Annotated in this window: 56 protein-coding genes (2 of these 56 only partly in view); 35 read left to right on the forward strand and 21 right to left on the reverse strand. The window is 66.8% G+C overall.

The window, feature by feature from the left end:
• From pcaB to pcaC, 3 genes are all read left to right on the forward strand, one after another.
• Positions 1-543: the final stretch of a 3-carboxy-cis,cis-muconate cycloisomerase gene (gene pcaB / locus ASE66_RS06635; RefSeq protein WP_057188830.1), read on the forward strand. 828 nt of this gene lie to the left of the window's left edge; the window shows 543 of its 1,371 coding nt (coding positions 829-1,371); the start codon falls outside the window, past its left edge; the stop codon is at positions 541-543.
• 84 nt (positions 544-627) lie between these two features.
• Entirely contained in the window at positions 628-1,407 is a 780-nt protein-coding gene (gene pcaD, locus ASE66_RS06640; RefSeq protein ID WP_057188831.1) for a 3-oxoadipate enol-lactonase, read from the forward strand.
• A gap of 11 nt (positions 1,408-1,418) precedes the next feature.
• A complete protein-coding gene (gene pcaC, locus ASE66_RS06645) occupies positions 1,419-1,814 on the forward strand; it encodes a 4-carboxymuconolactone decarboxylase (protein WP_057188832.1) in 396 nt (131 codons plus the stop codon).
• Between the two features lie 17 nt (positions 1,815-1,831).
• Here the strand turns inward: pcaC and ASE66_RS06650 are convergent, their stop codons facing one another.
• Both ASE66_RS06650 and ASE66_RS06655 read right to left on the reverse strand, forming a co-directional pair.
• Positions 1,832-2,347: a flavin reductase gene (locus ASE66_RS06650; RefSeq protein ID WP_057188833.1), complete on the reverse strand. Its 516-nt coding sequence runs from the start codon at positions 2,345-2,347 to the stop codon at positions 1,832-1,834.
• A 136-nt stretch (positions 2,348-2,483) separates the two neighbouring features.
• The gene (locus ASE66_RS06655) at positions 2,484-3,170 is read right to left on the reverse strand and encodes a GntR family transcriptional regulator (RefSeq protein ID WP_057188834.1); all 687 of its coding nucleotides are present in this window, start codon (positions 3,168-3,170) and stop codon (positions 2,484-2,486) included.
• 118 nt (positions 3,171-3,288) lie between these two features.
• Here ASE66_RS06655 and ASE66_RS06660 point away from each other — a divergent pair, with 118 nt between their 5' ends.
• The 4 genes from ASE66_RS06660 (at position 3,289) to ASE66_RS06675 (ending at position 6,330) form a co-directional block, all read left to right on the forward strand.
• On the forward strand, positions 3,289-3,615 hold the full coding sequence (locus ASE66_RS06660) for a cupin domain-containing protein (protein ID WP_057188903.1): 327 nt from the start codon (positions 3,289-3,291) through the stop codon (positions 3,613-3,615).
• Positions 3,612-4,844 carry an FAD-binding oxidoreductase gene (locus ASE66_RS06665; RefSeq protein WP_057188835.1) on the forward strand — a complete coding sequence of 411 codons (1,233 nt, stop codon included), beginning with the start codon at positions 3,612-3,614 and terminating at the stop codon, positions 4,842-4,844. The genes ASE66_RS06660 and ASE66_RS06665 overlap by 4 nt, the downstream gene beginning before the upstream one ends.
• 68 nt (positions 4,845-4,912) lie before the next feature.
• Positions 4,913-5,323 (forward strand): DUF3574 domain-containing protein, encoded by a 411-nt coding sequence (locus ASE66_RS06670; RefSeq protein ID WP_057188836.1) that lies wholly within the window; start codon positions 4,913-4,915, stop codon positions 5,321-5,323.
• 131 nt (positions 5,324-5,454) lie between these two features.
• Positions 5,455-6,330: a bile acid:sodium symporter family protein gene (locus ASE66_RS06675; protein WP_057188837.1), complete on the forward strand. Its 876-nt coding sequence runs from the start codon at positions 5,455-5,457 to the stop codon at positions 6,328-6,330.
• Between the two features lie 210 nt (positions 6,331-6,540).
• On the opposite strand, the gene ASE66_RS06680 is transcribed toward ASE66_RS06675, so the two are convergent.
• Positions 6,541-7,788, reverse strand: coding sequence for an NAD(P)/FAD-dependent oxidoreductase (locus ASE66_RS06680; protein ID WP_057188838.1), 1,248 nt, complete (start codon positions 7,786-7,788; stop codon positions 6,541-6,543).
• A gap of 397 nt (positions 7,789-8,185) precedes the next feature.
• Here ASE66_RS06680 and ASE66_RS06685 point away from each other — a divergent pair, with 397 nt between their 5' ends.
• The 4 genes from ASE66_RS06685 to rpe all read left to right on the forward strand — a co-directional run bounded on the left by ASE66_RS06685 (position 8,186) and on the right by rpe (position 11,549).
• Complete coding sequence (locus tag ASE66_RS06685) at positions 8,186-9,184, forward strand: hypothetical protein (RefSeq protein WP_057188839.1); 999 nt, start codon at positions 8,186-8,188, stop codon at positions 9,182-9,184.
• 64 nt (positions 9,185-9,248) lie between these two features.
• Positions 9,249-9,920: a glutathione S-transferase family protein gene (locus ASE66_RS06690; RefSeq protein WP_057188840.1), complete on the forward strand. Its 672-nt coding sequence runs from the start codon at positions 9,249-9,251 to the stop codon at positions 9,918-9,920.
• 81 nt (positions 9,921-10,001) lie between these two features.
• Positions 10,002-10,679: a glutathione S-transferase family protein gene (locus tag ASE66_RS06695; RefSeq protein ID WP_244494823.1), complete on the forward strand. Its 678-nt coding sequence runs from the start codon at positions 10,002-10,004 to the stop codon at positions 10,677-10,679.
• 189 nt (positions 10,680-10,868) lie between these two features.
• Entirely contained in the window at positions 10,869-11,549 is a 681-nt protein-coding gene (gene rpe / locus ASE66_RS06700; RefSeq protein WP_057188841.1) for a ribulose-phosphate 3-epimerase, read from the forward strand.
• Positions 11,550-11,670: 121 nt separating this feature from the next.
• On the opposite strand, the gene ASE66_RS06705 is transcribed toward rpe, so the two are convergent.
• Positions 11,671-12,021 (reverse strand): DUF1428 domain-containing protein, encoded by a 351-nt coding sequence (locus ASE66_RS06705; RefSeq protein WP_057188842.1) that lies wholly within the window; start codon positions 12,019-12,021, stop codon positions 11,671-11,673.
• Between the two features lie 181 nt (positions 12,022-12,202).
• On the opposite strand from ASE66_RS06705, the gene purB reads away from it, so the two are divergent.
• Positions 12,203-13,510 (forward strand): adenylosuccinate lyase, encoded by a 1,308-nt coding sequence (gene purB / locus ASE66_RS06710; RefSeq protein WP_057188843.1) that lies wholly within the window; start codon positions 12,203-12,205, stop codon positions 13,508-13,510.
• A 43-nt stretch (positions 13,511-13,553) separates the two neighbouring features.
• Positions 13,554-14,114: an RBBP9/YdeN family alpha/beta hydrolase gene (locus tag ASE66_RS06715; protein WP_057188844.1), complete on the forward strand. Its 561-nt coding sequence runs from the start codon at positions 13,554-13,556 to the stop codon at positions 14,112-14,114.
• A 63-nt stretch (positions 14,115-14,177) separates the two neighbouring features.
• Here ASE66_RS06715 and ASE66_RS06720 read toward each other — a convergent pair whose 3' ends face one another.
• From ASE66_RS06720 to ASE66_RS06755, 8 genes are all read right to left on the reverse strand, one after another.
• Entirely contained in the window at positions 14,178-15,272 is a 1,095-nt protein-coding gene (locus tag ASE66_RS06720) for a sensor domain-containing diguanylate cyclase (RefSeq protein WP_057188845.1), read from the reverse strand.
• A 175-nt stretch (positions 15,273-15,447) separates the two neighbouring features.
• Positions 15,448-16,098 (reverse strand): glutathione S-transferase family protein, encoded by a 651-nt coding sequence (locus ASE66_RS06725; protein ID WP_057188846.1) that lies wholly within the window; start codon positions 16,096-16,098, stop codon positions 15,448-15,450.
• A 196-nt stretch (positions 16,099-16,294) separates the two neighbouring features.
• Positions 16,295-17,410: a branched-chain amino acid ABC transporter substrate-binding protein gene (locus ASE66_RS06730; protein ID WP_057188847.1), complete on the reverse strand. Its 1,116-nt coding sequence runs from the start codon at positions 17,408-17,410 to the stop codon at positions 16,295-16,297.
• Positions 17,411-17,556: 146 nt separating this feature from the next.
• Positions 17,557-17,910, reverse strand: coding sequence for a DUF6867 family protein (locus tag ASE66_RS06735; RefSeq protein ID WP_057188905.1), 354 nt, complete (start codon positions 17,908-17,910; stop codon positions 17,557-17,559).
• Between the two features lie 28 nt (positions 17,911-17,938).
• Positions 17,939-18,694: an ABC transporter ATP-binding protein gene (locus tag ASE66_RS06740; RefSeq protein WP_057188848.1), complete on the reverse strand. Its 756-nt coding sequence runs from the start codon at positions 18,692-18,694 to the stop codon at positions 17,939-17,941.
• Entirely contained in the window at positions 18,691-19,527 is an 837-nt protein-coding gene (locus ASE66_RS06745; protein WP_057188849.1) for an ABC transporter ATP-binding protein, read from the reverse strand. Before ASE66_RS06745 ends, ASE66_RS06740 begins: the two co-directional genes overlap by 4 nt.
• Positions 19,527-20,903, reverse strand: coding sequence for a high-affinity branched-chain amino acid ABC transporter permease LivM (gene livM, locus ASE66_RS06750; RefSeq protein ID WP_057188906.1), 1,377 nt, complete (start codon positions 20,901-20,903; stop codon positions 19,527-19,529). Before livM ends, ASE66_RS06745 begins: the two co-directional genes overlap by 1 nt.
• Positions 20,904-20,913: 10 nt before the next feature.
• A complete protein-coding gene (locus tag ASE66_RS06755; protein WP_057188850.1) occupies positions 20,914-21,831 on the reverse strand; it encodes a branched-chain amino acid ABC transporter permease in 918 nt (305 codons plus the stop codon).
• 400 nt (positions 21,832-22,231) lie between these two features.
• On the opposite strand from ASE66_RS06755, the gene ASE66_RS06760 reads away from it, so the two are divergent.
• From ASE66_RS06760 to ASE66_RS06785, 6 genes are all read left to right on the forward strand, one after another.
• Entirely contained in the window at positions 22,232-23,374 is a 1,143-nt protein-coding gene (locus ASE66_RS06760) for a dipeptidase (RefSeq protein WP_057188851.1), read from the forward strand.
• Between the two features lie 134 nt (positions 23,375-23,508).
• Positions 23,509-26,031: a methyl-accepting chemotaxis protein gene (locus ASE66_RS06765; protein WP_156412050.1), complete on the forward strand. Its 2,523-nt coding sequence runs from the start codon at positions 23,509-23,511 to the stop codon at positions 26,029-26,031.
• 123 nt (positions 26,032-26,154) lie between these two features.
• Positions 26,155-28,338 (forward strand): methyl-accepting chemotaxis protein, encoded by a 2,184-nt coding sequence (locus ASE66_RS06770; RefSeq protein WP_057188853.1) that lies wholly within the window; start codon positions 26,155-26,157, stop codon positions 28,336-28,338.
• Between the two features lie 73 nt (positions 28,339-28,411).
• Positions 28,412-29,215, forward strand: a complete 804-nt coding sequence (locus ASE66_RS06775; protein WP_057188854.1) for an RNA methyltransferase — start codon at positions 28,412-28,414, stop codon at positions 29,213-29,215.
• 138 nt (positions 29,216-29,353) lie between these two features.
• A complete protein-coding gene (locus tag ASE66_RS06780) occupies positions 29,354-29,581 on the forward strand; it encodes a hypothetical protein (protein ID WP_156412051.1) in 228 nt (75 codons plus the stop codon).
• A 249-nt stretch (positions 29,582-29,830) separates the two neighbouring features.
• A complete protein-coding gene (locus ASE66_RS06785; protein ID WP_057188856.1) occupies positions 29,831-31,633 on the forward strand; it encodes a mechanosensitive ion channel family protein in 1,803 nt (600 codons plus the stop codon).
• An 81-nt stretch (positions 31,634-31,714) separates the two neighbouring features.
• Here the strand turns inward: ASE66_RS06785 and ASE66_RS06790 are convergent, their stop codons facing one another.
• Positions 31,715-34,279, reverse strand: a complete 2,565-nt coding sequence (locus tag ASE66_RS06790) for an autotransporter domain-containing protein (protein ID WP_082613260.1) — start codon at positions 34,277-34,279, stop codon at positions 31,715-31,717.
• A gap of 248 nt (positions 34,280-34,527) precedes the next feature.
• The gene (locus ASE66_RS06795; RefSeq protein WP_057188858.1) at positions 34,528-36,795 is read right to left on the reverse strand and encodes a TonB-dependent hemoglobin/transferrin/lactoferrin family receptor; all 2,268 of its coding nucleotides are present in this window, start codon (positions 36,793-36,795) and stop codon (positions 34,528-34,530) included.
• A gap of 379 nt (positions 36,796-37,174) precedes the next feature.
• Here ASE66_RS06795 and ASE66_RS06800 point away from each other — a divergent pair, with 379 nt between their 5' ends.
• From ASE66_RS06800 to ASE66_RS06835, 8 genes are all read left to right on the forward strand, one after another.
• A complete protein-coding gene (locus tag ASE66_RS06800; protein WP_057188859.1) occupies positions 37,175-38,467 on the forward strand; it encodes a flavin monoamine oxidase family protein in 1,293 nt (430 codons plus the stop codon).
• Positions 38,468-38,642: 175 nt separating this feature from the next.
• On the forward strand, positions 38,643-39,314 hold the full coding sequence (locus ASE66_RS06805) for a helix-turn-helix domain-containing protein (protein ID WP_057188860.1): 672 nt from the start codon (positions 38,643-38,645) through the stop codon (positions 39,312-39,314).
• Positions 39,315-39,414: 100 nt separating this feature from the next.
• Entirely contained in the window at positions 39,415-40,185 is a 771-nt protein-coding gene (locus ASE66_RS06810; RefSeq protein WP_057188861.1) for a transporter substrate-binding domain-containing protein, read from the forward strand.
• A gap of 74 nt (positions 40,186-40,259) precedes the next feature.
• A complete protein-coding gene (locus ASE66_RS06815; protein WP_057188862.1) occupies positions 40,260-40,862 on the forward strand; it encodes a hypothetical protein in 603 nt (200 codons plus the stop codon).
• Between the two features lie 13 nt (positions 40,863-40,875).
• Entirely contained in the window at positions 40,876-41,556 is a 681-nt protein-coding gene (locus ASE66_RS06820; RefSeq protein ID WP_057188863.1) for an ABC transporter permease, read from the forward strand.
• 1 nt (position 41,557) lies between these two features.
• The gene (locus ASE66_RS06825; RefSeq protein ID WP_057188864.1) at positions 41,558-42,244 is read left to right on the forward strand and encodes an ABC transporter permease; all 687 of its coding nucleotides are present in this window, start codon (positions 41,558-41,560) and stop codon (positions 42,242-42,244) included.
• 179 nt (positions 42,245-42,423) lie between these two features.
• On the forward strand, positions 42,424-43,434 hold the full coding sequence (locus ASE66_RS06830) for a hypothetical protein (RefSeq protein ID WP_156412052.1): 1,011 nt from the start codon (positions 42,424-42,426) through the stop codon (positions 43,432-43,434).
• On the forward strand, positions 43,431-43,898 hold the full coding sequence (locus tag ASE66_RS06835) for a DUF805 domain-containing protein (protein ID WP_057188866.1): 468 nt from the start codon (positions 43,431-43,433) through the stop codon (positions 43,896-43,898). Before ASE66_RS06830 ends, ASE66_RS06835 begins: the two co-directional genes overlap by 4 nt.
• A 27-nt stretch (positions 43,899-43,925) precedes the next feature.
• Here the strand turns inward: ASE66_RS06835 and ASE66_RS06840 are convergent, their stop codons facing one another.
• Positions 43,926-44,852, reverse strand: coding sequence for a helix-turn-helix domain-containing GNAT family N-acetyltransferase (locus ASE66_RS06840; protein ID WP_057188867.1), 927 nt, complete (start codon positions 44,850-44,852; stop codon positions 43,926-43,928).
• Positions 44,853-45,000: 148 nt separating this feature from the next.
• Between ASE66_RS06840 and murI the strand changes: the two genes are divergently transcribed.
• From murI to ASE66_RS06855, 3 genes are all read left to right on the forward strand, one after another.
• On the forward strand, positions 45,001-45,858 hold the full coding sequence (murI, locus tag ASE66_RS06845; RefSeq protein WP_057188868.1) for a glutamate racemase: 858 nt from the start codon (positions 45,001-45,003) through the stop codon (positions 45,856-45,858).
• A gap of 265 nt (positions 45,859-46,123) precedes the next feature.
• Positions 46,124-46,741 carry a 30S ribosomal protein S4 gene (rpsD, locus tag ASE66_RS06850; RefSeq protein ID WP_057188869.1) on the forward strand — a complete coding sequence of 206 codons (618 nt, stop codon included), beginning with the start codon at positions 46,124-46,126 and terminating at the stop codon, positions 46,739-46,741.
• Between the two features lie 317 nt (positions 46,742-47,058).
• Positions 47,059-47,712 carry a hypothetical protein gene (locus ASE66_RS06855; RefSeq protein WP_156412053.1) on the forward strand — a complete coding sequence of 218 codons (654 nt, stop codon included), beginning with the start codon at positions 47,059-47,061 and terminating at the stop codon, positions 47,710-47,712.
• Between the two features lie 318 nt (positions 47,713-48,030).
• On the opposite strand, the gene ASE66_RS06860 is transcribed toward ASE66_RS06855, so the two are convergent.
• On the reverse strand, positions 48,031-48,690 hold the full coding sequence (locus ASE66_RS06860) for a Spy/CpxP family protein refolding chaperone (RefSeq protein ID WP_057188871.1): 660 nt from the start codon (positions 48,688-48,690) through the stop codon (positions 48,031-48,033).
• A gap of 244 nt (positions 48,691-48,934) precedes the next feature.
• Between ASE66_RS06860 and ASE66_RS06865 the strand changes: the two genes are divergently transcribed.
• On the forward strand, positions 48,935-49,933 hold the full coding sequence (locus tag ASE66_RS06865) for a P1 family peptidase (RefSeq protein WP_057188872.1): 999 nt from the start codon (positions 48,935-48,937) through the stop codon (positions 49,931-49,933).
• A 41-nt stretch (positions 49,934-49,974) separates the two neighbouring features.
• Here ASE66_RS06865 and ASE66_RS06870 read toward each other — a convergent pair whose 3' ends face one another.
• Entirely contained in the window at positions 49,975-50,232 is a 258-nt protein-coding gene (locus ASE66_RS06870) for a YjhX family toxin (protein WP_057188873.1), read from the reverse strand.
• Between the two features lie 281 nt (positions 50,233-50,513).
• Between ASE66_RS06870 and ASE66_RS06875 the strand changes: the two genes are divergently transcribed.
• Together ASE66_RS06875 and ASE66_RS06880 are read left to right on the forward strand one after the other, a co-directional pair.
• Positions 50,514-51,302, forward strand: a complete 789-nt coding sequence (locus ASE66_RS06875; protein WP_057188874.1) for an ATP12 family chaperone protein — start codon at positions 50,514-50,516, stop codon at positions 51,300-51,302.
• A gap of 5 nt (positions 51,303-51,307) precedes the next feature.
• On the forward strand, positions 51,308-51,697 hold the full coding sequence (locus ASE66_RS06880) for a DUF1801 domain-containing protein (RefSeq protein WP_057188875.1): 390 nt from the start codon (positions 51,308-51,310) through the stop codon (positions 51,695-51,697).
• Here the strand turns inward: ASE66_RS06880 and ASE66_RS06885 are convergent, their stop codons facing one another.
• Genes ASE66_RS06885 through ASE66_RS06900 form a run of 4 tightly spaced genes read right to left on the reverse strand, consistent with a single transcriptional unit; the run spans position 51,698 to position 53,666 of the window.
• The gene (locus tag ASE66_RS06885; protein WP_057188876.1) at positions 51,698-52,303 is read right to left on the reverse strand and encodes an ATP-dependent Clp protease proteolytic subunit; all 606 of its coding nucleotides are present in this window, start codon (positions 52,301-52,303) and stop codon (positions 51,698-51,700) included.
• 58 nt (positions 52,304-52,361) lie between these two features.
• On the reverse strand, positions 52,362-52,706 hold the full coding sequence (locus ASE66_RS06890) for an SRPBCC family protein (protein ID WP_057188877.1): 345 nt from the start codon (positions 52,704-52,706) through the stop codon (positions 52,362-52,364).
• The gene (locus ASE66_RS06895) at positions 52,703-53,014 is read right to left on the reverse strand and encodes an ArsR/SmtB family transcription factor (RefSeq protein ID WP_057188878.1); all 312 of its coding nucleotides are present in this window, start codon (positions 53,012-53,014) and stop codon (positions 52,703-52,705) included. The genes ASE66_RS06890 and ASE66_RS06895 overlap by 4 nt, the downstream gene beginning before the upstream one ends.
• 55 nt (positions 53,015-53,069) lie before the next feature.
• A complete protein-coding gene (locus ASE66_RS06900) occupies positions 53,070-53,666 on the reverse strand; it encodes a LysE family translocator (protein WP_057188879.1) in 597 nt (198 codons plus the stop codon).
• A 98-nt stretch (positions 53,667-53,764) separates the two neighbouring features.
• On the opposite strand from ASE66_RS06900, the gene ASE66_RS06905 reads away from it, so the two are divergent.
• Positions 53,765-55,144, forward strand: coding sequence for a PLP-dependent aminotransferase family protein (locus ASE66_RS06905; protein WP_057188880.1), 1,380 nt, complete (start codon positions 53,765-53,767; stop codon positions 55,142-55,144).
• A gap of 118 nt (positions 55,145-55,262) precedes the next feature.
• On the forward strand, positions 55,263-55,306 hold the beginning of the coding sequence (locus ASE66_RS06910; protein ID WP_057188881.1) for an acyl-CoA carboxylase subunit beta. Its footprint extends 1,486 nt past the window's final position; 44 of the gene's 1,530 nt are visible here — the first part of the coding sequence; it begins with the start codon at positions 55,263-55,265; the stop codon falls past the right edge of the window.

The raw sequence follows: 55,306 nt of genomic DNA on the forward strand, positions 1-55,306 counted from the left end.
TCGGCGATGCCGCACAAGCGCAACCCGGTGCTGTGCACGCTGATCCTCACCGCGGCCAAGCGGGCACCAGGCTTGGTCGCAACCATGCTCGCGGCGATGCCGCAGGAGCACGAGCGCGCCATGGGCGGCTGGCATGCCGAATGGCCGACGCTGCGCGAGCTCTTCCTGATCGCCGGCGGAGCCCTCAACCACGCGGTCGCGCTGGTCGAAGGACTCCAGGTCTTTCCGGAGCAGATGCAGTACAATCTCGATCTCACCAACGGGCTCGTCATGGCCGAGCGCGTCTCGCTCGCGCTGGCGCAGACGATCGGCCGCGGCGAGGCACATCATCTGCTCGAGGAAGCCAGCCGCGACTGCCTCGCCAGTGGCCGTCATCTCAGGGATGTCCTGGCCGACCATCCCAAGCTGGCCGGCAAGCTCTCCAACGATGACCTCGACGACCTCTTCGACCCCACGACCTATCGCGGCGCGACCGATGCCATCATCGACCGCATCCTCGTGCTCTACGAGGAGGAGCGGGAATACATGAGCGGCAATGCCTGAGCTCTCCGCCGAACAGCCGTAGCGCGCAACGCAGACGCATTCCGCTTGCTGAACGCGGCGTTTCCACCGCCGGAGGAAATCACCATGACGATGACGACGATCCGGGGCGAGCCGTTCCATGTCCAGGTCGACGGCGACGCGGGCGCCCCGGCGCTGCTGCTCTCGAACTCGCTCGGCACCAATCTCTCGATGTGGGATCCGCAGGTCGCCGAATGGACCAGACACTTCCGCGTCGTGCGCTATGACAGCCGCGGCCATGGCCGCTCGACCGCGCCGGACACGCCCTATTCGATCGCCATGCTGGCCGACGACGCGCTCGCCATCCTCGACGCGCTCGGCATCGGGAAGGCGCATTGGTGCGGACTGTCCAAGGGCGGCATGGTCGGCCAATGGCTCGCCACCCATCATGGCGGGCGCTTCGACAAGGTCGTGCTCGCCAACACCGGCGCCTATATGGGCCCGCCCGAAAACTGGGAGACACGCCTCCGCAATGTCCGCGAGAACGGCATGGCGGTGATGGTCCAGCCGACGCTGGAGCGCTGGTTCAGCCCGGCCTTCCGCGAGCGCGACACAGCGACGATCGCCAGGGTCAGCGAGATGCTCGCGACCACGCCGCCGCTCGGCTACGCCAATTGCTGCGCGGCGATCCGCGACATGGACCAGCGCGGCACGATCCAGGCGATCCGCAATCCCGTCCTCGTCATCATCGGCAAGGTCGATCCGGCGACGCCGCCGGAAGCAGGGCATTTCATCGCCGATACGGTGCCGGGCGCGCAGCGCGTCGAGCTCGATGCGGCGCACCTCTCCAACCTCGAGCAGCCGGCCGCCTTCACCAAAGCCGTGCTCGACTTCCTCAAGAGCTAGGAACCAACACGATGGACGAGAAGAGCCGCTTTGACGCGGGCATGAAGACCCGCCGGGCCGTGCTTGGCGAGGCCTATGTCGACAAGGCCAGCGCAGAAATCAGCGATTTCACCAGCGACTGGCAGGAGTTCATCACCCGCACCGCCTGGAACGACATCTGGAACCGGCCCGGCCTGCTGCGACGCGAGCGCTCGATCATCGTGCTCTCGATCGCCGCCTCGCTCGGCGCCTGGGGCGAGTTCCGCATCCATGTCCGCGGCGCGCTGAACAACGGCCTCTCGCGCGACGAGATCAAGGAAGTGCTGATCCAGACGGCGGTCTATGCCGGCGTGCCGGCCGCCAATCACGCCTTCAAGGAAGCCTCGTCGGTCTTCGCCGAGATCGACGCGGAAGCCGGCAAGGGCTGAGATCAGGACTGGCTGGTTCAGAACCCGCCGAAACGCCGGTTGCGGTAGACCAGTCCCGGTCCGGAGCCGCCGCCGCCAATCGCGACGACCTGGCCGATCAGGATGCGATGGGTCGTGACCCGGTGCACCGCGGCGACACGGCAGTCGAAGCTGGCGAGCGCGCTCGCCAGAACCGGCGCGCCGGTCGACAGCTCGCCCCATTCACCGACGGCGAAGCGGTCCTCCCCCTTCAGGCCGCGCCGGCCCGAGAACACCGTGGCGAGCTCGTGATCGGCAGCCCCCAGCGTGTTCACGCAGAAGATGCCGCTCTCCTCGATCGCCGCGAGCGTCCGGCTGGCGGCCTCGATGCAGACGAGCACGGTCGGAGGCGAGACCGAGACCGAGCTGACGGCGGTCGCCGTCAGCCCCGAACGGCCGGTCGGCCCCAGGGTGGTCACGATATGAGTGGCGCTCGCGACCTGCGCCATCGCCTCGCGGAAGGCGTGCGCATCGGGAAGCGCAGCGCGTAAGGCGGCATCGACCATGCTGTTCATCGCCCAACTCTGCGCGAGAATACTGCCTTTATCTAGGCGCGCAGCGGTAAAAGGCGAGTTGCGTCAATTCACGACGCGCGGGCCATTTTCCAGTGCAAGGTTAAGATATATCACTTAAACGACCGAGCCGCCCGGCTCATTCGCGCCGCAGCGCCGCCAGAAGCCCTGCGCGCAGATGCTGCATCAGCGCATCGCTCGCCTCGGCAGCGTCGCCCGGCTCGCCCGCGACCAGGGCTTGCGCCAGGATCACATGGTGGTGCGCGGCCGGCACGAGGTCGATCTGCCGGTCGAAGAAGTACCAGGCCCGGCGGATCAGCGCCTGCAGCGGCTCGACGGCGCGGCTCGCATAGGGGCTGCGTGCCGCCGCCGCGACCAATGCGTCGAGCTCCTTGTCGAAGCGCATATAGGCGTTGACGTCGTCCGCCTGAGCCGCCTCGCGCATCGCCCGTGCCCTGGCGAGGATGGCGCTGCGCTCGCTTGGCCCGGCGCGCTTCGCCGCCTCGGTTGCGACCAGGCGCTCCAGCACCTCGCGGGCGTCGAGCGCCGCCATCACGTCGATCGCGTCGATGGCGGTGACGGCGACGCCCTTGCGCGGCAGGATCTCGACCAGCCCCTGCTGCGCCAGACGGATCAGCGCCTCGCGCACCGGCGTGCGGCCGACGCCGACGAGCTCGATCATCTGCGCCTCGGTCAGCACCGCGCCCGGCCGCAGGGACAGGGTCACGATCGCCTCCTCGAGGCGGCGATAGGCCAGATCGGACAGACTGGCGGAGGCGCGAGCGCCGACGGCACCTTCGGCGGAAACGTTGGCATCCTCGGTCATGGGCGGCACCAGCGATGCTTGACGCTTCGGATACCATTGATATATCAGAACTTTCAACGAGACCACAAGGCGGGTGTGCCAGCCGCGCAAGCCGGAAATCCCGCGCATGGAGGCCGACATGGCGTTCGCCTGCACGATCCCCGCTGTCGCCACGCTCCAGCAGGACGACGACACGGTCAGGATCACGCGCTGGGATTTCGAGCCGGGCGCGGTGACAGGCTGGCACAGCCATGGCTGGCCCTATTTCGTGATCATGCTGGTCGCCGGCACCTTGCGCATCCATGACGGCGCCAAGGAGACCGACGTGCCGCTGGCACAGGGCCAGGCCTATATGCGCCAGGCCGGCATCCAGCACGACGTGATGAACGGCTCGCCCCACCCGGTCGCCTTCGTCGAGATCGAGGTGAAGCAGCCCGCGGCCCTCAAGCTCCTGCCCACCACATGAAGATCGCGATCATCGGCGCCGGCATCGTCGGCACGGCCACCGCCCACGCTCTGCTCGACGACGGCCACGAGGTCCTGATCCTCGACAGGGAAGGGCCGGCTTTCGGCCCCTCGCGCGGCAATGCCGGCATCATCGCCCATACCGACGTGCTGCCGATCGCCAGCCCGAACATGCTCCGCAAGGTGCCGGGATTCCTGCTCGACCCGCTCGGCCCGCTGGCGATCCGCCTCGGCTATCTCCCACAGTTATTGCCCTGGCTGGCGCGCTTCCTGCTCGCGGCCCGTCCCGCCGCCTATGAGCGCTCGATCGCCGGCATCGTCGCCATCCAGCAACTGGCGCTGCCGGCCTGGTTGTCGCGCGCCGAGAAGACCGGGCTCGGCGGGCATATCCACCGCCGCGGCGCGCTCTACACCTATCGCAATCCCGGCGACACCGCCGGCCTCGAAGAGCTCGCCCGGCGCCAGCGCGCCGCCGGCATCGCCGTCGACATGCTGCAGCCGCAAGAGCTGCGCCAGCTCGAGCCGGCGCTGAAGGACCGCTTCGCCGGCGCCGCCTTCCACCCCGACTGCGCCCATATCAGCGACCCGCTCGCCCTCACCATGGCGCTCTTCGAGAGCGCGCTGGCGCGCGGCGCCACCTTCGAGAAGGCGCAGGTCGATAACATCTCGCTGGGCGAGCGCCCTGCCCTGGTCGGGCCCGATGGCTGGCAGCGCGTCGTCGACCGCGTCGTCGTCGCGGCCGGCGCCTGGTCGAAGCCACTGGCGGCCGCGATGGGCGACAACATCCCGCTCGACACCGAGCGCGGCTACAATGTCAGCTTTCCGGGCGTGACCGGGCTGACCAACCGCCCGGTCGGCTTCAAGGACCACGGCTTCGTCATGACCCCGCTCGAAAGCGGCCTGCGCATCGGCGGCGCCGTCGAGTTCGGCGGGCTGGAGGCGCCGCCGAACCATGCCCGCACCAAGGCGCTCTACGACAAGGCGGCGACGCTGGTGGATGGGCTGCCAGCCTTCGACAGCGGCAAGCTCTGGATGGGCTTTCGCCCGTCGCTGCCGGATTCCCTGCCCGTCATCGGCAAGGCCAGCCGCAACCCCAATGTCGTCTACGCCTTCGGCCACGGCCATTACGGCATGACCCAGTCGACAGCGACGGCCGGTCTCGTCGCCGCGCTGATCGCCGGCCGCCCACCCGCGATCGACCTCGGCCATTTCAGCCCGCAGCGCTTCTGATGCGATTGCGCTAAGCGTATAGCTTGGCGGGCGGTTGAATCGGCCTCTCAGCCGGCAGGGGCAACGCCATGATCCGACTCGGCTTTGCGCTTCTTCTGGCTGGCGCGCTCGGCGGCTGCGCCGGCCTGGCGCCGCCGTCCTGCGCGCCCGGCCAGCAGGCCATGCTCACGGCCGAACTGCTCTTCGGCCGCAAGATCGGCGACCGCATCGGCGTCAGCCAAACCGCCTTCCGCCGCTTCGTCGATGATGAGGTGACGCCGCGCTTTCCCGACGGGCTCACCATCCTCGACGCCAGCGGACAATATCGCGACCGCGAGCGCGGCGTGCTCATCCGCGAGCCGAGCAAGCTCATCTTGATCGCGACCCCGGACGAGACCGAGAATCGCGAGAAGCTCGCCGCCATCGCCGAGGCCTACAAGCGCCGCTTCAATCAGCAATCGGTCGGGCTCATCCTGAAGCCGGCCTGTGCCTCGTTTTAACGTCAGATCGCCCTGGCGCAGAAAATCGGAAACCCTGTCGCGAAAAGAAGCCGCGAAGTCAGTGGCCTAGACCCCGTTCCTCAACTAGCCTGACGCAACGGCATAGAAAATGCCGACAAGGGGAAACGCTGATGCAGGCTTCGATCCTGACCGATCTGCTGTTGCCGCTCGCCATCGGCATCGTCATGCTCGGACTAGGCCTCAGCCTGACGCTCGAGGATTTCCGCCGCGTTGCGCGCTATCCACTCGCCGTCGGCTTCGGGCTGTTTCTCCAGGTCCTGCTGCTGCCACTCGCCGCCTTCGCGATCGCGATCGGCCTGAAGCTTTCGCCCGATCACGCCATCGGCCTGATGCTGCTCGCAGCCGCGCCTGGCGGGGCGACGGCCAACATCTACAGCCATCTCGCCCGCGGCGATGTCGCGCTGAACATCACGCTGACAGCGGTCAACAGCCTGCTCTGCCTGCTGACCCTGCCGATCGTGCTCGACCTATCGCTCGCCTATTTCCTCGGGGCCGACCAATACGTGCCGCCGCCGCACCGCAAGGTGATCGAGGTCAGTGCGATCATCCTGATCCCGGTGGCGCTCGGCATGCTTCTGCGGGCGCGGGCCGAGCGCTTCGCCATCCGCGCCGAGACCCCGATCAAGATCTTCTCGATCCTCGTCCTCGCCGTCCTGATCGCCGGCGCGATCTACATCGAGCGCAAGGCGCTGCTGCCGAGCCTGATCGCGGTCGGCGGAGCCTGCCTCGCCTTCAACCTTGTCAGCATGCTCACCGGCTATCTCGCGCCGCTGGCCTTGCGCCTGCCGAAGGGCCAGGCGATCGCGATCGCCATGGAAATCGGCATCCACAATGCGGCGCTGGCGATCTTCATCGCGCTGAACGTGCTGCGCAACCCGGCCGCGGCCGTGGTGCCCGGCATCTACAGCCTGGTCATGTACGTGACCGCCTCGGCCTTCGCCGCCTGGCTGCTGCGATCCAGCAGGAATACGCCCGCCAGAGCCTGATCTCCCGCCCAAGAAACGCGTGTCGTCCCGGGCGACCGGAGGGAGACCCGGGACCCATTCCGGAACCTATCTCGGTGAGGCTCCGGAATGGATCCCGGATCTCCGCTTCGCTCCGTCCGGGATGACACCCTGATGGATGTCGAAGCTCAACCTCTAGAACCCGCACAATTTTGGGCCAGACTCCTCAGGATGAGGCCTGAGAAAGTGGGCTCAGCCGAAACGCGCCGGTGCGAACGGGGTCGGGTCGACGAAGACCTTCTGGCCGCTCACCATCTCGGCGACCATGCGCCCGGTCACCGCCGCCAGCGTCAGCCCGTGATGGGCATGGCCGAAGGAGAACCAGAGGTTCCGGTGCTTCGGCGCTGGCCCGATGATCGGCATCATGTCCGGCGTGCACGGCCGGTTGCCGAGCCACGGCTCGGCATCGAGCCGCTCGCCGAGCGGGAACAAGGTCTTGGCGATCGGCTCGGCGCGGGCAAGCTGCACCGGCGTCTTCGGCGCGCCGCGATTGGCGAATTCGGCACCGGTGGTGAGGCGGATGCCCTGTCGCATCGGCGCCAGGAAATAGCCGCGCTCGGTGTCGAGCACCGGATGGTTCAGCACGGCGTTGCCGAGCGGCTTGTAATGCATGTGGTAGCCGCGCTTGACCGCGAGCGGCAGGTGATAGCCGAGTCGGTTCGTCAGCACGTCGGCCCAGGGCCCGAGCGCGACGATCGCATCCATGCCGAGCGCCTTGGTGCCGTCAGCCAGCGTCACGCTCCAGCGATCGCCATCCTGCGTCAGCGTGGCGGCATCGCCCTGGGCGAAGCGCCCGCCGAGCTTTTCGAACAGCGCGAGATAGGCCTTGGACAGGCCGAGCGGGTCGATCACAGTCACCGGGTCGGTCCAGTGCAGGCCGCCGATCAGGCTCTGGTCGAGATGCGGCTCCTCGGCCCGCAAGGCAGCGACGTCGAGTGCGCGATGGTTCAGGCCGTAATCGCGCTTCCAGCGCTCGGCTTCCGCGAGCCGTTCATCCTGCTGCGCTTGCGTGCGGAAGACCTTCATCCAGCCCTTGCGGCGCAGCAGGTCGGTCGCGCCCGCTTCCTGTGCCAGCGCATCGTGCTCGGTCACGCAATGCTCGATCAGGGTCGCGTATTTGTGGGCGATCGCCTCATGCTGCGAGGCGCGCGAATGCATCCAGTACGACCACAGGAACGGCGCGAGCTTCGGGATCGCATTCCAGTGATAATGCGCGTCGATGGTGTTGTTCATCGCATAGCGGATGAGCGCACCGAAATCATGCGGGAAGCCGTAGGGGTAGACGCCCTCGCGCTGGATCAGGCCGGCATTGCCGTAGCTGGTCTCACCGCCGGGCTGGCCGCGATCGACCAGCAGCACCGAACGGCCCGCCTTCTGCAGATGCAGCGCCACCGAAATCCCGACGATGCCCGCCCCAACAACGATCGCGTCCGTGCGCATTTAATCTGTCTCCGCCAGCCTTCCCCTCCTGCAAGAATAGCGCCGGACGCGGCGCTGTCAGCTCTTGTGTGGAATATTGCGGGATATCCGGCAAAGTTTCGTATTTTATGCAGCACCAATGACATGACGGCTGGCCAAAGAACCTTCCACGCCAAAATTGCACAAGTTTCTGCGGTCAAGGCTAGCCGTCATCCTGGCCGCCGCGAAGCGGCGCGCCGGAATCCATCGGAGGGCTTCGCACGCTACAATGGATTCCGGACCAGCGCCGCTCCGCGGCCTGTCCATAATGACCGGGCTTAGATCGAGACGCACCGCCAAGTCGCCGACAGCGCCCCAGCAATGACGGCGGGCCGCCCTGCGCCAGCACCAGATGACGCCGCGGTCCGGATCGGCCAGTGTGGCGCTCCGTTTCGCTCTCCCGGTTTCGATGCTCTCCGCCCTCGCCTCCGCCCTCGCTCTGCTCGGCCGCTACGGCACGCAAGGCTTCGCGCTCTCGATCTTCCTTGGGCTCGCCTTGCCGCAGTTCTCGGCGGCGGCGCGCCCGCTCCTGCCGATCACGATCTTCTGCTTCACCACGGTGGTGTTCATGCGCGCCGATCTCGGCGTCATCGCCGGGCTGGTGCGCCGGCCGGCGAAGCTGATCGTGACCTGCCTCTGGCTGCTCTTCGTCCCGGCCCTGCTGATCGCGGCGGCCCTCCTGCTGCTCGGTCGCGAAGCGCTCGATCCCGGCCTCCTGCTCGGCATCGCGATCATGGGCGCGGCACCGCCGATCATGTCCTCCCCCGCGGTCGCCATTCTCTACGGCTTCGAGCCTTCTCTGATCATCGCCGGCGTCATCGTCACCACGATCGCAAGCCCGCTGATCGCGCCATTCCTGGTCGACTGGCTGGCGGGAGCCGCCGTCCCGCTCGACCGGCTGGCGCTGGCCCTGCGGCTCGTGATGTTCATCGGCGGCGGCATGGTCGTCGCATTCGCCATTCGGCGCTGGCTCGGAGCCGAACGCATCCGTGCGCTGAAACCCAATCTCGATGGCTTTGGCGTGCTGATGTACTTCATCTTCGCCATCGCGGCGATGGACGGCGTCACCAAGGCGGCGATGGAACGACCGGGCCAGGTCGCGCTCTTCCTCGCCGTGGCCTTCCTGGTCTCGGCGGTCGGCCTCGCCAGCGCCTGGCTGGCCTTGCGCCGCTTTCCCCGCTCCGAGCGCTTCATGATCGGCTATGGCACCGGCCAGCGGAACATGGGCCTCCTGGTCGCGGCGCTCGGCGCCGGCGTGCCGCCGACCACCTTCCTCTACTTCGCGCTGGCCCAGTTCCCGATCTATCTCCTGCCCTGGCTGCTGCGCGGTGTCGCAGCGCGTATCAGGCGCCGAGAAGCCTCTGCTGACGCAGGGTGACCAGGCCGGCCCCAAGCTGCCTGTCACCGGCCGCTTTGACGGCTGGGCAAAGGGGACCATATCGATGAAGCTCTATTCCGGACCACTCAGCCTGTTCGGCCGCAAGGTCGAGATCGCCCTTGCCGAGAAGGGGCTGGCCTTCGAGCGCGTCGTGGTCTCGTTCAACCAGATGGTCGGTTATAATCCGAAGCACCCTGACGTGCTCGCCGCCAATCCGAAGGGGCAGGTCCCGGTCCTGATCGATGGCGAGCTGACCCTCTACGATTCCACCCTGATCCTCGAATATCTCGACGAGGCCTATCCGCAGCCACCGCTCTACCCCGCGACGCCAGTCGAACGGGCGCGCTGTCGCCAGCACGAACTCTTCGCCGACGAGGTGGTGTTCGGCGCGCTGCGCCAGCTTTTCCACCGCAACGGCGAACGCCTGCCACAGGCGGAGCTGGAGCAGGCGGAAAGCGAGGCCAGGGCAGCCGAAGCCCTGCTGGCGCGCTATTTCGTCGAGATCGAAGCGGTGCTCGGCCAGAAGCCCTATCTCTGCGGTGCCTTCTCCGTCGCCGACATCGCGCTGTTTCTGATGGTGCACTATGTCCGTCGGCTGGACGGGCCGTCATTCGCCGCCCTTCCGGCGCTCGCGGCGTGGTACGAGCGGGTCGGCGCGCGCCCGGTCTTCGCGGCCCAGCTGACCGAGATCGCCGATTGGGACCGCAAGCTTTCGCTGCCGCTCCAGCGCCTCTAGCTCCGGGAAAGAAATCCCTGCTGACGCGAGCTGACTGCAAGCTTTGTCAGAGTTCTGGCAAGCAAAACCGGAGTTCCTGCCATGATCACGCTCTACTCGGGGCCGCTCAGCCTGTTCTCGCGCAAGATCGAGATCGCTTTACGCGAAAAGGGCCTCGCCTTCGAGCGGATCATGGTGCCGTTCAACCAGACGACCGGCTACGATCCCAAGCATCCCGAAGTCGTCGCCATCAACCCCAAGCACCAGGTGCCGGTGCTGAACGATGACGGGCTGGTGCTCTATGATTCCACCGTGATCCTCGAATATCTCGAGGACGCCTATCCTGAGCCGCCCCTCTTTCCGCTCTGCCCTGGCGCGCGCGCCCGCTGCCGGCTGAACGAGCTCTATGCCGACGAGATCATGCTGCAGGCGCTGAAGCCGCTGATGCACCGCACCAGCCCGCCCAGCACCGACCAGACCAGGCGCTTCGCTCAGGAGGCCGACGCGCTGATCGCCGAGCATGCTCTGGAAAAGCACTATGCCGTGCTCGAAGACAGGCTCGCTGGCCGTGACTTCTTCGGCGACGCCGTTTCGATCGCCGACATCGCCCTGTTCATGAGCGTGCTGTTCTCACTTCGCCTCGGCGGTCCCTCGCTTGCTCCGTTCGACGGCCTGTCGCGCTGGTTCGATCGCCTGAAGCTCCGGCCTGCCTTCACCCAGGCCGCCGTCGAGATCGCCGAGGCCGACCGGCGCCTGTCATTTCCGTTGAAGCGGGCTTGACGGTGGCGGAGAAACCTCCTGCTTCGCGATAAGAGCGGCGTCGTCCCGGGCGACCGCAGGGAGACCCGGGACCCATTCCGGAATCTCTCCTGGGAAGGCTCCGGAATGGATCCCGGATCTCCGCTACGCTCCGTCCGGGATGACACCGGAATGGTTTCGCGATTGAGCGAAACAGGCTAAACGCCCCGCATGAGCACGATCCGCATCGCCCCATCCATCCTCTCCGCCGATTTCGCCAAGCTCGGCGAGGAGGTTCGCGCCATCGACGAGGCCGGCGCCGACTGGATCCATTGCGATGTGATGGACGGGCATTTCGTGCCCAACATCACTTTCGGCCCCGACGTCCTGAAGGCGATCCGGCCGCACACCAAGAAGTTCTTCGACGTGCATCTGATGATCGCGCCGGTCGACCCTTACATCGAGGCCTTCGCCAAGGCCGGCGCCGACCTGATCTCTTTCCACGTTGAAGCAGGCCCGCATCCGCACCGGACGATCCAGGCGATCAAGGCGCAGGGCAAGCAGGCCGGCATCGTGCTCAATCCCGGCACGCCGGCGAGCGCAGCCGAACCGCTGATCGGCGACGTCGACCTGATCCTGCTGATGACGGTCAACCCCGGCTTTGGCGGACAGAGCTTCATCCATTCGGTGGTCGACAAGATCGCGCAAATTCGGGCCCTGATCGGCGACCGGCCGATCGCGCTCGAGATTGACGGCGGCGCCACGCCCGAAACCGCGCCGCTCGCGGTCAAGGCCGGCGCGGATGTGCTCGTCGCCGGCTCCGCGGTGTTCAAGGGCGGGCCATCAGCCTATGCCGGCAACATCGCCGCCATCCGCAAGGCGGCGGAGGCGGCGCGCGGCGACTGGGTTTGAGCAAAGCGTCATGCTCGGGCTTGACCCGAGCATCTCAGACCGGAAGAGGCTCCCATAGCGCCCTCTCGTCACGAGATTCTCGGGTCTACGCTTCGCTCCGCTCGGGAATGACGGCTTAGTTCTAAAGATCGATCGCGGCGAAGCCGCCATAGATCAGGCGCGTTCCGTCGAATGGCATCGGGTTGGCGCCCGGCTGCATGCGCGGATCTTCCATCAGCTTCGCCCATCCGGCATCGCGCGCCTCCTTGCTCGGCCACTCGACCCAGGAGAAGACGACGACCTCGTCATCCTTGGCCGCGACGGCGCGATAGAAATCGGTCTGCTTGCCGCGCGGAACATCGTCGCCCCAGGACTCGAAAACGCGCGTCGCGCCGTATTCCTTGAATAGCGGCGCGGCCTTGCGGGCATGCTCGGCATAGGCCTCGCGATTGGCGGCAGGTACGGCTGCAACGAAACCATCGACATAGGACATCGGTCTTTTCCTCCTTGGGTCTGTCGGCGCTCCACAAGCCAGGAGCGCCCTGCCCAGCCGGCGCGGACGCTAGGCATGGCCAGGGCCCGAAGCTGTCAGCAGCGGCCTTCCGGCATTCCGTCGCGGGCCGCTACGTGCTAGCGAGCCGGCAAGCCCTTTATTATCACGCCGCGAGCTCAGCATGATCCCCCGCTATTCCCGCCCCGAGATGGTCGCGATCTGGGAGCCGCAGACGCGCTTCCGCATCTGGTTCGAAATCGAGGCGCACGCCACCGACAAGCTCGCCGAGCTCGGAGTCGTGCCGAAGGAAGCGGCCGCGACGATCTGGGCCAAGGCCAAGGACGCGACCTTCGATGTCGCCCGCATCGACGAGATCGAGCGCGTCACCAAGCACGACGTCATCGCCTTCCTGACCCATCTCGCCGAGATCGTCGGCCCCGAGGCTCGCTTCGTCCATCAGGGCATGACTTCCTCCGACGTGCTCGACACCACGCTCGCCGTCCAGCTCGCCCGCGCCGCCGACCTCCTGATCGCCGATGTCGACGCGCTGCTCGCCGCCATCAAGCGCCGGGCCTTCGAACACAAGCTGACGCCGACCATCGGCCGCTCGCACGGCATCCATGCCGAGCCGGTCACCTTCGGCCTCAAGCTCGCCCAGGCCTATGCCGAGTTCGATCGCTGCCGCGCCCGGCTCGTCGCCGCGCGCATTGAGATCGCGACCTGCGCGATTTCCGGCGCCGTCGGCACCTTCGCCAATATCGACCCGCAGGTTGAGGAATACGTTGCGGAGAAGATGGGCCTGACGCCGGAGCCGGTCTCGACCCAGGTCATCCCGCGCGATCGCCACGCCATGTTCTTCGCCACGCTCGGCGTCGTCGCCTCCAGCGTCGAGCGCCTCGCCACCGAGATCCGCCATCTCCAGCGCACCGAGGTCTACGAAGCCGAGGAGTATTTCTCGCCGGGCCAGAAGGGCTCCTCGGCGATGCCGCACAAGCGCAATCCCGTCCTGACCGAGAACCTGACCGGCCTCGCCCGTCTCGTGCGCGGCATGGTCACCCCGGCGCTGGAGAACGTCGCGCTCTGGCACGAGCGCGACATCTCACACTCCTCGGTCGAGCGTATGATCGGCCCCGATGCGACGGTGACGCTCGATTTCGCCCTCGCCCGCCTGACAGGCGTCATCGACAAGCTGCTGATCTATCCGCAGAACATGCGGAAGAACCTCGACAAGCTTGGAGGCCTGCACAATTCGCAGCGCGTCCTGCTCGCCTTGACCCAGGCCGGCGCCAGCCGCGAGGACAGCTATTCCATGGTCCAGCGCAACGCGATGCGCACCTGGGAGCACGGCGAGGACTTCCTCACCAACCTCAAGGCCGACAAGGACGTCACCGCGAAGCTCTCGGTGGCGCAACTGGAGGCGATGTTCGACGAGGGCTACCACTTCAAGCACGTCGACACGATCTTCCGCCGGGTGTTCGGGGAGGCGTGACGCGCCTGCTGGACTTCACGCGACGCGACCCTATCTAGCGGCCATGAAAACCTCCGACACCGACATCCTGATCGTCCCCGGCTGGTCGGGCTCCGGCCCCGACCATTGGCAGAGCCGCTGGGAAGCAAAGCTGGCCACCGCTCGCCGCGTCGAGCAGGAGGACTGGTACAAGCCGACCCGCGACGGCTGGGCGAACCGCATCGTCGCCGCCGTGCGCGCCGCGACGAGGCCGGTCGTCATCGTCGCCCATTCGGCCGGGGTCAGCGCGGTCGCGCATGCCGCCGAGCATCTGAAGCCGCATGAGGTCACCGGCGCCTTCCTGGTCGCGCCGGCCTCCGAGCGCGCCAAGCGCGCCATCCCCGGCATGGCCGACGATTTCACCGCGATCCCACGAAAGCCCCTGCCCTTCCGCTCGGTGCTGATCGCCAGCGCGACGGACCCCTATTGCACGCCGGACGAGGCCAAGGCGCTCGCCGAGGCCTGGGGCTCGGAGTTCGTCGACGCCGGCGACAGCGGCCATCTCAACACCGAATCCGGCCACGGCCCCTGGCCGGACGGCCTGCTGCGCTTCGCCGGCTTCATGAAGAGCCTGACGGTGGCGTGAGTGGAGTGGGGTCGCGTGGCGACCCGCCAGCTACCCTGGCGTGAGACGGCCCCGGGCTTGGATTCAGGCTGCCCTGGCGAGAACCGCCTGTCCCTTGCCCGCAGCCTTGGCAGCATAGAGCGCTCGATCTGCCGCTTCCTTGATCCGTTGCCCGTCGACGGCGCCTTCCGTCTCCACGACCTCGACCCCGATGGAGATTCCGACGATCGCCGGCGCCCCCAGCACGGCATAAGGCAGCCCGACCAGCGCGACGGCCCTGTCGGCGATCGCCTTCGCCGCCACCGCATTGGCCGCGGGCAGGATCGCGGCGAACTCGTCTCCGCCGAGGCGCACCAGAGTGTCGCCAGCCCTCAGCATGCTCGACAGCCGCGCCGCGACCTGGCGCAGGAGCTCATCGCCGGCGGCGTGGCCGAGGCGATCGTTCACCGCCTTGAAACCATCGAGATCGAGCAGTAGCAGGGCGAAGTCGCCACCCATCGCGGCCTCGGCGAGCGCCTCGTCGAAGGCACGCCGGTTGGCAAGGCCGGTCAAGGGATCGCGCCTCGCGGCAGCATCGAGCTCACGTTCGGCGATGAGAAGCGCCTCGACCTGGCCGACGATATGGCGCGACGACTCGTAGATCGACAAAAGATAGAGCGCGAACAGGCCCGCAAGGCCGATCCGGACCGGGTCACCGGACAGCAGCAGCATCGCGATCAGCACACTCAGCGCGATGGTCGAAAGCGTCGCGCAAAGCCAGTAGCGCAGGGTGCGGGCGCAGGAACCGGCGGTCAGCGCCATCGTCAGGCCGACCGCCAGGATTTCGCCATTGGTCCACTCGGCCGCGAAGACCCTGACCGTCAGGAGGGCTATGCCGATCGTGAACGCCAGCGCCGGAAGGGAATAGGCGCGCTCCCAGCGGCGCGCCTGCTCCAGCGTCATCGGCTTCGGCGCCAGGCGCCGGTAGGCCAGGACGCCGGCGATGCGGGCGAGGCTGGTGACGACCGCGACGCAAAAGATCGCCCACGTCCAGGCATCGCCAGTTTCACTGGCGATGAGGGCTGTTCCCGCGACGAAACACACGGTCACGAAGCCGATCTGAGGCAGGGCGTTGAACAGACGAGAGATGATCTCGGCTTCGACCGTCGCCGGCAGGGAATGACTTCGCGCTCTGAACATCGGGCTCCCACATCTCGGGAGACGATATCCGTCAGGCGTTAAGGACCAGATTTCGATTTTGCTTCAAATGCCTCGTAGGCACGGGGTCGCAGGGGCCGCACGGCCCGTCGCCCGCCTGAGTTGAGGACCGTGCCAGGTGTTCCCGAGAGGTCCGGGAGCTTCCAGAGCCGCCTTGTCAGCCCGCCGATGTAGCGGTGAAGACCGCCAACTGAGCCTCGAAAGCCCGCTTGTAGGCCGGCCGCGCTTCGGCGCGGGCGACATAGGCGGCAAGGTTCGGCCGCTCTTCCAGCAAGCCCGAACCCTGCAGCCTGCGCAGCACCGTCACCATCAAGAGATCACCGGCGCTGAACGCGCCATCGAGCCAGTCTGCATCGCCGAGGTGGTTGGAGAGGCCTTCGAGCCGTTTGCGTATGATGCCGTCGAGGGCGCCCAGGCGCTCCTCGTACCATGGCTTGTCGCGTTCGAGGATCATGGCCAGGGTCCGGTCGAAGATCGGCGGCTCCAGCGTGTTGAGTGCCGCGAACATCCACATGATCGCGCGCGACCGGGCATTCGCCTCGTTCGGCAGCAGGCCGGCATGGCGTTCCGCGATATGGAGCACGATCGCTCCCGACTCAAACAGGGAAAGGTCGCCGTCCTCATAGGTCGGAATCTGCCCGAAAGGCTGAAGCGCGAGATGCGCCGGCTCCTTCATCGTCTTGAACGACAGAAGGCGGACCTCATAGGGCTGGCCGGCTTCCTCGAGCGCCCAGCGCAGGCGCATGTCGCGCGCCAGGCCGTTGCCACGATCGGGAGAGCGTTCGAAGGCGGTGATGGTGGCGGTCATCGGCGGCTCCCATGATTGTTTCGCGCTTGCAGCCGGAGGACGAACAACCATCGCGCCTCCCGACAATGCGCCTCGTTTTTCCCGACCACTGGATTTCGCGATCCGGCGCGGCCCCAGGAAAAATCGCCAAAGAAAAACCCGCCCCGGATCGCTCCGGAGCGGGCTCTGTCTCACGCCGTGAGGCGATCAGCGACGATCAGTTCTCGACATAGCCGATCTTGCCGTCGGCACCCTTCTTCCAGGTGTAGACGGTGTAGTCCGGGCGGGTGATGTCGCCCTTCTTGTCGAAGCCGATCTTGCCGATGACCGTGTCGACCGGCTGGCCGCCATGCAGCGCCGCGGCGATCTTCTTGGGATCGACCGAGTTCGCGCGCTTGGCGCCTTCGGCCATGATCTGGACCGCGGCGTAGCTGTAGAGCGTGTAGGCTTCCGGCTTGAACTTGCGGGCCTCGAACTTCTTCAGGACCGCAGCGGCCTCCGGACGCTTCTGCGGATCCGGCGGGAAGGTCATCAGCGTGCCTTCGACGCCGGGGCCGCCGATCGTGGCGAACTCGTCGGTGGTGATGCCGTCGCCGGAGATCAGCACGGTCTTCAGGCCCTGGTCGCGCATCTGGCGCACGATCAGGCCGCCCTCGGTGTGCAGGCCACCCCAGTAGAGGTAGTCGGCGCCCGTCGACTTCAGCTTCGAGATCAGCGCCGAGAAGTCCTTCTCGCCGGCGTTGACGCCTTCATAGAGCACGTCCTTGACGCCGGCCTTAGTCAGGCCCTTGCGGGTCTCGTCGGCGAGGCCCTGGCCATAGGTCGTCTTGTCGTGGACGATGGCGATCTTCTTGCCCTTGAGGTTCTTGGCGATGTATTCCGCCGCCACCGAACCCTGCTGGTCGTCGCGGCCGCAGGTGCGGAACACGTTCCAGAGGCCACGCTCGGTGATCTTCGGGTTGGTCGCCGAGGGGCTGATCATCAGGATGCCGTTCTCGGCATAGACTTCCGACGCCGGCATGGTGACGCCGGAGTTGAAGTGGCCGAGCACCATCTTGACGCCGTCGCCGACGAACTTGTTGGCGACGGAGACGCCTTGCTTCGGATCCGAGACGTCGTCACCGAGGACGACCTGGATCTTCTGGCCCAGGATGCCGCCGGCGGCGTTGATGTCTTCCGCAGCCTGTTCCGCCCCGTTCTTCAGCTGCGCGCCGAACGCCGCATTCGGACCCGTGATCGGGCCGCCGACGCCGAGCTTGATCTGTGCGTTCGCTACGCCAGAAAAGGCGAGGACCGCGCCAAGGGCAATACCGCCCAAGAGCAGCTTCTTCATGCGTTGTGACTCCCCTGTGAGTATATTACGGGCCGGTTTGGCCGTCCCGTCTCGGCGCGTGGTGCCACCGTGAAACGCAGTCTTGCGCTTTTTCGCGGTGCTGTCACGCGGCAAGCCCCGTGAACTTTGGTTGTGTTTTCGGCGCCTTAAGTGCTCTCGCGAGCCCTCCAGGTGAAGGGACCGGTGCGCTCGTAGAGCCAGCGATATTGCGTCGTCATCTGACGCGCCCGGTTGTAGCGCCAGCCGGCGAAGCTGAAGGCGAACAGCACGATCGTGTCGGCGATGTAGTAGTGCGCCGACAACAGCGTCGCCTCGAACAGGGCGAAGTGGATGAAGCGGATCACCAGCCCGAGGATCGCCGTATAGATGACAAGTTGCACGGGCGGGCGCCAGGTGATCGCCACCGCCCGGCCCGTCATCCAGGCGGCCCAGCCGCCCATCGCCACGGTGACCAGCAGGAAGAGCCAGATGGTCGGCTCCTCATAGAGAATGCCCTGCATCATCGTGCTCCGTTCAAGCCCGCGCCGTTCAATGCCGGCCGCCTTCGAGATAGGCCGCCCGCACCTGCGGATTGGCGAGCAGCTCCTTGCCGGTGCCGCTCATGGTGATGACGCCGTTGACCATGACATAACCGCGATGAGCAAGCTTGAGCGCGTGGAAGGCGTTCTGCTCGACCAGGAACACAGTCAGCCCCTGGCTGCGGTTGAGCTCGCGGATCGCCTCGAAGATCTGCTTCACGATCAGCGGCGCGAGACCGAGCGAGGGCTCGTCGAGCATCAGCAGCTTCGGCCGCGCCATCAAGGCGCGCGCGATCGCCACCATCTGCTGCTCGCCGCCCGAAAGCGTGCCGCCGCGCTGCTGCAGGCGCTCCTTCACGCGCGGGAAGAGCACGCAGATCTTTTCGAGGTCCTCCTCGAAATGCTGCATGCCGGCGACCGCGGCGCCCATCTGCAGGTTCTCGAACACGGTCATGCGCGGGAAGATGCGCCGCCCTTCCGGCGACTGCGCGATCCCGAGGCGTGCGATCTCGTGGCTCGGCATCCGCGTGATGTCGCGCCCCTCATAGGTTATGGTGCCCTCGCGGGCCTGCGGAGTACCGAAGATCGTCATCATAAGCGTCGACTTGCCGGCGCCGTTGGCGCCGATCATCGTCACGATCTCGCCCTGACGGACATCGACGTCGACGCCCTTCAGCGCGATGATCTTGCCGTAATAGGTCTTGACGCCGCGAACGGCCAGGAGCGGTGCGGTTTGAACGCCCGAGAGCGGCTCTGCCTCGCTCATAGGCCGACCTCCGCTTCCACCTGCTCGACCTCTTCGTCCTCGACGCCGAGATAGGCGGCGATCACCTTCGGATCGGCCTGCACCTCGGCCGGCGTGCCGTCAGCGATCTTGGTGCCATAGTCGAGCACCACGACATGGTCCGAGATTTCCATCACCACCGACATGTCGTGTTCGATCAGGAGCAGCGCCGTGCCGTGGTCCTTGCGGATCGACAGCAGGAGGTTGTTGAGGTCGAGGCTTTCGCGCGGGTTGAGGCCGGCGGCCGGTTCGTCGAGGCAGAGCAGCACAGGATCGGTGCACATGGCGCGGGCGATCTCCAGCCGGCGCTGGTCGCCATAGGGCAAATCCGCTGCCGGGTCGTCGGCGCGATGGACGAGATTGATCTTCTCCAGCCAAGTCTTGGCCTTCTCGATCGCCTCCTTCTCGCGCGCCTTGTAGCCGCCGATGCCGAGCACGCCGAGAAAGGTGAAGCCCGAGGCGATCATCAGCGGATTGTGCTGCGCGACCAGAAGGTTCTCCAGCACCGTCATGCCGCCGAACAGGCGGATGTTCTGGAAGGTGCGGGCGACCTTGGCCTTCCAGGCGATCCGGAAGTCCGGCATGCGCTCGAGCAGATGGCTTTCGCCACTGTCGTGGGTCAGCGAGATCATGCCCTCGGTCGGCTTGTAGAAGCCGGTGATGCAGTTGAACACCGTGGTCTTGCCGGCGCCGTTGGGGCCGATCAGCGCGGTGATATCGCCCTTGCGGGCCGCGAAGGAGAGGTCGTTGACGGCGGTCAGGCCGCCGAAGCGCATCGTCAGATGCTCGACCTGGAGAAGCGGCTTGGTCGTCATCAGCCGTGCCCCTCCTGGACCATATCGGCGGAGATCGCCTTCTTCTCCTTGAGGAAGGCGGTCGGCTCGCGGGTCGAGATCAGTCCGCGGGGCTTCCAGATCATGATCACCACCATGGCGAAGCCGAAGATCAGCATGCGGTATTTGGTCGGGTCGAAGTCCTGGCCGAAGATCTGCTTCAACCAGTCGAGCTCGCGCAGCAGCTCGGTGCCGCCGATCATCGCGATCGCGGCGATGGCGCAGCCCCAGAGCGAGCCCATGCCACCGAGCACGACGATCGCGAGGATCACCGCCGATTCCATGAAGACGAAGGATTCAGGCGAGATGAAGCCTTGGCGTGCCGCGAAGAACGAGCCGGCGAAGCCGCCGAACATGGCGCCGAGCGAGAAGGCCGTCAGCTTGGTGTTGGTGGTGTTGATGCCGAGCGAACGGCAGGCGATCTCGTCCTCGCGCAGCGCTTCCCAGGCCCGCCCGACCGGCAGCCGCCGCAGGCGCAGGCTGACATAGGCCGTCAGAAGCGCCAGGCACAGGATGACGTAATAGAGGAAGATCGTGCGGTAGAGCGGCGAGAATTCGAGCCCGAACACCGCGGCAAAACCATCGTCTGCCGCCGTGAACGGTATGCCGAAGAAGGTCGGCCGCGGGATGCCGGAGATGCCGGCATAGCCGTTCGAGAACTCCGTCCAGTTGATCAGCACGAGGCGGATGATCTCGCCGAAGGCCAGCGTCACGATCGCGAGATAGTCGCCGCGCAGCCGCAGGACCGGGAAGCCGAGCAGCATGCCCCAGAAGGCGGCGAGGATGCCGGAGAGCGGCAGCAGCATCCAGAAGGACAGGCCGAAATTCTTCGCCAGCAGCGCATAGGAATAGGCGCCCACCGCGTAGAATGCGACATAGCCGAGGTCGAGCAGGCCGGCGAGACCGACGACGATGTTCAGCCCCCAGCCCAGCATCACGTAGATCAGGATCTGGACGCCGAAATTGTCGATCCATTTCAGCGCCCCGCCCCAGCCGGCGAGATTGATCGCGATGATCGGGAAGGTCAGCAGGAAGCCGAGGCCGAACAGCGAGAAGATCCGCGAATGGCGCTGGAAGAAGCCGACCGTGCCATGCGGCAGCAGCCGCACGATCGACTTGCCATCGCCGCGCTTCTGCTGGCGCAGCGCCATCAGGAAGCGGCCGACGAAGATGATCGCCACGGCCCAGGCCACCGCATCCCAGCGCGGATCGAGCACGAGCTGGTTGTCGAGATTCTGGCGCGTGCCCCAGGCGATGATCGGGATGCACAGGCCGAAGGTGACCAGCGCCGCGAAGGCCGCCTCCTTCAGCGCCTTCATCATGTCGGCCTGGCGCTTGGTCGGCGTCGATGTGTCCATGGCCATGGGCTTAGACCTTCTCGACTTCGGGCCGGCCGAGGATGCCGGAAGGCATGAAGACGAGGACGACCGCCAGGATGCAGAAGGCGGCGACGTCCTTGTAGTCGATGGTGAAATAGGCCGACCACATCACCTCGATCAGGCCGATCAGCAGCCCCCCGAGCACGGCGCCCGGTAGCGAGCCGATGCCGCCCAGGACCGCCGCGGTGAAGGCCTTGACGCCGGGCGTGAAGCCGTCGGCGAAATTCACGACACCGTAGAGCACGAGGTACATGACGCCCGCGACGGCGGCGAGCGCCGCGCCCATCACGAAGGTGATCGAGATCGTGCGGTCGACGTCGACGCCGAGCAGCGAGGCCATCTTGCGGTCCTGCTCGCAGGCGCGCTGGGCCCGGCCGAGCGGCGTCTTCTGCACCAGGTACCAGAAGGCGGCGAGTAGCACGACCGTGGTGATGATGATGACGAGCTGCTTGTAGGAGATCGAGACCGGGTAGGTCGCGCTGTCGATCAGCAGGATCGACTTGTTCAGCATCGGCGGGATCGGCTTGTTGCGCGGTCCCTGCACGACCTGGACAAAGTTCATCAGGAAAATCGACATGCCGATCGCCGAGATCAGCGGCGCGAGGCGGAACGAGCCGCGCAACGGCCGGTAGGCCACCCGCTCGATCGTCCAGTTCCATAGCGAGGTAAAGAACATCGCCAGGATCAGGACGAAGAACAGTGTCAACACGATCAGGCCGGCGCCGAGCCAGGCCGAAATCAGCATGAAGAAGATCAGCGCGATGAAAGCCGACAGCATGAAGACATCGCCATGGGCGAAATTCACCATGCCGATGATGCCGAAGACCATCGTGTAGCCGATGGCGATGAGGCCGTAGATCGACCCCAGGGTCAGCCCATTGATGAGCTGCTGGACGAATACTTCCATTGAACGACGCCTAACCCCTCGAATCAGTTACCCGTTCTTTTCTGCGCGGCATGACACCGACGCATGCGGGATGCGATCTCGACGCAGAGCTACCAACCGTCTGCGCCCTCGACAATCACCCCGCGCCACATTTCTGTCAAAAGCAATCTGCACGACATTGCATATGCAATAGGCAGCCGATGCTGCGGCCCCGCGCGCATTCCGCGCAACATGATTGCTCGGCATGCAGTACACGATCCCGCGACACCAGGCCCTGCGGTCGCCGATGTCGCACCACCTGCGCGCGAGATACCGGAATGGTGGCTCCGATCGCGCTCAGGCCATGCGCTTTAGGCCTCGCGCATGGCTCCGAGCGCTGCCACGATCACCCTCCCGCGAATCCCGCTTTTCCAGGTGCGCCATGGTCCTCGCCGCCCCTCCCCTCGCCGATGCCGCTCATGACGAGGCGCTCGCCTTGCTCGACCGCGTCCCACTGATCGACGGCCATAACGACCTGCCCTATGTCGTGCGGCTCGACCGGGCCGCGAAGGGCGACCTCGGAGCCTACGATCTCGGCAAGGTTCATCCCGAAACCGACACCGACATCCCGCGCATGCGCGCCGGCAAGCTCGCGGCCCAGTTCTTCGCGGCCTATGTCCCGCCGAGCCATCCCAAGCCGGCCGGCTTCGCGCTGGCGCAGATCGCGCTGATGCGCCGGATCTGGGAGCATCACGCCGACGTCTTCCGGCCGGGCCTGTCCGCCGACGACGTCGAGGCGGCGAAGAAGGAGGGGCGCATCGCCCTGTTCATGACGATCGAGAACGGCTCGGCTCTCGACAACGAGCTCGACGCGCTCGACGCCTATTGGGATCTCGGCGTCCGGCTGATGACGCTCTGCCACAACGACACCCATGACTGGTGCGATTCGGCCACCGATGCACCGCGCCACAACGGACTGAGCGCCTTCGGCAAGCAGGTGATCGGGCGGATGAACCGGCTCGGCATGATCGTCGATCTCGCCCATGTCGCACCGAAGGTGATGCACGACGTGCTCGACGTCAGCGAGGCGCCGGTGGTCTGGTCGCACTCCAACGCCTTCTCGCTCTGCGACCACCCGCGCAACGTTCCCGATGACGTCCTCGACCGCGTCGCGGGCAAGGATGGTGTCGTGATGGCGACCTTCGTCCCCGATTTCATCAATCAGGCCTCGCGCGACTGGAACCGGCCGGCCAGGGATCAATACGGCAAGGCGCGGGAAGGGCTCGACTTCAAGAAGGTGGAAGCCGAGATCGTCCAGAAATCCGGCCCGCGACCAAGGGCGACGTTGGCGCAATACTGCGACCATCTCGACTATCTGGCCAAGCGGATCGGCCACGACCATATCGGCATCGGCTCCGACTTCTTCGGCGGCCTCACGCCGGACGGTATCGAGGACGCCTCGACCTTCCCCGCCGTCTTCGCAGAGCTGATCCGCCGCGGCTGGTCGCAGGAGAATCTCGCCAAGCTCGCCAGCGGCAACATGCTGAGGGTGATGCGCTCGGTCGCCAGCGCCGCGGCACGCTGAGCCATCCCGCGACAAGGCGGAAATGAGGCAAAGTTTTAAGGGTGTGATGCCAAAGCTGCCGGGCCCGACATTGCGAGCGGGGGCGGAGCGCTAGCTACCCCCTGTCCCGCGCCAGAACAGCCCGGACAGCACCCGTGAACATATTTCCCGCTTCCATCAGAACCTATCTCGTCGCCACCATGGCGTGCCTGTGCGTGCCGGGCCTCGGCGCGCTCGCCTTTCTCGCCGAACAGTCGGTCGAGGACGTGCTGACCAGCCGGCGGCTCGTCGAGCTGGTCGCTGCCGACGAGGCTCTCCTCAACGCCGGCAACACCATCCGCTCCAATCGTGGCCAGGCGCAAACCGCGATCCAGGTCGCCGATGATCCGGCGCCGACGCTGAAGACAATCGAGCAGGCCAATCGCGACGCCCTCGCCAGCGCCATGGCGCTGCTGCGGAGCACCGACCTTGCCGAGCGCAACGCGCTAGCCACCGCGATCGGCGAAAAGGAAAAGTCGACTACGGCCAAGCTGCCCGAGATCTATGCCGAGGCGGGGAAGCCCAAGCCGCAGCGCAGCCTCGCCGCCACCATGCCCTGGTACAACGGCGTCGGCGACATCGAGACCGCGATGACCACAGCTTCGGACGCGACCTCGACGGCCGTCCGCATGTCAGATCCGGCGCTCGCCGATCTGCAGAATTTCAAGGCGGCCGGCTGGCGCGTGCGTTCGAGCTACGGCACGCAGTGCTCGGTCCTGCGCCCGGTCTTCGGTAGCAACAAGCCGATGGATGCGGCGCAGTTGCGCCGGCTCGGCGAGATGCGCGGCGCATCCGACGCCAGCATCGCCCAGCTGACCCAGCTTGCGGCGCGCCCCGGCGTCAGCCCCGAGCTGGCGCGCAAGGTCGGCGCGATGAACGCCGAGGTCACGGCCGCCAACCGGTTGATGGACGAGCAGATCGGCCGCGTCGGCCAGGGCAGCAGCCCGGTCGTCGGCCCCGAGGAATGGACCAAGCAGTGCAACGGCCCGTTCAACACGATCCTCGCCGCCGTCGGCCAGTCCTTCGATGAGATGGAGAACGTGACGCAGGCGACGCTGTCGCGGGCCTGGACCCGGCTTGCGATCACCGGTGGCCTCTTCCTCGCTTTGCTCGGCATCTGCGTCGTGAGCTGGCGCGGCGTGCAGCGCCGCATCACCCGGCCGCTGGCCCAGCTCCAGACGTCGCTCGCCGGCATGCAGGCCGGTGACTTCGCCCAGAAGATTCCCGCTCCGCCCTGCCCCGACGAGATCGGCACGCTGAGCGGCGCGCTCGAGGACTACCGCCAGAACGCGCTCGCGCTCGAAACCAACCGGCGCGACCGCGAGGTCGCGATGCTGGCCGATGCCGAGCAGGCCGCCAAGGTCCGCACCCTCGTCGGCGAGGTCGCCGGCATCGTCGCGGCGGCGCGCGCCGGCGACTTCTCCGGCCAGGCCGAGGCCGGCGATGTCGACGGCCCGCTGCGCGAGCTGGTCGAGGGCGTCAACGAGATCAACGCTGTCGTCGATGCCGCCACCACCGAATTCGCCGACGCGATGCAGTCGCTCGCTGCCGGCGACCTGACCCACCGCGTGACGACCGGCTATCGCGGCCGCTTCGCCGCCCTGCAGGAGGCGATCAACCAGACCGCCGAGCGGCTCTCGACGACGATGCGGACGATCCAGGCCAACGCCTCGGATGTCGGCCTCTCGGCCCGCGAGATCTCGACCGGCGCCGACGACCTCTCCAAGCGCACCGAGGAGCAGGCCTCCTCGCTGGAGGAGAGCGCGGCGACCACCGAGGAGCTTGCCGCCTCGGTCAAGGCCTCCGCCCAGGCCTCGCAGCAGGCGGTCCGCCAGGCCGGTCAGGCCATGCAGGTCGCACAGGACGGCGGCGTCATCGCCGGCGAGGCGGTCGCGGCCATGGCCCGGATCGAGGGCGCCTCGAAGAAGATCTCCGAGATCGTCTCGGTGATCGACGGCATCGCCTTCCAGACCAATCTTCTCGCGCTCAATGCGGCGGTCGAAGCCGCCCGCGCCGGCGATGCCGGCAAGGGCTTCGCGGTTGTCGCCTCCGAGGTGCGCACCTTGGCCCAGCGCTCCGGCGAGGCGGCCAAGGACATTTCCGGGCTGATCTCCTCCTCGAACAGCGAGATCGAGTCCGGCGTGAAGCTGGTCCAGCAGGCCGGCGATGCGCTGACCCGCATCGTCGAGGCCTCGCGCGGCGTCCAGACCACCATCTCCGAGGTCGCGACCGCGTCGAGCGAGCAGGCCAACGGCATCGAGGAGATGAGCCAGACCGTTGCCCATATGGACGAGATGACCCAGGCCAATGCCGCGCTCGCCGAGCAGAGCGCCGCCAGCGCCAACGCCCTCGCCGGCAAGATCGCCGAGCTCAACGCCCTCGTCGCGGCCTTCAAGACCGGGGATGAGCTCGCGCCGATCGCGAGGTCCCCGGTCGCGGCCACCCCGTATGCCCCGCCGCCGCTGCGCACTACCGACCTGGCGGCGATCGCGAGCGGCCGGGGCGCCGAGCCGGAACGCCTGCGCAAGCTCGCTGCAGCACTCGTCGAGCAGCGGAAGGCGCCGCCGCGCCAGGCTCCGGCCTCAGCCTCAGCCTCAGCCCGCAAGCGTGCCAACGATGCCGGCTGGGAAGAGTTCTGAGGCGCATTCCTACGCCGCAGACAGGAAGCGGGCACGGCCTTGGGGCCGTGCCCGCACTGCGTTTAGCGGAACCTTAAGCATGATTTGGCAGGCTCTCGCCCGATTCCGGCAGGTGAGAGGGTCATGGCTTTGTCTACTGCAAGCTCGCGCTCGGCCGCCTCGCGCCTGACGATCCAGCTCCGGATCGCACTGGTCAGCGTCGTCTTCGTCCTTGGCCTCGTGCTGATCGGCGCCGCATCCTGGACGGGCAGCGGCCAACTCACAGCCGCCTTCGAGGACTCCAAAGCTTACTCCACGCTCGCCGCCCGCTCACGCGAGGTGCGTGCCGCGAGCTTCGCGCTGAAGGCCGCCAGTCGCGATGTCCGCTTCCGCCAGGAAACCACGGATATCAATGACTTCAGAGCCGGCCTTGAATCGCTGAAGCAGGCGATTGCGCGTCTTGGCAGCGCCGCTGGAGCCGGCCGCGTGCGCGACAGCATCGCCGCGCTCGAAGCGCCGATGAAGGCGATCGAAGCCGACTTCACCACGATCAGCGCGATGCAGCTCGCCTTGCGCTCCGCCGCTCCGGAAGGCCTCGCCGCCAGGCTGGAAGACGCCGCCGAAGCCCTGGAGACCAAGGTGCGTTCGCACAGCATGGGATCCGATTCGCCCGACCTTGCGCGCCTCCCCGGCATCCTCGCGGCTTTGCGCCGGATCGATGCCGCCTATCGTCTTTCGCTCGACGAGAGCCTGCTCGGCCAGTGGGAGGTCGAGCAGGGCCGCTTCGAGCGCGCGCTCGGCCGCCAGGGCATCCCGGCCGAGGCCAGGGCCGAGATCGACCCGGCCTTCAAGACCTATGCCGAGATCGTTCCCGCCTGGAGCAAGGCCGAGAAGGATTTCATGCTCGCGGGTGAAAAACTCTCGGGCGAGTTCGACCTGATCGCCCCGCCGCTGCAGGAGCTCGAAACCCGGCTCGCCACGGAGGAGGCTGAGGCCGGCGCCCGCCTCGCCGAGGCGCAGGCCCGCACGCAGGCGATCATTCTGGGAACCATCGTTGCCGCGCTCGTGCTCGGCCTGATTGCCGCCTTCATCGTCGGGCGCACCACCGCCCTGCCCCTGCGCCGCCTGCGCGACGCCATGCTCAGGCTCGCCGCCGGGGACTACGAGGTCGCGATCGCCGGCCTCTTCCGCCGCGACGAGATCGGCCAGATGGCGCAGGCCGTGCAGGTCTTCAAGGAGAACGGGCTCGCCGTGCAACGGCTCGAGGCCGAGACCAGCGAGGGGCGTGCCGAGGCCGAGCGCCAGAATCTTGCCATCGCACACCAGCGCGAGGAAGCTGCCGCCACGCAAGGCTCCCTGCTTGCCGAGCAGCGCCAGGTCGTCGGCTTGTTGGCGGACGCACTCGCCCGCCTTTCGCAGGGCGACCTCACCGTGCGGATCGAGGATGCCGTCGCGCAGGACTACGAGACGCTGAAGCAGGATTTCAACAGCGCGATCGAGCGCCTGGCCGCGACCGTCGACGCGATCAAGGCGACCTCCGTCGAGGTCGCGACCGCCGGCCGCGAGATCACCAGCGGCGCCGACGACCTCTCGAAGCGTACCGAGGAGCAAGCCTCCTCGCTGGAGGAAAGCGCCGCGACCACCGAGGAGCTCGCCGCCTCGGTCAAGGCCGCGGCCGACGCCTCGCGCCAGGCCGCCAAGCTGTCGCAGGAGGCGAGCGGCATCGCCCGCAAGGGCGGCGCTATCGTCGACGATGCGGTCCAGGCGATGAGCCGCATCGAGGACGCCTCGCGCAAGATCTCCGACATTACCTCGGTGATCGACGAGATCGCCTTCCAGACCAATCTGCTGGCGCTCAACGCCGCCGTCGAAGCCGCCCGCGCCGGCGATGCCGGCAGGGGCTTTGCCGTCGTCGCCTCGGAAGTGCGCACGCTCGCCCAGCGCTCGAGCGAGGCGGCCAAGAGCATCTCGGCGCTGATCAAGGCTTCGAACACGCAGGTCGGCGACGGTGTCGAGCTGGTGCGCTCGGCCGGCGCGGTGCTGGGCCAGATCGTCGAGGCCTCGCAGCGCGTCGCGACCACGGTGACCGAGGTCTCCTCGGCATCGTCCGAGCAGGCCAGCGGCATCGACGAGATGAGCCAGACCATCGCCCATATGGACGAGATGACCCAAGCGAACGCCGCGTTGGCCGAGCAGAGCGCCGCCTCCGCCACGGCGCTGGCGCAGCAGATCGAGCGGCTGAACGGCCTGGTCGCGGCCTTCCGGACGCATGATGGCGCCCAGCCCGGCCACGCCGTCGATCTCAGGCACGAGCGCCGCCGCGCCTGATCACCGCCGAGCGGTTGACGGGAGCGGCGCAGCCGGCGCATGGCTGCGGCCTCTTTCAGGACACAGCCTTCACATGACCGGTTCCGGCACCGACCGCACCCGCCCGCCCCTCACGGCGCAAGCTCCCATCGTCATCCTCGTCGAACCGCAGCTCGCCGAGAATATCGGCATGTGCGCGCGCGCCATGGCGAATTTCGGCCTGTCCGAGCTGCGCCTCGTCGCGCCGCGCGATGGCTGGCCGAGCGGCGGTGGCCTCAAGAAGGGCGCGACGGCGGCCGCCTCCGGCGCCACCCATATCCTCGACAATGCCCGGCTCTTTCCCGATGCCGCCGCGGCGATCGCCGATCTCAACCATGTGCTGGCAACGACGGCGCGCGAGCGCGGCCAGATGAAGCGGGTCTTCACCCCCGCCGAGGCGATGCCGAACCTCAGCGAGCGCATCGCCTCGGATGAACGGGTCGGCATCCTGTTCGGGCGTGAGCGCATCGGTTTGACCAATGAGGAGATCAGTTTCGCCGACGCGATCCTGACCTTCCCGGTCAATCCCGCCTTCGCCTCGCTCAACCTGGCGCAGGCGGTCCTGCTCTGCGGCTATGAATGGCTGAAGGCCAGCGGCGGCGAGCCGCCCTTCCGCGAGAACAACCCCTCGCCGCCGGCGAGCCGGGCAACTGTGCTCTCGATGTTCGACTATCTCGAGGGCGAGCTCGAGCGCTGCGGCTTCTTCCCGCCCGGCAAGAAGCCGGTCATGACCGCCAATCTGCGCGACATCCTGCACCGTCTCGACATGACCGAGCAGGAGGCGCGCACCCTGCGCGGCGTGTTCAAGTCGCTGGCAGAGGGACCGAAGGCCGGCCGGAACGTCGAGCCGAAAGCCTGACGGCACCAAACGACTGCGCCGCCGCAGAACCTGCGGCGGCGCCAGAGCGTGCTGACTTCATGGGGAAGCACCCTCGTCATCCTGGGCGAGCGAAGCTCGGCCCGATCAGCGCCGCCAGCGGGGCCGATGCGGCGGCGCTTGCCCCGGTCGACCTCAACGCCCTGGCGAAGACCGTGCTCAGTACGGCGCGACAGCTTTACCGGCCCACTGGCAGAGCTCGTCCAGCCCCTCGCCAAGGGCACAGCCTCGCACGGTTCGGGCCTCGCTCTCGCCATCGCGGCAGAGATGGAGCGGGCGCACAAGGGCGAGCTCACCCTGGCGCAAGAGGACGGGATGACCCGGATGCGGATCGTCCTCGCCGGCTGAGCGGGATGGCGCTCGTCTCGAAGACATCGGGAGGAGGCAGATGCCTGGCCGTCTCGACCAATTGCCAAGCGCGATTGTCGCGAAATGGCAAGACAGGCGGTCGCCTCTGCTGGGAGGAGTCTGGCTCAATGCCGGATCGGGCTGTCGCAACGATAGTTTTGTCTGTGACGCGGGCCAAACGTTCTCCGGATTCACCAATCGTTTGGCGCGGACGGGCTATGTCGTCGACTCCCACAAGAGACTGAGACCATGGCTGCCGACTTACGGACCGACGAGCTCGAGGCTGCAACCGCGATGCTCCATCGTTTCTCCATGCTGATCGAGAACGGTCTGGCGACGAGATTCTCGGGGTGGCTCTCTTCCGGTGAGGCGTGGCATGATTTCATCAAAGGGCTGGAAGCCGTCGGTTATCGTCCCGCGTTGCTCGCGCTCAGCGTCATAGCGATTTGCCTCTTTGCCATCGCTGCTACGGCAGCGGCGGGCCGTTCCATCACGACCAGATTCATGGCTCGGCCACTTCTATCCGCGGCGGCCTGGTTCGCGGCTGCCCTGCTCGTGGTGCTGACGTTCTGGGTCCTGCTGCTGAGCCTCATCCCCGATCCAATGCTCCGCCGCGCCTTGCTGAACTGCGTCGTGATCTCGGCTGTGGCGACAATGATATGTTTCCCGTTGACCACAGGTCGCAGGTCGATCTTCTCGCCTTGGCGGCGTGATCTCGCCGTCGCGATCGGAATCGCCTCCGGCGGCCTGGTGGTGTTGGCCTGTCTGCGCGTATGGAATGCGGCCGATCCGCTACGCGATCTCTTCGCAACATTCGCGGTGTCTTTGCCGTTTACGGTTCTGGTCGCAGCGGCGTATCTGCGTCATCGCGGGCTGGTCACGAGGGCTCTGTCGTTCGGCAGCAGGGCAGGATCGCTGCGCCGGAAGCTGGCCGCAATCTGGCCCTGGATCGTGGTCGCGATCGTGATACTCGCTTTTGTCTTCATCCAGCTGGATCTGACGATCGGAAGGCCGACGCGGGGCGGATTTCTGCTGATTTCGCTTCTTCTGGCTCTCGCCGCCCCCCATCTCGACGTCGCCATCGAAAGACGCGGCTGGCAGGCGGCTCGATCGCAGGGAGGCGAACTGACCGGCGCGCTGTGGCGGACGTTCCGCATCGTGGTCGCCTCATCGATCCTCGCGGTATTGGCGATGCTCTGGCTCCTGCCCATTCTGGACGTCGCCGGTATTCCGCGTGGCACCGTCGTGCTGAAAGCAGCCGAGATCCTGATGCTCGTGCTGGTCATCGCCTTCTGTTGGAACTGGGTGGCGATCATGACCGCGCGCATCAGACCTCATGCGTCGGGCGATCCCCATGTCACCACCGCCGTGATCGGCACGCGGCTGACCACTGTCGGCCCGCTGCTCGTGGGCCTCACCAAGGCCGCGCTTCTGACGCTGGGGGCGCTCACCATCCTGGTCATGCTGGGCATCAATGTCTGGCCGTTGATCACCGGCCTCTCGATCTTCGGTCTGGCGATCGGTCTCGGCTCCCAGACCCTGGTGAAGGACGTGGTGGCGGGTCTGTTCTTCCTCGTCGATGATGCCTTCCGCCACGGCGAGTACATCGAGACCTCGGGGGCCAAGGGCACCGTCGAGAGAATCTCGTTGCGCTCTGTCTCCTTGAGGCATCCGCGCGGCCCGGTTGCGACGATCCCTTTCGGGCAGATCGGGAAGATCCAGAACTTCAGCCGCGAATGGGTCGTCGAAAAAATGCTGTTCCGGGTGGCTTTGGACACCGATGTCGAAGCCGTTCGAAAATTGTTCAAGAAAATCGGGCAGGAGGTCGCGGCCGATCCGGAACTGAACGCCGATCTCCTTGAGCCGTTCAAGAGCCAGGGCATTGCCGCGCTCGAGGAAGGCACCCTGGTGATCCGCGGCAAGTACAAGGCCCGGGCCGGACGGCAATTCCAGATCCGCAAGGCGATCCTCTCCAAGGTGCGGACCACGCTGGCCGAGAACGATATCAAACTGGTGCCCAAGCCGCTTCACGTGCCGCAGATGGGTGGCTGAAGTTCAGCGATCTCAAGGCATAGGGCGGACAGCAAATGGCCGCTTGCGACCTTAGCGGGGCGCTTGCTTTTCGTGTGTCCCTCAGAACCTCACAGCCAGGCTCGCCTTGAAGGCGTGATCCTGCGCCTCTTCGGCGAGTTGGGCGGTGTAGGAGGCTCCGAGCGTGGTGTTGGCGCCGAGCGCAAAATCGAGCCCGGCCTCGACCAAAGCGGAATCCCTGGCGATCGGCAGGCCGGAGATGCTGAACGGGTTGCCGCCGGCGAAGGCGAGCGTCGTCTTCGGATCGACATCGCCGAAGGCATGGCGCCAGCCGAGGCCGCCGCGCAGCGTCAAATCCATGCCCTGCAGGCGGGTCGCCGTCGCGGCGCGCAGGCCGAGCGTCGCATAGCCGAGGCCGGTGTCGTCGCTGCCGGAGGAAAGCGCCGCGGCGCCGCCGCGCTCCGAGAAGCCGTCGCGGTGCAGGACGACATAGGCGAGGCCGGCGAAAGGCTCGAACGCCACCTGTCCGATGTCGATGCGGTAGCCGAACTCGCCGAAGGCCTGAGCCGTGCCGGCATCATAATCGGCGCGCAAGGTGTCGCCGAGCCCGGCCGCGACGATGCCGCGCCGGGTCGAGAGGTCGTGCCAAGTGTAGCTCAGGCCGGTGCGCAGGTTCAGCGCACCCCATTGCCCGCCGCCATAGAGGCCGAGATGGTAGTTGTCGCTCTCGCCGGAGGAGAGCCGGCCGTTCACGTCGAACTGGGTCCGGCTGTAGCCGGCGACGACGCCGAGGCGCAGGTTCTCGAACACCGCGGCATCGGCACCGACGAGCAGGCCCCCGGTCGAGCGGGAGAGGCTGGCGGCATTGCCGTCGCTGCCGGTACGGCCCCACGAACCGTAACCCTGGCCCCAGACGGCGAAACGTTCGGCCGAAGGCGGCCTGGGCATCGCCCCTTGAATGCGCGGCGCGAGATCGGCGGTGAAGCCATAGCTCAGCGTCGCCATCGGGGCGGAGCCGACCGCGCCGAAGGCCGAGCGCAACCGGTCGTTGACCGCCGCGCGCAGGAGCCAGCTCTCGTCGACCAGCACGGTGCGGGCCGAGGCATGGATTTCGCCGGCGAGCTGTCCGAGCGCCCGGCGCGCCGCATCGAGACTCGCCTGGTTGTAGACACCGCTCTGGATCGAATTGCCGTCCGGCAGGCTGTCGACCGCCTTGCCGACCTCCTGCTCGTTGCCGGTACCGCCGATGCCGCCAGCAGTGCCCGTCCGGACCACTGTCAGATAAGCATTCGACGCATCGGTGCCGTTGCGCAGGCTGAGGAAGGGCGTCAGCGCAAGGTCGGCGTTGCCATAGCTGCCGGTCAGCCCGGTCGAGGTCAGGATGGTGTAGCGCTGGCCGGCGACATAGGCCGCGCCGGTAGAGTTGACGACCGCGATCGTCGCGCCATTGGCCAGCGTCGCGGTGCCCTTCACGTCGATGCGGTCGGAGGTGACCGTGCCCGGATCGATCTCGACCTCGTAGACCGCCCCGGCATTCTGGACATATGCGCCATTGACGGTGAGCGTGCCGATCGAATTGCCGGGCGTGATCCGGCTGCCCGAGGCGAGCGTCGTCGCCCCGACCGTGCCCGAGCCGCCGAGCCGCGCGCCCGACGCGACCGTCACCGCCGAGTCGGCGAGCGAGCCGTTCACGATCAGCGCACCCTCGTTGACGTTGGTCGTGCCCGCGAAATCGCCGCTGCCGGCAATGGTCCAGGTGCTCGCGCCCGTCTTCTCCAGACGGTTGAAATTGCGGTACTGCGAGGTGCTGCCGATGCCGCCATCGAGCACCCAGTTGTCGGCCCCGCCAAGGCGGAGGACGTTGGCGCTTCTTGCCGCATTGGCCAAGACATCGCCGATGATCTGCGAGCCCGCTCGAAGCTCCAGATCGATCACGCCAAAAAAACCCTGAACCACTTGAATGGCGATGCTCTGCCCGGCGCCGGCCCGGATGGTGCCGCTGTTGACGATGTTGAGATTGGTACCGGTTCCAATGGCTTGAATCGCGATGGAGCCATCGCCGCCCTCGATCGTGCCGGTGTTGATGATCTGTCCGGCGACATTGCGCACCGATATGCCATAGCCGCCGAGTATTCCCGTCCCGCCGCGAATAACACCGTGATTCGTCAGCGCGGCAGCGGCTCCCGGTCCGCCAAGGTCGACGCCTGGTCCTCCGTTTCCTGTACCGGTCGTTCCGCCCTGAACGAGGCCCATGTTCGTCACCGACGCCCCGGTGCGAACGGCAAGAGCCGCTGCCGACGTTCCGCCGTCGGAGCCTCGGAATGTGCCCACCAGCGTCCTGACGGCTCCGGCGCCCGTGATGAAGGTGCCGCCGTTGGGGGCGCCGAAGAGGGTGAACCCCTGGGTGTCGATCGTGATTGGCTTCGTCGCAGTTGGAAAACTGGCGGAGCCTGAGGGGAAACTGGCGGTCATTACGATCGTCGAGCTCGGATCGCCGTCGCCGTTCGCCGCGGTCATGGCGGCGCGCAACTGGCCGTCAGTGCTGACGAAATAGGTCGCGGCCGAGGCCGGCGAAGCGGCCCAGGCCGCGAGCGTCAGCGTGCTTAGGCTGACGGTCCGGAGCAATACACCGAGATTGACAGAGGAACGGCACACTCCGGCGGTCATCGGCTTATCCCCTACATAGCCAGCGCGCCCTTGCGAGTTTCGGGCGGCACACAACCATGACTAGAGTCGGGCTGCTAAGGGAATGTTAAGACCTGAGGCAAAAACCGCATCGGGGAATGCGCTGGGTGCAAGGCAGTGTCGAGACGCTTGCGCCCGGCTCCAAACCGGCCTCCGCCCCATCCCGGCCTCGCGCAACAAAAAAGCCGGCCCGTGAGGGCCGGCTGAAGTCAGTCTCGAAACCTTGGCGATCAGAACTGGTACTTGAGCGTCGCCTTCACCGTCCGGCCGGGCTCGCTGTAGTAGTCCCGCGCCTGCGGGCGAGCGAGCGGCACGTTGGCTGCATCGAAATACTTGCGGTCGAAGATGTTGTAGACGCCGACCTGCAGCTCGACATCTGCGATCTCCGGTGCCGGACGCCACCAGGCCGTCGCGTTGAAGATCGCATAGCCCGGCGCCTTGAAGCCGGTGCCGGCCTGGACGGTCGAGACATCATCGCGCTTGCCGGCCATCTTGGCCGAGACCTCGGCGCCCCAGCGATCCGTGCCGTAGGCTACGGCGACGATGCCCTGGATCGGCGGGATCGAGTTCAGGAAGATGTTGTCGGTCTTGTTGCGGCCGCGAGTATAGGCGAACGAGCCGCGCACCAGCCAGTTCGGCGCGAAAGCGTATTGCCCGTTGGCCTCGACGCCCTGAATCTCGGCGCGCGGGATATTGCGGAGGCTGACGATGCCGCCCTGGGGATACAAGCCGCCGACGCCCGGAGCCTGAAGCTGGATCTGCTCGATGTAGTTGCGATAGTTGGTGTGGAAATAGGTGATCGAACCGCCGAGTTGCTTGTCGCCGAAGCGCACGCCGACGTCGATGCCATTGCCCTCTTCCGGTCGCAGGAGCGGATTGCCGGCGCGCAGATAGGTGCTCGGCCCGCCGAAGCGGCCATAGAGCTCGTCCGCGGTCGGCGCCCGGAAGCTCTTGGCCCATTGCGCGAAGACGGTGACGTCCTTCACCCAGGGCGCATTCTTCAGGATATCGTATTCCAGCCGGATGCGCGGTGACCAAGCGGAGTCGTTCGAAGACGGCGGCAGGCCGACGGGGCGCGAGCCGCCGAGCGAATAGGCCGGAGTCGCCTGCGGCTTCTCCTCATACCAATCGAAGCGCACGCCCGGCGTGACGCGCAGGCGGTTGTCGAGCAGGCCGATCTCGTCCTGGACATAGATGCCGACGAGCCGTCCGTCGACATCAGGCTGGTCAGCCTGGTTGGTGAACAGGTTGTTGCAGGTGGCAAGCGCTCCCGTGAACGAACCGGATGCCGGCCGCTGCGGGCAATTGTCGATGCCGGACGAATACTGATTCAACGAGGACATCCGCAGTTCGGTGCCGAGCAGGATGCGATGCGAGAGCGCGCCGGTCTGCAGGTTCTTGATCACATGGCCGTTGAAGCCGTAGGCGGTTTCCTCATTCTCGTTGTCGCGAGCATAGGGCCCGACAATGCTGGTGAAACGCCAGGCGTTGACCAGGTCGTTGCGCTTCAGGCGCTGCCAGTAGAGATTGGCATGCGCCTCGTCGACGAAGAGGCCGCCGGGCTGCTTGTAGTCATAGGTCAGCGAAACGCGGTTGCGCTCGACATCCTCGCCGGTCTGATACGCGCCAGGGCGGAAATTGCCGGTCAGCGACACAGTGCTGGTCCGGGTCTGGACCCGATCTTCACGCTTGAAGAACTCGCCGGTGAGACCGAAGCGATGGGCTTCGCCGACCTGCTGGTAGATCTTGCCGAGGAAGCTGTACTGGTTGAAGTCGGCCGGGTTCGGCGCGGTACGGGTCGCGCCGATCGACTTGTTCGTGCCGCCGCTGTCGATCTCATGGCCGTTGCGGAAACTGCCTTGCAGCAGGACGGAGGTGCCGCCCATGCGCGCCGCCGCCGCCGCACTGCCGAACCAGGCCTGGTCCGTGCTGTCATAGCCTGTCTTGGCGAGCGCCCCAAAGGAGCGCCCGCTGCGGATCAGATCCTCGGGATCAAGCGTACGGACCGCGAGCGCACCGCCCAGCGCGCCGGCGCCGAGTGTCGCGCCGCCGCTGCCGCCGCGCAGCAGGTCGAGCGAGGACAACGAATCGAAATCGAAGGCATTGGTGCCGGCGCGGCCGAGACGGGTATCGATCAGGAAGGGCTGGCGGATGCCGTCGATCGTCGTCAGCACGCGCGCCCCGTCAAGGCCGCGAATGTTGAGCGAGCCATTCTGCCGATTGAAGGTGATGCCGGCCTCGACCCGGTTCGACAGGTCGGTCAGGCTCTGAATCTGCAGCCGGTCGAGCTCGGCGCGCGTGGTGGTCGTCGTCGTCGGCCCCTGCAGCAGCGGCGCCGCCTGCCGCTCGCCCTGCACGTTGATCTGGTCGAGCTGCACCTGTTCGGTGGCCGCAGGTGGAGCGGGGTTGCGTTGCTGCTGCGCCAGAGCCGGCGTGACCGCCAGCATCAAGGCTCCAAGCGCCACGCCATGGCGCAGCCCGCTGCAATTCGTCCTCATCGCCCGCATCCTGTCGCTGAGAAAGAATTCGCCTTGCCAAAGTGGCTTGCCAAGTCGAATTGCTTTTTATAATGCATGAAAACTAGGCCTTGCGCCTTACTTTCACCATCAGCGGTTATTAAAACTGAATTTAACTGTCAATAGACTCTCGATTGCGTGATACATTACTTACTTATTGGAATTTCAAACTAAGCTTTTCATTCGTCTAAACTGAAGACCATCTTCTCCGCGAAACAGGCACGCCGCTGGCCTCGCAAAGCTGTGATGGCCCTGCTCCCGCCGCACTCGCAGTCGTGTATTGCAGCGCAAAACGCGGCTGCCATCATGGACCGGCCGCAGATATGGACCGTTCTTCATGCTCGACCGCCGGAGATGGCTGATGGGGTCAGGCGCGCTGGCAGCAAGCCTTGCCGGCCGGCCCCTGCCCGTTCGCGCCGCCGAACCCGACGTCATCGTGATCGGCGCCGGCGCCGCCGGCATCGCCGCGGCAAAGCAGCTCCAGGCCGCGGGCCGTTCCGCTGTCGTGTTCGAAGGGCGCGGCCGACTCGGCGGCCGGACCTTCACCGATTCCTCGCTCGGCCCGGCCTATGATGCCGGCGCGATGTTCATCCACTGGGCCGAGCGCAACCCGTGGACCGAGATCGCTCGCGAGCTTGCCGTGGCGACCCCGAACGAGAGCTGGGGCGGCGGCTTCCAGCTCTTCCAGAGCGGCAAGCCCATGCCCGCCGGCGATCGCGCCCGCCGCCGCGGCGCCTTCGGCGAGATCGACCGGCGGCTCGACAATGCCGACCTCGACGCTCGCGATCTCTCGGTCGCCGAGGTGCTGAGCGATCTCAGCCCGGATCTCGCCCCGGTCGCGGCCTCCGGCATGCTGCTCTCGATCGGCGAGGAATCGGCGCGCATCTCGGCGCGCGACTATCAGCGCCTCTGGGCGGGCGAGGACTATGTCGTGCCGAGCGGCTACGGCAATCTCGTCACCCGCTATGCCGAAGGCCTCGACATCCGCCTGAACCAGCCGGTCACGGCGATCGACTGGAGCGGCTCGCGCGTCGCCGTCACCACCGCTGCGGGAACACTGCGGGCCCGAGCCTGCATCGTCACCGTGCCGGTCGGCGTGCTGAAGGCCGGCGCGATCCGCTTCACGCCGGACCTCCCTGCCCGCACGCGCGACGCGCTCGCCGGCATCGGCATGGGCGCGCTCACCAAGATCGCGCTCAAGGTCGAGGGCGATCGCTTCGGCATCATGCCGGGCACGACCTATTTCGAGGCCGGCGCGGCGGAGCGGCTGATCAGCTTCGAGCTCTTCCCCGGCGACCAGGACATCGTCATCGGCTATTGCGGCGGCGATTTCGCCCGCGCCCTCTCGACCGCAGGCCCCGATGCGGCGCGCGAGCAGGTCGTCGACCTGCTCGCCGCGATGATCGGCGGTGAGTTCCGCAAGGCGGCCGGCCCGGTCTCCTTCCCGGCCTGGTGGGTCGATCCGTTCTCGCACGGCTCTTACTCCGTCTGCCTGCCGGGCCATGCCGGCGCGCGCGACATCCTCGCCGAGCCTGTCGGCGGCAAACTCTGGCTCGCCGGCGAGGCGACCGCCGGCGGCGGCGCCATGACCGCGGGCGGCGCGACCCTTGCCGGCCGCACGGCCGCCGCCGCGGTGGCGCGCCTCAAGGCGTAACCCGTCGATCCGGCCGGATCGGCCGGGCATTTCGCGGATCGTCATCCCGTCGGGAACATGCGAAGCCTTGGCTCGCTCAACGGCATCTTCGGGCATCGGAGGGCCGGGAGATGCCGCGCCCGATCGCGGTGAGGAGCAGGCCACGACCAGGCCTTGCGCTCGGAGGCGCGCAGCCATGCAGAAATACGTGCCCAAGCGGATCCGCCGCTCGACGCTGACCACGATGACGCCACGGCAGAGGAGAGCGACAGCCTCGCCGGCACAAGGTGGTGCGGGCAACGCCGAGCTGGCGGGTTCGATCGGCCGTGAGGTGCGTCACCTGCGCCGCGCACTCGATCTGACCGCGACGCAACTGGCCTCGATCTCGGGCATCTCGAACGGCATGATCTCGAAGATAGAGGCTGGCACCGCATCGGCCTCGCTCGAAACCCTGGCCGCCATCGCCCAGGCGCTCAAGGTGCCGATCGCCCGGCTGTTCTCCGGACACGGCCAGCGCAGCGACCTCTCGATCGTCTATGCCGGCCGCGGCGTGATGGTCCAGCGCCAGGGCCGCAGGAAGGGACAGAGCTACGAACTGCTGGGACACCTGCTCTCGGGCGAAACCTTCGTCGAGCCTTATCTGGTGACCATCGAGCAGGATGCAGAGCTCGATGCCTCCTTCCAGCATACGGGAACAGAGTTCCTGCACATCCTGAATGGAAAGATGGAGTATCGCTACGGAACCAAGAACATCATACTCGCTCCCGGCGACTCGATAATGTTTGAAGGAACAACCATCCACGGCCCAATAAGGATCGTTGAATCGCCGATAAGGTTTATCATTGTTATAGTAAACCTAAGATTATAATAGCATTTTTGAACAGCAGGAAAATATGAATTGTTGCAGTTGATTTGCTCTCTGGGCAGGCGAACGATGCACCCTGCGTTTCACGCCAGAGGGGTCCGCCATGACGCTCAAGACATTGATGCACACCGCGCTCGTCCTGCTCGCCGCGAGCCTTGCCGCCGCACCGGCTGACGCCGAGACCAAGTACAAGATCGCGACGGAAGGCACCTATCCGCCGTGGAACTACAAGGATGTGTCCGGCAAGCTGGTCGGCTGGGACGTCGATGTCGCCAATGCGCTCTGCGAGAGGATGAAGGCATCCTGCGAGATCATCGCGCAGGATTGGGACGGCATCATCCCCAGCCTCCTCGCCAGGAAATACGACTTCATCGTCGCCAGCATGGGCATCACCGAGAAGCGCAAGCAGCAGGTCGCCTTCACCGATCGGTACAAGGACACCATCTCGCAATTCGTCATCAAGAAGGGAACGGTCAAGGACTTCACGCCCCAGGGCCTGGCCGGAAAGCGCATCGGCGTCCAGCGCGGCTCGATCCAGCATGATTTCCTGATCAAGACCTTCCCCAAGGCCGAGATCGTCGTCTTCGACAAGCCGACCGATGTCGAGCTCGATCTTCTCTCGGAACGGATCGACCTGCTCTTCGCCAACAAGATCACCTCCTTCGTCGGCTTGCTCAAGCGGCCCGAGGCCGCTGCCTTCGAGCTTGCCGGCCCCGAGTTCAAGGGCGGCCTCCTGGGCGACGGCAACGGCATCGCCCTGCGCAAGGAAGACACCAAGCTCCTTGCCGACCTGAACGCCGCGCTGGCCGCGATCATGGCCGACGGAACCTATGACCGCATCACGGCGAAGTATTTTCCCTTCAAGCTGATGTGACCTGCCGATGTGATCGGCGGCCTCCCCCGGCACCGCTTTCGGGGAGGCCGCTCGCAAACCACAAGAGTGCTCTCATGATCGTATTCGCCACGCTCGGCCCGGGCGGCACCAACCACGAACTCGTCACGCGACGTTACATCGCCTTCCACGGGCTCGACGACGCGCAGATCAAGCTGGTCGACGACTTCGATCAGGCCGTCGATCTCGTGAGGCGTGGAGAGGTCGACTACATCGTCCAATGCGCAGTGCATCCGGACACGCCGAGGACGTTGGGACTGAATTTCCGCGACATCTTCGTCTGCGACACCTTCATCTCGCCGAGCAAGGATCTCGCGATCCTGACCCGCGTCGACATCGACCGGCCGCACACGCTCGGGCTGATCTACCCGGCGACCTCCTCCTATGTGGACGTCTCGCGCTGGAGCGAGCTCAAGCCGATCGCGTCGATACCCTACATCCTGGACGCTCTCCTGGAGGGCCGTATCGACTCTGGCCTGGTCTATCTCGAATATGCCGCGCGCCATGCCGATCGGCTGCGCATCGACGAAGTCATCGGCTCCCCTGACGATGCCTGGATCGTCTACGGCCGAGAGCGCACCTATCGGGAAGGCGTGCAGGCTTGCCGCAGCAGCCCCATCGCGGAGCTGCTGAAGCGTTCCGCGCCGCAAACCGCTTGAATCGAGGCGCAAGATGACCTTGCTGGCCTCGGGCTATGGACTGCAGCTCCTCTGGGGAGCCCTCGTCACCGTCTCGCTGACGCTCTGCGCCCTCGCGATCGGCACCGTGCTGGGGATCGCCGGCGCCAGTGCGAAGCTGTCGCGGCACCGTGCCTTGCGCGCCGTCGGCGGCTGCTACACCGCGGTCGTCAGGGGCATTCCCGACCTGATCATCATCTATATCCTGTATTTCGGCGGGACCATCGCCTTGACGAAGCTCGCCGGCCGCTATGTCGAGGTCAGCGAATTCGCCGCCGGCGCCACGGCGCTGGGCTTCGTGTTCGGCGCGTATGCCAGCGAGATCTTCCGCGGCGCGATCGGCAAGGTCCCCAAAGGCCAGCACGAGGCCGGCCACGTGCTGGGGCTGAGCACCGTCGCAGCGTTCCTGCTGATCATCCTGCCGCAGGCCTGGCGGCTCGCCCTGCCGGCCTTCGGCAATCAAAGCCTGATCCTGCTGAAGCAAACCTCCCTGGTCTCGGTCATCGGGCTCGAGGAGCTTGCCCGAGCGGCCAGCGTCGTCTCCGGCGCGACCCGCGAACCGTTCACGGTCTTCGCCGGCGCCGCCGCTATCTACCTCGTCCTGACCGCGACCGGGACGCTCCTGCTCCACCATGCCGAAGCGCGGTCCGCCAGAAAATATGCGGGCGGAGCCTGATATGCTCGACCTCGGCATCATTCGATCCGTCTTCCCAGACCTGCTCGGCGGCGTGGTCCTGTCGATCAAGCTGTCGCTGCTGATCCTGCTTTTCGGCCTTCTCCTGGCCCTGCCAGTGGCCTTCGCCCGGAATGCGACGTCGCCTGCGCTCAGCCGCGCGTCGAAACTCTATATCCTGTTCTTCCGCGGCGTTCCGGCCATCATCCAGGTCTTCCTGGTCTATTATGGCCTGGGGCAGTTCCCGGCCGTCCGCAGCTCGATCCTGTGGCCGGTCCTGCGCGATCCGTTCTGGTGCCTGATCATCGCCCTGTCCCTCAACGGCTCGGCCTATACCGGCGAGCTGCTCGCCGGCGCGATGCGCGCCGTGCCGCGCGGGCTCGTCGAAGCGGCACGCGCGCTCGGCCTCTCGCGGGCGCGGACCTTGCAGACGGTCGTGGTCCCGCTTGCCGTCCGTGCCGCGCTTCCAGCCTACAGCAACGAGGTCATCCTCACCGTCAAGGCAACCTCTCTGGCGAGCACGATCACACTGCTGGACGTCACGGGCGCGGCAAGGCTGGCCGCCTCGCAGACATACGCTCCCTACGAGGTCTTCATCGCGGCAGGCATCATCTACTTCGTGCTGACCTATTCGCTGTCCTACGGGCTGAGGCAGCTGGAAAACGCGCTCGCTGTCGAGGGCCAGCACTAAAGCAATTCCAGCAAAAGTGCGTAGCGTTTTGCGTCCGAAATTGCGTGAAAACCAAGAGACAGAGCATTTCCGAGCGCGCCGGGAATCACGCAAGACCCGCTCAATCGCGCACAAGGCTTGCCCGACCCGCCCAGTCTTTGCCACCATGGCGGCGCTGGGGATCGATGCGGAGCCTGATGATGCGCCCGACGCTCATTCTCGCCGGCGTCCTGCTGGCCTCACCGGTGCTCGCCGCCGGACCCTATGCGAAATTCTCGGTCGGCAACTGGGCCGGCGGCGCCTTCACCAACAACCAGACCGGCGACTTCTCGCACTGCGCCGTGTCGGCAAGCTACAAGAGCGGCGTCACCATGCACGCCTCGCTCAACGGCAGCTATGGCTGGAATCTCGGCTTCTCCAACCGGGCCTGGGGGCTGAAGCCCGGCACCGACGTACCGATGGAGATGGTCTTCGACCGCAACGACATCGTCCGCATCAACGCCAAGGCAGTGCAGCCACAGCTCGTCGTCGTGACCATGCCGGCGAATTCCAACATCGTCCGCGCTTTCCGCGGCGCCGAATTCCTCGAAGCCAACATGCTCGGCGCGCGCTACACCTTCCGACTGACCGCGACCGCCGAACTCATGCCGGCGCTGCTCGACTGCGTGAAGACCAACGCCAACCTGAAGGTCGCGCCCGGCACGCCGGCGCCCGCGCAAGGCGGCAGCGGCACGACCGCCGCCACGGCCGACCCGGCGATCCAGCTCGAGGCGGTGACGCTCGCGACCAATTTCCTGCTCAAGGCGCAATTGCCCGAGCCGAAGGTGCTGAGCGGCCCGGAAGCGCCGTCCGGCATCGGCAGCAACGGCGCCGGCTGGCAAGCGAAGGGCGCGACCGGCCTCGTGCGGGTGCTGGCCAACCCGAACCAGAAGGATGTCGACGTCGCCGCCGCGGTCTCCGCCGCCGATGCGCGCGGCTGCCAGGGCCGATTCGCTTCGGGCCGGACCACCGACACGGTCGAGGGCGCCAGCGTGCTGCGCGGCTTCTCCTCCTGCGAGAATGGCGGCGATGCCCGCTATTCCGAATTCTACGTGCTGCCGCGCAAGCAGGGCGGCTTCGTGATGTTCTCGGTGGTGACGACGGGAGACGGCTTACTGCACCAGCAGCGCCGCGCCGATTTCCAGCGGGCAGCACTGACCTCGGTACAATGACGCCCGCGGTGACGGCCTTCCTCGCCGGCTTCTGGCGCTTCGACGGGCGCCTCGCCCGACTGGCTTATGTACTGCGCTGCGTCGCGGCGGTCGTCGTCTTCATGGGCTTGATGGTTCTGGGCGCCGAGGCCTTCGGACTGACATTGGCGGACGTGCCGGGCCCGTTGTTCTTTGTCGAACCTATCCCCAACGCCGTCCTCACGCTGCTGTTCTACTGGGCGGTGATGGCGCTCTCGGCGCAACGCCTAAGAGACATGGGCTTCCCCGTCCTGCCGATCATCGCAGCGCTGATCGGTCTCGAGCTGCTCGAGTTCTTCGTATTGCCCGATCTGATCACGATGCGCCTCCCGGCACCGTCCGAGACGATGACGCCGCCCTACCTTATTCTCTCGACCGTCGCCTATCTCTGGCTGCTGGTCTGGCCGAGCGCGAAAGCCGGATCCGATCAGGTTGAACTAACCTGATCGGTGAATCCGTCTCTCACTTCTGATTTAGAGATCGCGCTCCCAGTTCTGCCCGACCAGATCCTTCCCGAAGGAATGGTGCTTCTCCTCCGCCACCAGTCTGAAGCCCTCGGCGACGTAGATGGCACGGGCGGCGTGCAGGATGTCGTTGGTCCACAGCACCATCCGGCGATAGCCGGCGGCGCGGGCGAAGGCGATCGCCTCCTGCACCAGGCGCTTGCCGAGGCCGAGCCCTTGTGCCCGCGTCTCGACCAGCACGAGCCGGAGCTTCGCCACCTCCCCGCTCTCGCGCACGACGAAGGCCGAGCCGGCCGGCGCGCCGTCGAGCTCCGCGATGAAGCAGCGCTCCTGCCCCGGCTTGAACTCGCGCAGGAATTTCGCTGCGATCTCGGCGACCAGCGCCTCGAAGCTGATGTCCCAGCCATAGACCTCCGCATAGAGCCGGGCGTGAGCCGAGATCACCCAGCCGATATCGCCGGGGCGGTGCTCGCGGATCGTCACCGCAGGCTGCGGGCTGGCGGCGCCCGACAATAGCGTCTGCGCCCGCTCCAGCGCGGAGACGAGGCTCGCTTGCTCGCCGCCCGCCAGGCGCGACAGGATCGTGTCGGCCTGCCGGCGCGAGGCCTCGTCGAGCGGCGCGAAGGCAGTGTGGCCAGCCTTCGTCAGCTTCAGCTCATAGGCCCGGCCGTCGCCCACCGCCCGCGCCCGCTCCAGCCAGCCGAGGTCGCTGAAGCGCTTCAGCAGGCGCGAGAGATAGGCCGGGTCGAGCCCAAGCTCGCGCGCCAGCTCGCCGGCCCGCCAGCCGTCGCGTTGCGCCAATTCGTAGAGCACGCGGCCCTCGGTCAGCCCGAAGCCGGAGCCGTGCAGGTCGTCGCCCAGCGCCCCGATGAAGCGGGTATGGAAGCGGCCGAAACGGCGGATCGCCGCGATGGCAGGCGTGTCGATGGCGGACATGGCCGAGCTCCTCAACTGGCCGCGAGAATCATCAATTAATGGACAGAGTCAACTAAATTATCCCATCGCTGGAAGCCACCGATTCACCGCTCCTTAACCGGGCAGGCGCCCAATCGAGGGCTTGGCGGACGCGATGGATATGAGTGCGATGCGGGTCGATCTTCTCGCCGGAGCCGGCTATGCCGCGCCGGTGCTGCCCTTGCGAATCCCGACCATCCTCGCCTTCGATTCCGGCCTCGGCGGCTTGACCGTGCTGCGCGAGGTCATGCGCCAGCGCCCGGACGCCGACATCGTCTACGCCGCCGACGACGCCGCCTTCCCCTATGGCCGCCTCGACGAGCAGGCGCTGGTCGTGCGCGTGCTCGCGGTGATGGAGCGCCTGGTCGAGCGCTTCCATCCTGATCTCGTCGTCATCGCCTGCAACACCGCCTCGACACTGGTGCTGCCGGCGCTGCGCGCCCGCTTCGCCATCCCCTTCGTCGGCACCGTCCCGGCGGTGAAGCCGGCGGCGGAGCGCACCCGCAGCGGGCTGATCTCGGTGCTGGCGACACCCGGCACAGTCGCCCGCGACTACACGCACGACCTGGTCGAGCGCTATGCCGCCGGTTGCGAGGTCACCCTGGTCGGAGCGACCCGCCTCGCCGGCCTGGCGGAAGCGGCGCTGAAGGGCGAGCCTGTCGATGATGCCGGGATCGCCGCCGAGATCGCGCCCTGTTTCGTCACCCGCGACGGCAGGCGCACCGATGTGGTGACGCTCGCCTGCACCCATTATCCGCTGCTGCTGCCCCGCCTGCAGCGGCTCGCGCCCTGGCCGGTGGCCTGGATCGACCCAGCCCCGGCGATCGCCAGGCGAACGGCACAATTGCTCGGGCCGGCCCGGTTCCGCCCGGAGCCCGCCTCGACCGTCGCCGTCTTCACCGACGGCACGCGCCTCTCCGGCCCGGCGCATATCGCTCTCGCCGGCTTCGGCCTGGCGCGGATCGAGACCGAGCCGCTGCCAATCTAACGTCGTCATGCTCGGGCTTGACCCGAGCATTTCCCGAACGAGATTCTCGGGTCTGCGCTTCGCTTTCGCCCGAGAATGACGAGCACGGGGTTTGACTTTTACCGCCAGCAGTGCTTGTAAGCCGGCGTCGCGCGGCTCCTCACGGGGCCGCGTGGCTTTTTTCCGCACCCGTGATCCGCTCGTCTTCTCGAGTCGGATCTGTCACCCCGGAGACGGGGACAGGAGGGCGCGGTCCTCAACTCGCGAACCATAGAGGACACGCGATATGTCGAAGCGCCATGAGGCGAAGTACAAGATTGACCGCCGCCTCGGTCAGAACATCTGGGGTCGTCCGAAGTCCCCGGTCAACCGCCGCGAATACGGCCCCGGCCAGCACGGCCAGCGCCGCAAGGGCAAGCCGTCCGACTTCGGCACCCAGCTGCGCGCCAAGCAGAAGCTGAAGGGCTATTACGGCTCGATCTCCGAGAAGCAGTTCCGCCGCTACTACGCCGAGGCGATCCGCCTCAAGGGCGATTCGGGCGAGAACCTGGTCGGCCTGCTCGAGCGTCGTCTCGACGCGGTGATCTACCGCGCCAAGTTCGTCCCGACCGTCTTCGCCGCCCGCCAGTTCGTCAACCACGGCCACATCACCGTGAACGGCAAGCGCGTCAACATCGCCTCCTATCAGGTGAAGCCCGGCGACGTGATCGCGATCAAGGAGAGCTCGCGCCAGCTCGCCATTGTGATCGAGTCCGCTGCCCTCGCCGAGCGCGACGTGCCTGACTACATCGACGCCGACCACACCAAGTCTTCGGCCACCTACACCCGCACCCCGACCCTGTCGGACGTGCCCTATGCGGTGCAGATGGAGCCGAACCTGGTCATCGAGTTCTACTCGCGTTGATCTGAGATATCAGCCGGAGCGCGCAAGCCTCTGGCAGGATTCATGGAAAGGGCGGCCCGCAAGGGCCGCCTTTTTCGTTGGGCGCACAGGCTTTTACCAGACTGGCAGTTGAGCCTGCGCTCCGGCCCGCCTACGCTCCCAACGTGACCTCCATCCCTCCCGCATGGACGCATCTTCAGCCGGGTTCGCTCAAGGGGCTCCTGGAGCCGCCCGGCAGGGTTCCGCTGGCGCTTCGCCTCACACCCTTCAACGTTCCCGTCGGGGCCGCCCTCCAGGTCCCTATGGTCCGCGCTGCGAGGCTCCTGCTGGAGCTTGCCGTGGCAAAGGGCGGTCTCGTGCTCACGCCTGCCGGAGCCCTGAAACGTGTCGATGTCTGGCACGTCTTCGACCAGACGGAATGGCCGGGCCACGACAAGGCCACCACGCTGGAAATGAACAAGGTCATCAACGAAGACGACGCCTATGGGGTCCTTTTCACAAGGATCGTGCTGCAAGCTGCAGGGCTGCTGCGGAAGCGCTCAGGAGTCCTGAAGGCGACCAAGGCAAGCAAGGCGCTGTTGGCACCCGAAGCCGCCCCTGCGCTGCTAGCTGAAATGTTCGAAGCCGTGTTCTGGAAGGTGAACCTTCAGGACTTCGACAGGAACCCGATCGAGTTCTGGCCGCAGCACCACATGGGCGTGATCCTCTGGAGCCTCTCGGTAGCAGCACATGACTGGTCCAGTGCGGGGAGCCTGATGGAGTCCTGCACGATCATGGACACGCTCGACCAGGTACAGAGGCCCGACCTCCCCGAATACGCCATGGTGTCGCGCGTCTTGCGACCGCTCGCATGGCTGGGGCTTTTGGAGAGCCGGAAGCAGAAGAGGCACTCCGGCCGGGGGTTCGATGAGGATTTCCGCAATGGGCCGCTATTCGGGCAGTTGCTGGAGTTTGAGGTGGAGATGAAGGGCGCGGAGGGGGCGCGGCATTGACGGGGGCGCTTTGAGGCGCGTGAAGAAGTCTAGGGATATCGTGCAGGCGCTGGGAGGGAACGGATTGCCTTACTAGCCCCCCGTGACAGTTGGCGTCCGTCGCAGGCAACCGATACGCCTTTACCCATCAGCCCTCATCCTGAGGAGCAGCCATAGGCTGCGTCTCGAAGGATGCTCCAGTTGTCTCCGGAACCTCCTGGAACATCCTTCGAGACGGCCGCTGACGCGGCCTCCTCAGGATGAGGGCTGAGGGAGCCGAACGAACGAAAAAAGGGCGGCCCTACCGGACCGCCCTCATCTCTCTGACCTGCTGCGAACTCAGCCGCGATCATCGTCGTCGTCATGGCCACGGTCGCGCCCGCGGCGCGGCCCGCGATCATCGTCGCGATCGCGGTCGCCGTCGCGGCCGTGCCAACTGCGCCCGCGCATCTCGCGCATACGCTCGCGCCCTTCCGACATGGCCTGACGCACGGCCCGGCGCGCTACGGTCTTCTGCTCGTCGCTGAAGGTCGACCAGAGCGGACGCACGGCGTCCGCCATCTCCTTGCTGCGGGTCGCGCGCTCGGCCTGGCGGTTCGCCCTCATGTCGAGCCGCTCCATGATGTCGGCGTCGCGGAAATGCTCACGCTGCTCGCGCATCTTGGCGAAGTTCTCGCGGCGCTGCTCGGCATTGCGCTTGATCAGCCCTTCGAGCTTCTCGAAGGCCGGCACCTGCTCCGGCTTCAGCTTGAGGTCGGTGCGCAGCTGGGCAAGGCGCTCGTTCATCCTGGCGGTGGCGCGCTCGGCCCGGCGCTGGCGCCATTCCTCGCGCCGGTCGGAGCGGTCGCCCCGCTCGGCCCGGTCACCGCGCGGCTCACTGCGCTCCTGGGATGGCGGATTGCTGCCCGGTGCGGGCGGGATCGGCTGCGGTTGGGCAATCGCCAGCGTCGCCGCGACGGCCGCGGCGCTGGAGGCGACGATGAGGGCGATGCGTTTCATGCGAAGTCTCCGGATTGTGGTCTTAACAACAACGGTCGCTTTGCGGGTCTCGAAGCCGGGTCGCGATATCGCCACGGTGCCGGAGCCGGCCTGACCCAGCCATGGCGCGCGCATGACAAGATCGTAATGTCGGCATGACGCGCGGGCGAGCGCGAAGTTCCGATCTGGGTCGCCGCCCGGCGCCGAATCGGCGCATCATCCAGCGAGCGACCCAGCTTCCTTCCGGTCGGCAGCGAGTTCCATCGTGCGCAATCTCATCACCGATGTTCGTGGCGTTCTCGTGGGCAATGCCGAGGACGCCGTTGCCGCGACCGGTGTTACCGTCGCGCTGTTCGAGCGCCCGACCATCGCCTCCGTCGCCGTGCTCGGCGGTGCGCCCGGCACGCGCGACACCGCGCTGCTCGAGCCAGGCATGACGGTCGAGCATGTCGACGGGATCGTCCTCTCCGGTGGCTCGGCCTGGGGGCTCAGCGCAGCCGACGGCGTGATGAGCTGGCTGGCTGCCGAAGGACGAGGCTTTCCCGTTGGCGGTTTGCGCGTGCCTATCGTACCGCAGGCAATCCTGTTCGATCTCGCCAATGGCGGCGACAAGCCGTTCGCCCGCGGCGATGGCGAGGCGCCCTATCGCCGACTGGGTGGGCTCGCCGCGGCGGAGGCGGCGGCCGAGTTCGCGCTTGGAACGGCGGGGGCCGGCTTCGGAGCCACCACGAAGAACCTCAAGGGCGGGCTCGGCTCGGCCAGTGCCGTCGCCGCGACCGGCCAGGTCGTCGGCGCGCTGGTCGCGGTCAACGCCGTCGGCATGGCGACGATCGGCGACGGCCCGCATTTCTGGGCGGCCCCTTACGAGCAAGGCGCCGAATTCGGCGGCCGCGGCTGGCCGGCGACGATCGCTCCCGACGATCTGACCTTGCGCTTCAAGGGCGGCCCCGGCGCCAACACCACCATCGCTTTGGTCGCGACCGATGCGGTGCTGACCAAGGCTCAGGCCAAGCGTATGGCGCTGTGCGCCCATGACGGGCTCGCCCGCGCGCTGCGGCCGGTGCACGCCCCGCTCGACGGCGACGTCGTCTTCGCCGCCGCGACCGGCCATAGCGGCGCGCCCTCCGACGCCTATGCCCTGACCGAGCTCTGCGCCACGGCCGCCGATGTTCTGGCGCGGGCCGTGGCACGGGCAGTCTACAATGCGAGCGCCTTGCCCTTCGCGGGCGCCAGGCCGGCCTGGCACGACAGGTTCGGCGGTTGATCCCAAATGGAAACGGGAGGGCTCGCGCCCTCCCGTCCTGGTCATCGGTTGTCGGCCTGCGCGCGCACGGCGAGCCGCCCCTGCCGCGAGATCCGATAGGGGCCGCCCTGGCGCGACTCGATCAGGTGTTTTCGCCTGAGCCCGCCGAAGATGGCGAGCGAGCAATCGCTCAGGACGTGGCCTTCATGGGTGAAGCAATCGATGTGATGGATGCGGCCGTTCTCGCCGCGAAGATGGCGGATCTGTCCGCCACGGGCCAGCACGTGCAGCACGCGCTGCTCGCCCCGCGAAATGTTCATGTTGGTAGAGCCTGTGCATGGAACCATGACAAGCGCAGCGGTGAAGGCGGGCCCTAAAGACCGCATCTTTCACCCGGCGCTGGATCAGGTCTCGCCTCAGCGAAACCTCACCGGGTTCCCACAGTCTCCAACATAAAACCCTCTTGAACATCGCGCGGACGCCTCGCGCCCAGGGTGGAGGCGTTTAAGCGAGCGCCCGGCGTGCGTCAATAACCGGGCGGCGGGATAGCTGAGGCCAAAGCCGGTTTCGCAGCCGGCCTCGGATGCGCTATGGAGCCGGAATGTCGACCGATGATTTCCTCGCCCGCTTCGGCGCCGCCGGCCAGCGCCAACCCGATCCCGTCGCCGCCGCCCAGCAGGCGATGCGCAACCCGCTGCCCAAGCGCTTCTACGCGAAGGCGGAAGCGCTGGAGCGCGACGGGCTCTTCCATGTCGTGCTCGATGGCCGCACCGCCCGCACCCCGGCCCGCAAGCCGCTCGCCGTCGCCTCGCAGGCGGTGGCCGAGGCGCTTGCGGAGGAATGGCAAGCCCAGCAGGAGCTGATCGATCCGGCCCGGATGCCGCTGACCCGCCTGGTCAACTCGGCGCTCGACGGCGTTGCCGATCAGGGCGAAGCCGTCCGCGCCGAGATCGTCCGCTATGCCGGTAGCGATGCGCTTTGCTATCGCGCCGGCGAGCCGGAGGCACTGGCCGAGCGGCAGGATGAAATCTGGAACCCGCTGATCGCCGCGCTGGAAGAGCGTCTCGGCGGTCGCTTCATGATGGCGCAGGGCGTGGTCTTCGCCGAGCAGCCGCAGGCCGTGCTCGACGCGGTGGCCAAACGCGTCGCTGCGATTCTCTCACCGGTTGCGCTCGCCGGTGCCCACAACGTCATGACCCTGACCGGCTCGACCATCCTGATGCTGGCGCTGGCCGAGGAACTGATCGATGCCGAGGCTGCCTGGTCCGCCGCCCATCTCGACGAAGATTATCAGATCGGCATCTGGGGACAGGACGAGGAAGCGGCCGAGCGCCGCGCCATCCGCCGCAGGGAGTACGACGCCGCCGTGCTGCTGCTGACGAAAGGCTAGAAGCAATGTTTCCGGGCGCGCCCAAGGCCGACAACCCGAGCGACTATGTCGCCCAGCTCGATGGCTGGCGGCTCGCGACGGTCGAGGCTTTGCGCACTGCTGTGAAGGCGGCGGCCCCGCTCGATGAGCGGATCAAGTGGACACATCTGGTCTATGTCTCGAACGGGCCAGTGCTGTTGATCCGGGCCGAGGCCGAGCGCGTCCTGTTCGGCTTCTGGCGCGGCAAGCGGCTGCGCCACATCGAGCCGCGGCTGAAGCCGGGCGGCAAGTTCGAACTCGCGACCATGGTGCTGCGCGAAGGCGATGCGGTCGATCCCGCCGTCGCGACCGAACTGGTGCGCGCCGCAGTCGCGCTCAATCGCGAGCTCGGCGACCCGAGCAAGCCGAGCCTCTGACTAGGCTGCCGGCGGCGGCTCGGTCAGCACACGGTCGATCAGCCCCCAGTCCCGCCCCTCCTCGGCGGTCATGAAACGGTCGCGGTCGAGCGTGCGCTCGACCTCCTCCTCGCTGCGCCCGCAATGCTCGGCATAGAGGCGGATCATCCGCCGCTTGGTCTTCTGGATCTCCTCGGCCTGGATCAGGATGTCCGAGGCCTGCCCCTGCGCGCCGCCGAGCGGCTGATGGACATGCAGGCTGGCATTGGGCAGCGCCGCCCGTTCGCCCGGCTCGCCCGCCATCAACAGGAAGGAGCCCATCGAGCGGGCCGTGCCCATGCAGAGCGTGTGCACCGGCGAGCGGATGTAGCGCATCGTGTCGTAGATCGCGAAGCCGCTGGTGACGACGCCGCCGGGCGAATTGATGTAGAAATGGACCGGCCGTTTCGGGTTCTCGGCCTCGAGGAACAGCAACTGCGCGCAGACCAGCGCGGCGCTGCCATCGTTGACCTCGCCGTTCAGGAAGATGATCCGCTCGCGCAGCAGGCGCGAATAGATGTCGAAGGAGCGTTCCCCGCGGGTCGACTGTTCGACGACCATAGGGACGAGCTGCATCGTGCCGTGCATCGACGACATCCTCTGTTCGGGACTGTTGGTGACTAGGCTTGCGGGCAGGCCCGCGCCGTCAGGCGGCGCGCAGCATGAGCGGCTGGTTGCTGTTTGCGGGCGCGGGTGGCTGCTCGCTGAGCCTCGCATCGGTCAGCCGGTGGATGATCCGCAGTTCCGTCCCGCCTTCGTTCGGCGCGAGCTCGAAGGTCACGATGCTCTCGAGGAAAGGCGGCTCTTCCTCCGTCAGCCGGTAGCGCACCTCCTGCCCCGGCACGGTCGAGAGCGCCTCGACCTGCGCCGGTAGCCATCTCTCGCGAAACGCTGGAATACTGAGCGCCCGCCAGACCTTCTCGGGCGGCGCATCGAGCTGGTACGCGAAGACCAGCTGCTTCGTGCGATCCTGGGTGTCGCTCTCGCTCATTGGTCCATGTCCCGCAGCAGATCCTTGAGGGCATCGATGCGCGCCGGCCAGTAGGCGCGGTATTTCGCCAGCCATTGCGCGATCAGGGCAAGCCCATCCGGGTCGACCTCGTAATTGACGAAGCGCCCCTGCCGCTCCTCCCGCACCAACCGCGCCGTGCGCAGCACGGCGAGATGCTGCGACATCGCCGGCTGGCTGATCGCCATGCCCTCGCGCAATGCGCTGGCGTTCATGCCGCCGGTCGCGAGCTTCTCGAAGATCGCCCGGCGTGTCGGGTCGGCCAGCGCCTTGAAGATGTCCTGCTCCATGAGAAACACATAAGCATGCACTTATTTGATTCGCAAGTGGCTCGCAGACGCGCCGTCAGCTCGCCAGGATCGGATACAGCGAGGCGACGAGAAGCAGCGCCATCACGATGTTGAAGATGCGCTGGCGCGCCGGATCGGCCAGCAGGCCGCGCAGCAGCGTGCCGCCGACGGCCCAGACGGCGATGCAGGGCCCGTTCACCACGGCGTAGACGATGACGACGATCGCCAGGTTGAGGAAATAGCCGTCGGTCGGCGTATAGGCGGCGACGGCTCCGACCGCCATGATCCAGGCCTTGGGATTGACCCATTGGAAAGCCGCAGCGGCCGGGAAGCTGAGCGGTGGCGCCGCCTCGGCTCCGGGCTCCATTGGAGCCGAGCGCGCGATCTTCCAGGCGAGATAGAGAAGATAAGCGCTGCCGGCATAGCGCAGGATGTCGTGCAGGACAGGGATGGCGCTGAACAGGCCCCCTAACCCGAGCCCGACCGCAAGGACGAGCCCGCAGAAGCCGAGATTGATCCCCAACAGCAGCGGCAGGCTCGCGCGGAAACCGTGATTGGCGCCGGAGGCCAGCAGCAGCGTGTTGTTCGGCCCGGGCGTGATCGAGGTCACGAAGGCATAGCCGATGAAGGCGAGCAGCAATTGCGGCGTCATTGTCCGGTCCAGCGTTGGCAAGCGTCGCGCTGGTGATTGTCGATGTGACACTTCTTGCATAGACTAAAAAGTGTTCCGTGACACAATTTCGAGGTGACATGCTCCTTGCTTCACCCTGGCGGCCTCGCCTGGCCGAGTGCGAGGGCTCCCCCAGCGAGCGGCTGGCCGAGGCCCTGGCCCACGACATCGCTGACGGCTCCCTGCCGCAGGGCGCGCGCCTGCCGGCTCACCGCCCCCTCTCCTGGCAGCTCGGCATCGGCCTTGGCACGGTGACCAAGGCCTATTCCCAGCTCGAACGCCGCGGCCTCGTCCGCAGTGTCCGCGGCCGCGGCATGTTCGTCGCGGGCCAGTCGCAGGCGGCCAGCCGAATGGTTGACCTCAGCGTCAACCTGCCACCGCAATTGCTGAGCGATCGCCTGCTTGCCGCCATTTTGGGCGATCTTGCGAAGCGGCTCGACGCCGACAGCTTCGGCACCTATGCCGCGCCGGCCGGCCGGCGCGAGCATCGCACGCTGCTCGCCCGCTGGCTCGCTCCGACCGGCATCGCTCCCGCTCCCGAGCGGCTGCTGATCTGCAACGGTGCCCAGCATGCGCTCGCCATTGCGCTGGCGATCACCTGCGGCCCCGATACCGAATTGCTGACCGAGGCGCTGAGCTACCCCGGAGCGATCGCGCTGGCCCGCCGGCGTCGCTTGCGCTTGACCGGGCTCGCCATCGACGATGAGGGCCTCCTCCCGCAGGCGCTCGACCAGGCTTTGCACGGGGCGGCCGCGGCGGGGCGGCGCGCCGTGCTCTACATCACACCGACCCTGCACAACCCGACGACGGCGACGATGGGCGAAGCGCGCCGCCGCGAGATCGCGAAGCTCTGCCGCGCATACGACGCCCTGATCATCGAGGACGACATCCATGCCGCCTTGGCCGAGCCGGGCACGATCGCGATCGCCGCGCTCGCGCCGGAGCGGACGCTGCATGTCTCGGGCTTGTCGAAAGTGCTGAGCCCGGGCCTGCGCATCGGCTCCCTCATCGTCCCCGAGCCGTGGCTGGAAGCAGCCCTCTCCGAGCTGGCCGCGACTTGCACCACGGCGTCCCTGCTGCCCTGCCTCATCATGGAGCGCTGGCTCTCCGACGGCACCGCCGCCTCGGTCGCCCGGTCGATCCGCGACGAGGCGAGCCGCCGCGTCGCGATGGCGCGCGCGCTCTTGCCGCCCGGAATCGCCATGAGTTCTGGCGGCGGTTTCCATGTCTGGCTGCCGATGGCGCCGGAACGAGCGCGGGCCCTGCCGGCCCGCGCCGCCGCTTCCGGCATCCTGCTGCCGGCTCCGGAGATCTTCCTGGCCGATGCCAAGGCGCCGTCCTGGGGCATGCGGCTCAGCCTGGGCGGCCCGAAAATCGACAGGCTGCAGGATGCACTGGCGAGCCTGCGCGCCTTGCTTCTCGACGGTGGCGGCGGCAACGGGGCCCGGGCGATGCCGTGACCAGCACGGCGGTGCACAAAACTCCAGCCGCATGCTGTGAATGCCGCAATGGACTTCACCCGCAGCGCCGCTTAAGCGGGAAACAAGACCTTTAAAGACCGCGCCCGGGAGGCTCTTGATGAAGGACATCCTCGAACAGCTCGAAGACCGGCGCACGGGCGC

Source organism: Allobosea sp. Root483D1, assembly GCF_001429505.1.
Classification (GTDB): domain Bacteria; phylum Pseudomonadota; class Alphaproteobacteria; order Rhizobiales; family Beijerinckiaceae; genus Allobosea.

Excerpts from the sequence above, each read along its gene's own strand:
- ASE66_RS06810 (WP_057188861.1), top strand. The coding sequence starts at position 39,415 with ATGACGCTCAAGACATTGATGCACACCGCGCTCGTCCTGCTCGCCGCG.
- rpe (WP_057188841.1), top strand. The coding sequence starts at position 10,869 with ATGAGCACGATCCGCATCGCCCCATCCATCCTCTCCGCCGATTTCGCC.
- ASE66_RS06840 (WP_057188867.1), bottom strand. The coding sequence starts at position 44,852 with ATGTCCGCCATCGACACGCCTGCCATCGCGGCGATCCGCCGTTTCGGC.
- ASE66_RS06735 (WP_057188905.1), bottom strand. The coding sequence starts at position 17,910 with ATGCAGGGCATTCTCTATGAGGAGCCGACCATCTGGCTCTTCCTGCTG.
- ASE66_RS06665 (WP_057188835.1), top strand. The coding sequence starts at position 3,612 with ATGAAGATCGCGATCATCGGCGCCGGCATCGTCGGCACGGCCACCGCC.
- ASE66_RS06695 (WP_244494823.1), top strand. The coding sequence starts at position 10,002 with ATGATCACGCTCTACTCGGGGCCGCTCAGCCTGTTCTCGCGCAAGATC.
- ASE66_RS06885 (WP_057188876.1), bottom strand. The coding sequence starts at position 52,303 with ATGCACGGCACGATGCAGCTCGTCCCTATGGTCGTCGAACAGTCGACC.
- ASE66_RS06680 (WP_057188838.1), bottom strand. The coding sequence starts at position 7,788 with ATGCGCACGGACGCGATCGTTGTTGGGGCGGGCATCGTCGGGATTTCG.
- ASE66_RS06715 (WP_057188844.1), top strand. The coding sequence starts at position 13,554 with ATGAAAACCTCCGACACCGACATCCTGATCGTCCCCGGCTGGTCGGGC.
- ASE66_RS06905 (WP_057188880.1), top strand. The coding sequence starts at position 53,765 with ATGCTCCTTGCTTCACCCTGGCGGCCTCGCCTGGCCGAGTGCGAGGGC.
- ASE66_RS06755 (WP_057188850.1), bottom strand. The coding sequence starts at position 21,831 with ATGGAAGTATTCGTCCAGCAGCTCATCAATGGGCTGACCCTGGGGTCG.
- ASE66_RS06740 (WP_057188848.1), bottom strand. The coding sequence starts at position 18,694 with ATGAGCGAGGCAGAGCCGCTCTCGGGCGTTCAAACCGCACCGCTCCTG.
- ASE66_RS06820 (WP_057188863.1), top strand. The coding sequence starts at position 40,876 with ATGACCTTGCTGGCCTCGGGCTATGGACTGCAGCTCCTCTGGGGAGCC.
- ASE66_RS06875 (WP_057188874.1), top strand. The coding sequence starts at position 50,514 with ATGTCGACCGATGATTTCCTCGCCCGCTTCGGCGCCGCCGGCCAGCGC.
- ASE66_RS06690 (WP_057188840.1), top strand. The coding sequence starts at position 9,249 with ATGAAGCTCTATTCCGGACCACTCAGCCTGTTCGGCCGCAAGGTCGAG.
- ASE66_RS06860 (WP_057188871.1), bottom strand. The coding sequence starts at position 48,690 with ATGAAACGCATCGCCCTCATCGTCGCCTCCAGCGCCGCGGCCGTCGCG.
- ASE66_RS06675 (WP_057188837.1), top strand. The coding sequence starts at position 5,455 with ATGCAGGCTTCGATCCTGACCGATCTGCTGTTGCCGCTCGCCATCGGC.
- ASE66_RS06890 (WP_057188877.1), bottom strand. The coding sequence starts at position 52,706 with ATGAGCGAGAGCGACACCCAGGATCGCACGAAGCAGCTGGTCTTCGCG.
- ASE66_RS06785 (WP_057188856.1), top strand. The coding sequence starts at position 29,831 with ATGGCTGCCGACTTACGGACCGACGAGCTCGAGGCTGCAACCGCGATG.
- ASE66_RS06800 (WP_057188859.1), top strand. The coding sequence starts at position 37,175 with ATGGGGTCAGGCGCGCTGGCAGCAAGCCTTGCCGGCCGGCCCCTGCCC.
- ASE66_RS06720 (WP_057188845.1), bottom strand. The coding sequence starts at position 15,272 with ATGTTCAGAGCGCGAAGTCATTCCCTGCCGGCGACGGTCGAAGCCGAG.
- ASE66_RS06895 (WP_057188878.1), bottom strand. The coding sequence starts at position 53,014 with ATGGAGCAGGACATCTTCAAGGCGCTGGCCGACCCGACACGCCGGGCG.
- ASE66_RS06880 (WP_057188875.1), top strand. The coding sequence starts at position 51,308 with ATGTTTCCGGGCGCGCCCAAGGCCGACAACCCGAGCGACTATGTCGCC.
- ASE66_RS06815 (WP_057188862.1), top strand. The coding sequence starts at position 40,260 with ATGATCGTATTCGCCACGCTCGGCCCGGGCGGCACCAACCACGAACTC.
- ASE66_RS06825 (WP_057188864.1), top strand. The coding sequence starts at position 41,558 with ATGCTCGACCTCGGCATCATTCGATCCGTCTTCCCAGACCTGCTCGGC.
- ASE66_RS06870 (WP_057188873.1), bottom strand. The coding sequence starts at position 50,232 with ATGAACATTTCGCGGGGCGAGCAGCGCGTGCTGCACGTGCTGGCCCGT.
- ASE66_RS06770 (WP_057188853.1), top strand. The coding sequence starts at position 26,155 with ATGGCTTTGTCTACTGCAAGCTCGCGCTCGGCCGCCTCGCGCCTGACG.
- livM (WP_057188906.1), bottom strand. The coding sequence starts at position 20,903 with ATGGACACATCGACGCCGACCAAGCGCCAGGCCGACATGATGAAGGCG.
- ASE66_RS06790 (WP_082613260.1), bottom strand. The coding sequence starts at position 34,279 with ATGACCGCCGGAGTGTGCCGTTCCTCTGTCAATCTCGGTGTATTGCTC.
- pcaD (WP_057188831.1), top strand. The coding sequence starts at position 628 with ATGACGATGACGACGATCCGGGGCGAGCCGTTCCATGTCCAGGTCGAC.
- ASE66_RS06760 (WP_057188851.1), top strand. The coding sequence starts at position 22,232 with ATGGTCCTCGCCGCCCCTCCCCTCGCCGATGCCGCTCATGACGAGGCG.
- ASE66_RS06805 (WP_057188860.1), top strand. The coding sequence starts at position 38,643 with ATGCAGAAATACGTGCCCAAGCGGATCCGCCGCTCGACGCTGACCACG.
- ASE66_RS06730 (WP_057188847.1), bottom strand. The coding sequence starts at position 17,410 with ATGAAGAAGCTGCTCTTGGGCGGTATTGCCCTTGGCGCGGTCCTCGCC.
- ASE66_RS06725 (WP_057188846.1), bottom strand. The coding sequence starts at position 16,098 with ATGACCGCCACCATCACCGCCTTCGAACGCTCTCCCGATCGTGGCAAC.
- ASE66_RS06660 (WP_057188903.1), top strand. The coding sequence starts at position 3,289 with ATGGCGTTCGCCTGCACGATCCCCGCTGTCGCCACGCTCCAGCAGGAC.
- ASE66_RS06900 (WP_057188879.1), bottom strand. The coding sequence starts at position 53,666 with ATGACGCCGCAATTGCTGCTCGCCTTCATCGGCTATGCCTTCGTGACC.
- ASE66_RS06745 (WP_057188849.1), bottom strand. The coding sequence starts at position 19,527 with ATGACGACCAAGCCGCTTCTCCAGGTCGAGCATCTGACGATGCGCTTC.
- ASE66_RS06775 (WP_057188854.1), top strand. The coding sequence starts at position 28,412 with ATGACCGGTTCCGGCACCGACCGCACCCGCCCGCCCCTCACGGCGCAA.
- ASE66_RS06830 (WP_156412052.1), top strand. The coding sequence starts at position 42,424 with ATGCGCCCGACGCTCATTCTCGCCGGCGTCCTGCTGGCCTCACCGGTG.
- purB (WP_057188843.1), top strand. The coding sequence starts at position 12,203 with ATGATCCCCCGCTATTCCCGCCCCGAGATGGTCGCGATCTGGGAGCCG.
- ASE66_RS06835 (WP_057188866.1), top strand. The coding sequence starts at position 43,431 with ATGACGCCCGCGGTGACGGCCTTCCTCGCCGGCTTCTGGCGCTTCGAC.
- murI (WP_057188868.1), top strand. The coding sequence starts at position 45,001 with ATGCGGGTCGATCTTCTCGCCGGAGCCGGCTATGCCGCGCCGGTGCTG.
- ASE66_RS06650 (WP_057188833.1), bottom strand. The coding sequence starts at position 2,347 with ATGAACAGCATGGTCGATGCCGCCTTACGCGCTGCGCTTCCCGATGCG.
- pcaC (WP_057188832.1), top strand. The coding sequence starts at position 1,419 with ATGGACGAGAAGAGCCGCTTTGACGCGGGCATGAAGACCCGCCGGGCC.
- ASE66_RS06705 (WP_057188842.1), bottom strand. The coding sequence starts at position 12,021 with ATGTCCTATGTCGATGGTTTCGTTGCAGCCGTACCTGCCGCCAATCGC.
- rpsD (WP_057188869.1), top strand. The coding sequence starts at position 46,124 with ATGTCGAAGCGCCATGAGGCGAAGTACAAGATTGACCGCCGCCTCGGT.
- ASE66_RS06655 (WP_057188834.1), bottom strand. The coding sequence starts at position 3,170 with ATGACCGAGGATGCCAACGTTTCCGCCGAAGGTGCCGTCGGCGCTCGC.
- ASE66_RS06795 (WP_057188858.1), bottom strand. The coding sequence starts at position 36,795 with ATGAGGACGAATTGCAGCGGGCTGCGCCATGGCGTGGCGCTTGGAGCC.
- ASE66_RS06670 (WP_057188836.1), top strand. The coding sequence starts at position 4,913 with ATGATCCGACTCGGCTTTGCGCTTCTTCTGGCTGGCGCGCTCGGCGGC.